The 54,611-nt window shown below is 66.8% G+C and carries 57 protein-coding genes, 1 tRNA gene and 1 other annotated feature (1 of these 59 cut by a window edge); of the genes, 25 read left to right on the top strand and 33 right to left on the bottom strand.

The window, feature by feature from the left end; genetic code table 11:
- Positions 1–446: 446 nt before the first annotated feature.
- Positions 447–662: a dodecin gene (locus AC1IQ6_RS08745; RefSeq protein ID WP_102772536.1), complete on the bottom strand. Its 216-nt coding sequence runs from the start codon at positions 660–662 to the stop codon at positions 447–449.
- A 189-nt stretch (positions 663–851) separates the two neighbouring features.
- Between AC1IQ6_RS08745 and AC1IQ6_RS08740 the strand changes: the two genes are divergently transcribed.
- On the top strand, positions 852–1,358 hold the full coding sequence (locus AC1IQ6_RS08740) for a DUF6496 domain-containing protein (protein WP_485866169.1): 507 nt from the start codon (positions 852–854) through the stop codon (positions 1,356–1,358).
- A 16-nt stretch (positions 1,359–1,374) separates the two neighbouring features.
- Here AC1IQ6_RS08740 and AC1IQ6_RS08735 read toward each other — a convergent pair whose 3' ends face one another.
- A complete protein-coding gene (locus tag AC1IQ6_RS08735; RefSeq protein WP_102772538.1) occupies positions 1,375–2,280 on the bottom strand; it encodes a LysR family transcriptional regulator in 906 nt (301 codons plus the stop codon).
- A gap of 139 nt (positions 2,281–2,419) precedes the next feature.
- Between AC1IQ6_RS08735 and AC1IQ6_RS08730 the strand changes: the two genes are divergently transcribed.
- The gene (locus tag AC1IQ6_RS08730; protein ID WP_485866168.1) at positions 2,420–3,433 is read left to right on the top strand and encodes a zinc-binding alcohol dehydrogenase family protein; all 1,014 of its coding nucleotides are present in this window, start codon (positions 2,420–2,422) and stop codon (positions 3,431–3,433) included.
- Between the two features lie 2 nt (positions 3,434–3,435).
- Here the strand turns inward: AC1IQ6_RS08730 and AC1IQ6_RS08725 are convergent, their stop codons facing one another.
- The 3 genes from AC1IQ6_RS08725 to AC1IQ6_RS08715 are packed head-to-tail and all read right to left on the bottom strand — an operon-like array spanning position 3,436 to position 5,142.
- A complete protein-coding gene (locus AC1IQ6_RS08725; RefSeq protein ID WP_102772540.1) occupies positions 3,436–3,792 on the bottom strand; it encodes a hypothetical protein in 357 nt (118 codons plus the stop codon).
- A gap of 55 nt (positions 3,793–3,847) precedes the next feature.
- Positions 3,848–4,744, bottom strand: a complete 897-nt coding sequence (locus tag AC1IQ6_RS08720) for an aldose epimerase family protein (protein ID WP_111824577.1) — start codon at positions 4,742–4,744, stop codon at positions 3,848–3,850.
- 47 nt (positions 4,745–4,791) lie between these two features.
- Positions 4,792–5,142 (bottom strand): hypothetical protein, encoded by a 351-nt coding sequence (locus AC1IQ6_RS08715; protein WP_485866167.1) that lies wholly within the window; start codon positions 5,140–5,142, stop codon positions 4,792–4,794.
- A gap of 445 nt (positions 5,143–5,587) precedes the next feature.
- Here AC1IQ6_RS08715 and AC1IQ6_RS08710 point away from each other — a divergent pair, with 445 nt between their 5' ends.
- The 8 genes from AC1IQ6_RS08710 to AC1IQ6_RS08675 all read left to right on the top strand — a co-directional run bounded on the left by AC1IQ6_RS08710 (position 5,588) and on the right by AC1IQ6_RS08675 (position 14,329).
- On the top strand, positions 5,588–6,487 hold the full coding sequence (locus tag AC1IQ6_RS08710; RefSeq protein WP_485866166.1) for a hypothetical protein: 900 nt from the start codon (positions 5,588–5,590) through the stop codon (positions 6,485–6,487).
- A protein-coding gene (locus tag AC1IQ6_RS08705; protein WP_485864893.1) for an IS3 family transposase occupies positions 6,459–7,693 on the top strand; the annotation gives its coding sequence in 2 pieces (ribosomal slippage) (positions 6,459–6,738 and positions 6,738–7,693; 1,236 coding nt in all). The genes AC1IQ6_RS08710 and AC1IQ6_RS08705 overlap by 29 nt, the downstream gene beginning before the upstream one ends.
- Positions 6,737–6,853 (top strand) — a sequence feature (AL1L pseudoknot). Its footprint overlaps the gene before it by 117 nt.
- Entirely contained in the window at positions 7,659–8,105 is a 447-nt protein-coding gene (locus AC1IQ6_RS08700) for a hypothetical protein (RefSeq protein ID WP_485866607.1), read from the top strand. Before AC1IQ6_RS08705 ends, AC1IQ6_RS08700 begins: the two co-directional genes overlap by 35 nt.
- 111 nt (positions 8,106–8,216) lie before the next feature.
- Positions 8,217–9,284, top strand: a complete 1,068-nt coding sequence (locus tag AC1IQ6_RS08695; protein ID WP_485866165.1) for a hypothetical protein — start codon at positions 8,217–8,219, stop codon at positions 9,282–9,284.
- A gap of 233 nt (positions 9,285–9,517) precedes the next feature.
- On the top strand, positions 9,518–9,694 hold the full coding sequence (locus AC1IQ6_RS08690) for a hypothetical protein (RefSeq protein ID WP_485866164.1): 177 nt from the start codon (positions 9,518–9,520) through the stop codon (positions 9,692–9,694).
- Between the two features lie 330 nt (positions 9,695–10,024).
- Complete coding sequence (gene mutS / locus AC1IQ6_RS08685) at positions 10,025–12,712, top strand: DNA mismatch repair protein MutS (RefSeq protein ID WP_485866163.1); 2,688 nt, start codon at positions 10,025–10,027, stop codon at positions 12,710–12,712.
- Positions 12,709–13,902, top strand: a complete 1,194-nt coding sequence (locus tag AC1IQ6_RS08680) for a ribosomal protein uL16 3-hydroxylase (protein ID WP_102772544.1) — start codon at positions 12,709–12,711, stop codon at positions 13,900–13,902. The genes mutS and AC1IQ6_RS08680 overlap by 4 nt, the downstream gene beginning before the upstream one ends.
- A gap of 217 nt (positions 13,903–14,119) precedes the next feature.
- The gene (locus AC1IQ6_RS08675; protein ID WP_102772545.1) at positions 14,120–14,329 is read left to right on the top strand and encodes an endopeptidase; all 210 of its coding nucleotides are present in this window, start codon (positions 14,120–14,122) and stop codon (positions 14,327–14,329) included.
- Between the two features lie 180 nt (positions 14,330–14,509).
- Here the strand turns inward: AC1IQ6_RS08675 and bamC are convergent, their stop codons facing one another.
- The 4 genes from bamC to AC1IQ6_RS08655 all read right to left on the bottom strand — a co-directional run bounded on the left by bamC (position 14,510) and on the right by AC1IQ6_RS08655 (position 17,988).
- Entirely contained in the window at positions 14,510–15,634 is a 1,125-nt protein-coding gene (gene bamC, locus AC1IQ6_RS08670; RefSeq protein WP_168202091.1) for an NlpB/DapX family lipoprotein, read from the bottom strand.
- Between the two features lie 17 nt (positions 15,635–15,651).
- Positions 15,652–16,557 (bottom strand): 4-hydroxy-tetrahydrodipicolinate synthase, encoded by a 906-nt coding sequence (gene dapA, locus AC1IQ6_RS08665; RefSeq protein WP_102772546.1) that lies wholly within the window; start codon positions 16,555–16,557, stop codon positions 15,652–15,654.
- Between the two features lie 87 nt (positions 16,558–16,644).
- Positions 16,645–17,292 (bottom strand): site-2 protease family protein, encoded by a 648-nt coding sequence (locus AC1IQ6_RS08660; RefSeq protein WP_102772547.1) that lies wholly within the window; start codon positions 17,290–17,292, stop codon positions 16,645–16,647.
- A 69-nt stretch (positions 17,293–17,361) separates the two neighbouring features.
- Positions 17,362–17,988 carry an L-threonylcarbamoyladenylate synthase gene (locus tag AC1IQ6_RS08655; RefSeq protein WP_485866162.1) on the bottom strand — a complete coding sequence of 209 codons (627 nt, stop codon included), beginning with the start codon at positions 17,986–17,988 and terminating at the stop codon, positions 17,362–17,364.
- A 108-nt stretch (positions 17,989–18,096) separates the two neighbouring features.
- On the opposite strand from AC1IQ6_RS08655, the gene ypfJ reads away from it, so the two are divergent.
- The 3 genes from ypfJ (at position 18,097) to AC1IQ6_RS08640 (ending at position 20,390) form a co-directional block, all read left to right on the top strand.
- Positions 18,097–18,948: a KPN_02809 family neutral zinc metallopeptidase gene (gene ypfJ / locus AC1IQ6_RS08650; RefSeq protein ID WP_102772549.1), complete on the top strand. Its 852-nt coding sequence runs from the start codon at positions 18,097–18,099 to the stop codon at positions 18,946–18,948.
- Positions 18,949–19,092: 144 nt separating this feature from the next.
- Entirely contained in the window at positions 19,093–19,629 is a 537-nt protein-coding gene (locus AC1IQ6_RS08645; protein WP_102772550.1) for a hypothetical protein, read from the top strand.
- Positions 19,626–20,390: a DUF1828 domain-containing protein gene (locus AC1IQ6_RS08640; protein ID WP_102772551.1), complete on the top strand. Its 765-nt coding sequence runs from the start codon at positions 19,626–19,628 to the stop codon at positions 20,388–20,390. The genes AC1IQ6_RS08645 and AC1IQ6_RS08640 overlap by 4 nt, the downstream gene beginning before the upstream one ends.
- Here the strand turns inward: AC1IQ6_RS08640 and AC1IQ6_RS08635 are convergent.
- From AC1IQ6_RS08635 to AC1IQ6_RS08625, 3 genes are all read right to left on the bottom strand, one after another.
- Entirely contained in the window at positions 20,387–20,659 is a 273-nt protein-coding gene (locus tag AC1IQ6_RS08635) for a hypothetical protein (protein ID WP_111824574.1), read from the bottom strand. The genes AC1IQ6_RS08640 and AC1IQ6_RS08635 overlap by 4 nt on opposite strands.
- 234 nt (positions 20,660–20,893) lie before the next feature.
- Positions 20,894–21,544, bottom strand: coding sequence for an N-acetyltransferase (locus tag AC1IQ6_RS08630; protein WP_111824573.1), 651 nt, complete (start codon positions 21,542–21,544; stop codon positions 20,894–20,896).
- A 124-nt stretch (positions 21,545–21,668) separates the two neighbouring features.
- Positions 21,669–22,403 (bottom strand): ArsR/SmtB family transcription factor, encoded by a 735-nt coding sequence (locus AC1IQ6_RS08625; protein ID WP_102772554.1) that lies wholly within the window; start codon positions 22,401–22,403, stop codon positions 21,669–21,671.
- An 85-nt stretch (positions 22,404–22,488) separates the two neighbouring features.
- Between AC1IQ6_RS08625 and AC1IQ6_RS08620 the strand changes: the two genes are divergently transcribed.
- Positions 22,489–23,748, top strand: coding sequence for an MFS transporter (locus AC1IQ6_RS08620; protein ID WP_111824571.1), 1,260 nt, complete (start codon positions 22,489–22,491; stop codon positions 23,746–23,748).
- Here AC1IQ6_RS08620 and AC1IQ6_RS08615 read toward each other — a convergent pair.
- The gene (locus AC1IQ6_RS08615) at positions 23,708–24,337 is read right to left on the bottom strand and encodes an FMN-binding negative transcriptional regulator (RefSeq protein ID WP_102772556.1); all 630 of its coding nucleotides are present in this window, start codon (positions 24,335–24,337) and stop codon (positions 23,708–23,710) included. The two genes, AC1IQ6_RS08620 and AC1IQ6_RS08615, sit on opposite strands and share 41 nt — an antisense overlap.
- A 204-nt stretch (positions 24,338–24,541) precedes the next feature.
- On the opposite strand from AC1IQ6_RS08615, the gene AC1IQ6_RS08610 reads away from it, so the two are divergent.
- From AC1IQ6_RS08610 to AC1IQ6_RS08580, 7 genes are all read left to right on the top strand, one after another.
- On the top strand, positions 24,542–25,240 hold the full coding sequence (locus AC1IQ6_RS08610; RefSeq protein ID WP_485866161.1) for a DUF3313 domain-containing protein: 699 nt from the start codon (positions 24,542–24,544) through the stop codon (positions 25,238–25,240).
- 78 nt (positions 25,241–25,318) lie between these two features.
- A complete protein-coding gene (locus tag AC1IQ6_RS08605; RefSeq protein WP_485866160.1) occupies positions 25,319–25,561 on the top strand; it encodes a hypothetical protein in 243 nt (80 codons plus the stop codon).
- A 30-nt stretch (positions 25,562–25,591) separates the two neighbouring features.
- Positions 25,592–26,020 (top strand): VOC family protein, encoded by a 429-nt coding sequence (locus tag AC1IQ6_RS08600; protein WP_102772558.1) that lies wholly within the window; start codon positions 25,592–25,594, stop codon positions 26,018–26,020.
- Positions 26,017–26,919, top strand: coding sequence for a LysR family transcriptional regulator (locus AC1IQ6_RS08595; protein WP_485866159.1), 903 nt, complete (start codon positions 26,017–26,019; stop codon positions 26,917–26,919). Before AC1IQ6_RS08600 ends, AC1IQ6_RS08595 begins: the two co-directional genes overlap by 4 nt.
- Before the next feature lie 121 nt (positions 26,920–27,040).
- A complete protein-coding gene (locus tag AC1IQ6_RS08590) occupies positions 27,041–27,979 on the top strand; it encodes a hydroxymethylglutaryl-CoA lyase (protein WP_485866158.1) in 939 nt (312 codons plus the stop codon).
- Between the two features lie 9 nt (positions 27,980–27,988).
- On the top strand, positions 27,989–29,167 hold the full coding sequence (locus tag AC1IQ6_RS08585; RefSeq protein ID WP_485866157.1) for a CaiB/BaiF CoA transferase family protein: 1,179 nt from the start codon (positions 27,989–27,991) through the stop codon (positions 29,165–29,167).
- Between the two features lie 61 nt (positions 29,168–29,228).
- Positions 29,229–30,194: a Bug family tripartite tricarboxylate transporter substrate binding protein gene (locus tag AC1IQ6_RS08580; RefSeq protein ID WP_102772859.1), complete on the top strand. Its 966-nt coding sequence runs from the start codon at positions 29,229–29,231 to the stop codon at positions 30,192–30,194.
- Positions 30,195–30,695: 501 nt separating this feature from the next.
- Here the strand turns inward: AC1IQ6_RS08580 and AC1IQ6_RS08575 are convergent.
- From AC1IQ6_RS08575 to AC1IQ6_RS08520, 12 genes are all read right to left on the bottom strand, one after another.
- Positions 30,696–30,932 carry a hypothetical protein gene (locus AC1IQ6_RS08575; protein WP_102772562.1) on the bottom strand — a complete coding sequence of 79 codons (237 nt, stop codon included), beginning with the start codon at positions 30,930–30,932 and terminating at the stop codon, positions 30,696–30,698.
- A 20-nt stretch (positions 30,933–30,952) separates the two neighbouring features.
- Positions 30,953–31,222: a hypothetical protein gene (locus AC1IQ6_RS08570; RefSeq protein ID WP_168202089.1), complete on the bottom strand. Its 270-nt coding sequence runs from the start codon at positions 31,220–31,222 to the stop codon at positions 30,953–30,955.
- Positions 31,223–31,319: 97 nt separating this feature from the next.
- Positions 31,320–32,144, bottom strand: coding sequence for a carbohydrate ABC transporter permease (locus tag AC1IQ6_RS08565; protein ID WP_485866156.1), 825 nt, complete (start codon positions 32,142–32,144; stop codon positions 31,320–31,322).
- An 8-nt stretch (positions 32,145–32,152) separates the two neighbouring features.
- The gene (locus AC1IQ6_RS08560) at positions 32,153–33,028 is read right to left on the bottom strand and encodes a carbohydrate ABC transporter permease (protein ID WP_485866155.1); all 876 of its coding nucleotides are present in this window, start codon (positions 33,026–33,028) and stop codon (positions 32,153–32,155) included.
- A gap of 7 nt (positions 33,029–33,035) precedes the next feature.
- Positions 33,036–34,367, bottom strand: coding sequence for an extracellular solute-binding protein (locus AC1IQ6_RS08555; RefSeq protein WP_102772565.1), 1,332 nt, complete (start codon positions 34,365–34,367; stop codon positions 33,036–33,038).
- Positions 34,368–34,409: 42 nt separating this feature from the next.
- Positions 34,410–35,504 carry an ABC transporter ATP-binding protein gene (locus AC1IQ6_RS08550; RefSeq protein WP_111824564.1) on the bottom strand — a complete coding sequence of 365 codons (1,095 nt, stop codon included), beginning with the start codon at positions 35,502–35,504 and terminating at the stop codon, positions 34,410–34,412.
- Positions 35,505–35,519: 15 nt separating this feature from the next.
- Positions 35,520–36,269, bottom strand: coding sequence for a cytochrome b561 domain-containing protein (locus tag AC1IQ6_RS08545; RefSeq protein WP_485866154.1), 750 nt, complete (start codon positions 36,267–36,269; stop codon positions 35,520–35,522).
- A gap of 32 nt (positions 36,270–36,301) precedes the next feature.
- Entirely contained in the window at positions 36,302–37,213 is a 912-nt protein-coding gene (locus AC1IQ6_RS08540; RefSeq protein WP_485866153.1) for a YncE family protein, read from the bottom strand.
- Positions 37,214–37,269: 56 nt separating this feature from the next.
- Positions 37,270–38,190 carry an SMP-30/gluconolactonase/LRE family protein gene (locus tag AC1IQ6_RS08535; protein WP_485866152.1) on the bottom strand — a complete coding sequence of 307 codons (921 nt, stop codon included), beginning with the start codon at positions 38,188–38,190 and terminating at the stop codon, positions 37,270–37,272.
- A 241-nt stretch (positions 38,191–38,431) separates the two neighbouring features.
- Entirely contained in the window at positions 38,432–39,067 is a 636-nt protein-coding gene (locus tag AC1IQ6_RS08530; RefSeq protein WP_485866151.1) for an arylsulfatase, read from the bottom strand.
- Between the two features lie 196 nt (positions 39,068–39,263).
- On the bottom strand, positions 39,264–39,569 hold the full coding sequence (locus AC1IQ6_RS08525; protein WP_485866150.1) for an SMP-30/gluconolactonase/LRE family protein: 306 nt from the start codon (positions 39,567–39,569) through the stop codon (positions 39,264–39,266).
- A gap of 220 nt (positions 39,570–39,789) precedes the next feature.
- Positions 39,790–39,865 (bottom strand) — tRNA-His (locus AC1IQ6_RS08520).
- Between the two features lie 184 nt (positions 39,866–40,049).
- On the opposite strand from AC1IQ6_RS08520, the gene cls reads away from it, so the two are divergent.
- Positions 40,050–41,507: a cardiolipin synthase gene (gene cls / locus AC1IQ6_RS08515; protein ID WP_485866149.1), complete on the top strand. Its 1,458-nt coding sequence runs from the start codon at positions 40,050–40,052 to the stop codon at positions 41,505–41,507.
- Between the two features lie 32 nt (positions 41,508–41,539).
- Entirely contained in the window at positions 41,540–42,454 is a 915-nt protein-coding gene (locus tag AC1IQ6_RS08510) for a LysR family transcriptional regulator (protein ID WP_102772638.1), read from the top strand.
- Between the two features lie 21 nt (positions 42,455–42,475).
- Here AC1IQ6_RS08510 and AC1IQ6_RS08505 read toward each other — a convergent pair whose 3' ends face one another.
- The 4 genes from AC1IQ6_RS08505 to AC1IQ6_RS08490 all read right to left on the bottom strand — a co-directional run bounded on the left by AC1IQ6_RS08505 (position 42,476) and on the right by AC1IQ6_RS08490 (position 46,055).
- Entirely contained in the window at positions 42,476–43,267 is a 792-nt protein-coding gene (locus AC1IQ6_RS08505; protein ID WP_485866148.1) for an enoyl-CoA hydratase, read from the bottom strand.
- A gap of 11 nt (positions 43,268–43,278) precedes the next feature.
- Positions 43,279–44,250 carry a Bug family tripartite tricarboxylate transporter substrate binding protein gene (locus tag AC1IQ6_RS08500; RefSeq protein ID WP_485866147.1) on the bottom strand — a complete coding sequence of 324 codons (972 nt, stop codon included), beginning with the start codon at positions 44,248–44,250 and terminating at the stop codon, positions 43,279–43,281.
- A 19-nt stretch (positions 44,251–44,269) separates the two neighbouring features.
- Positions 44,270–45,451, bottom strand: coding sequence for a CaiB/BaiF CoA transferase family protein (locus AC1IQ6_RS08495; RefSeq protein WP_111827198.1), 1,182 nt, complete (start codon positions 45,449–45,451; stop codon positions 44,270–44,272).
- Positions 45,452–45,626: 175 nt separating this feature from the next.
- The gene (locus AC1IQ6_RS08490) at positions 45,627–46,055 is read right to left on the bottom strand and encodes a PaaI family thioesterase (protein WP_102772642.1); all 429 of its coding nucleotides are present in this window, start codon (positions 46,053–46,055) and stop codon (positions 45,627–45,629) included.
- Positions 46,056–46,133: 78 nt separating this feature from the next.
- Between AC1IQ6_RS08490 and AC1IQ6_RS08485 the strand changes: the two genes are divergently transcribed.
- Entirely contained in the window at positions 46,134–47,006 is an 873-nt protein-coding gene (locus AC1IQ6_RS08485; protein ID WP_102772643.1) for an NAD(P)-dependent oxidoreductase, read from the top strand.
- A gap of 7 nt (positions 47,007–47,013) precedes the next feature.
- Here the strand turns inward: AC1IQ6_RS08485 and AC1IQ6_RS08480 are convergent, their stop codons facing one another.
- The 4 genes from AC1IQ6_RS08480 to AC1IQ6_RS08465 all read right to left on the bottom strand — a co-directional run bounded on the left by AC1IQ6_RS08480 (position 47,014) and on the right by AC1IQ6_RS08465 (position 54,355).
- The gene (locus tag AC1IQ6_RS08480; protein WP_102772644.1) at positions 47,014–48,282 is read right to left on the bottom strand and encodes an MFS transporter; all 1,269 of its coding nucleotides are present in this window, start codon (positions 48,280–48,282) and stop codon (positions 47,014–47,016) included.
- 139 nt (positions 48,283–48,421) lie between these two features.
- Positions 48,422–51,586 carry a CusA/CzcA family heavy metal efflux RND transporter gene (locus tag AC1IQ6_RS08475; protein WP_485866146.1) on the bottom strand — a complete coding sequence of 1,055 codons (3,165 nt, stop codon included), beginning with the start codon at positions 51,584–51,586 and terminating at the stop codon, positions 48,422–48,424.
- Between the two features lie 14 nt (positions 51,587–51,600).
- Positions 51,601–53,082, bottom strand: coding sequence for an efflux RND transporter periplasmic adaptor subunit (locus AC1IQ6_RS08470; RefSeq protein ID WP_485866145.1), 1,482 nt, complete (start codon positions 53,080–53,082; stop codon positions 51,601–51,603).
- A 16-nt stretch (positions 53,083–53,098) separates the two neighbouring features.
- Positions 53,099–54,355, bottom strand: coding sequence for a TolC family protein (locus AC1IQ6_RS08465; RefSeq protein ID WP_485866144.1), 1,257 nt, complete (start codon positions 54,353–54,355; stop codon positions 53,099–53,101).
- Between the two features lie 248 nt (positions 54,356–54,603).
- Between AC1IQ6_RS08465 and AC1IQ6_RS08460 the strand changes: the two genes are divergently transcribed.
- Positions 54,604–54,611 carry the start of a DUF4148 domain-containing protein gene (locus AC1IQ6_RS08460; protein WP_485866143.1) on the top strand. It continues 334 nt past the right edge of the window, so 8 of the gene's 342 nt are visible here — the first part of the coding sequence; the start codon lies at positions 54,604–54,606; its stop codon lies beyond the right edge, outside the window.

Genomic DNA, 54,611 nt, shown 5'->3' with positions numbered 1-54,611 from the left:
TCCACCGGAAAGCGCTGGGCGCGCGCTGGCCGGACCGCCGGTGTGGATTTGTCCCCGCATTCTGTGGAAAAGCATGAGGACAGCATGAGGGCAGCTTGGGATTCCCCTTGCACATCAATGACCTGCAGATGGTGGTCAAGAATGGCCCAGCCACCTCGCCGCGGCCCGCCGGTTGTCCCCGGGAAATGTGGATAAGCCTGAGGACAGTCTCTGCGCAGCTGCAAAATTCCCTTGCCCGCCAAAGACTTGGGGGCGCCGGGCAAGAAACGCGCAGCGCCCCGCACCGGTCCGCGCATCGGCGGCGCGGCCTCGCGCACGCCATCGGCGCCCCGGGCTTGTCCCCACCGGATGTGGACAAACCTCTGAACAGTCGCATGACAAGCTGAAAAAACGCTTATCCGACAGTCACTTGGAAGCCGTGCTCAAGAAAGAAGCAGCCCGCGGGCTCAGTTGTCCCCTTCCAGGCGCATGCCGATCTTCAAGCCGACCTGCCAGTACGCCACCTTGCCGTCCTTGATGTGGCCGCGCACTTCGGTGACCTCGAACCAATCCAGATTGCGCAGGGTTTCGGATGCGCGCGCGATGGCCTGGGTGATGGCGTCGTCGGTGGACTTGGTGGAGGAACCCACCAGTTCGATTTGCTTGTAGACATGATTCGACATAGCTCGTCTCCGCGTAGGGGTGTGAGTCGTGAATCGCAGGTCCGGCGGCGATGTTCCGGCGCTTACGACCGGCAATCCATTCGAACACACAGCATACGCCCACGGCGCTAGAGTGGTGTTACGAGTTCCGTCGCGCCGGACTCGGCGCACGCGGACCCGCATCCGCAACGCAAGCAAGGAGGTATCGTCATGCCTGAACGAAAAACCCTGGAACGAGCGGCGCGCGACAAACGTCAAGGCAAATCCGCATCCACGCAGGCCGGAGAATTCGTGCGCGAGGAAATCGAGCACGTGCGCGAAGGCAAGCACGGGGTGCGCTCCACCAAGCAGGCGATCGCCATCGGGCTGTCCAAGGCCCGCCGCGCCGGCGTCAAGCTGCCGGCGCCCAAGAAGGCCGGCACGGCCACCAAGCGCAAGGCCGAGCAGGACAGCCACGCGGGCGCCGACGGCCATGCCAAGTCCGCCACGCGCGCCCGCGCCACCACCAAGGCCCTGAAGCGCGAGAGCGCCAAGCCGGCGTCGCGCTCCGCGCTGTCGCGCCATGCCAGCGCGTCGGCCTCCAAGCGCAGCGCAGCCGCGCGTTCGGCCGCCGCCAAAAAGGCCGCCGCCACCAAGGGCGCCGCGGGACGCTCGGCCGCCGCCAAGAAAGCCGCCCGCACGCGCGCGGCCAACCGGGCCAGCCACGCGCACCATTGAGCGCGCGGCGTGTCAGCTAGCCTGCCTCGAATTGCCTGAAGCGTTCCTGGAGGAATTCGCGCAGGCGCCGCACGGCCGGCGACAGCAGCATGCGGTGCACGCAAAGCAGATACAGCGGCGAGGATTCGCCGGTGTAATCGGGCAAGGCTTCGACGAGCCGGCCGGCGCGCAGGTCCGACAGCACGTCGTAGCGCGACTTGTAGGCCACGCCGTGGCCCGCAAGCGCCCACCGGCGCACGAGCTCGCCGTCGTCGCCCACGCGGTCGCCCTTGACCGGCACCGTCAGGGCGGAGCCGTCGGCGCGCAGAAACGTCCAGCGGTCGTGCAGCGTTTCGCCCAGCACGAACGACAGGCAGTTGTGGCGGCGCAGGTCCGCCGGCGCCTGGGGCATGCCGTGGCGCGCGAAATAGGCCGGCGAGGCGCAGACCGTGCGGCGGTTGTGCTCTGACAGCGGCAAGGCCACCAGCCCCGAATCGGCGGGTTGGCCGTAGCGCACCGCGAGGTCGACCGGCTGGCGGTAAAGATCGGCGAGGCGGTCGCTGATCCGCACCTGGAAACTGACGCGCGGGTGCTGCTGCTGGAACTCGTCGAGCCAGGGCAGCAGCACGTGCCGGCCCAGGTCCGACGGGATCGACACCGACAAGGCGCCCGAGATCTCCGTCTTGCTGCGCGCCACCGCGTTCTTGCCCGCCTCCAGCGTGGAAATGGCGGAACGGGCGTACTCCAGGTAGCGCTCGCCGTCGCCGGTCAGCCGCAGGCTGCGGGTGGAACGCACGAACAGGCGCGCGTCAAGCGCCTGCTCCAGGCGCTTGAGCGCGGCGCTGGCCGCCGCCGGCGTCAGGTCCAGCTCGCGCGCGGCGGCCGAGAAACTGCCCTGGTCGGCCGCGGCCAGAAAGATCCTGAGGTCCTCGAAGCGCACCATGCCCGCTCTCATTTTCAACGGATGTTTGAAACTGACTGCGATGCTAGCCCGTTTTTCATTGTTGCGGACTGGGTAATCATGCTTGTGTTCCTAACCAGCGTCGTCCGCGCCACCCTCTGACCCGAAGCGAGCCCCATCCATGAAAGCCATCGCCTACTTCAAGAACCTGCCCGCCGACCACCCCGAGTCCCTGCAGGACATCACCGCCGCCGATCCCGTGCCCGGCGACCGCGACCTGCTGGTCGAAGTCCGCGCCATTTCCGTCAATCCGGTGGACGTGAAAATCCGCGCCAACCGCAAGCCCAAGGACGGCCAGCCCGAGATCATCGGCTGGGACGCCGCCGGCGTCGTGCGGGCCGTCGGCCCCAAGACCAGCCTGTTCAAGCCCGGCGACCGGGTCTGGTACGCGGGCGCGCTGACCCGCCCCGGCGCCAACAGCGAACTGCATGCCGTCGACGAACGCATCGTCGGCGCGATGCCGGCCAGCCTGGACTACGCCCAGGCCGCCGCGTTGCCGCTGACCACCATCACCGCGTGGGAATTGCTGTTCGACAGGCTGCGCGTGCTGGACAACCGCGCGCCCAGCCAGCGCAGCCTGCTCGTCATCGGCGCGGCCGGCGGCGTGGGATCGATACTCGTGCAGCTGGCCCGGCAACTCACGGGCCTGACCGTGATCGGCACCGCGTCCCGTCCGGAAACCCAGGCCTGGGTGCGCGAGCTGGGCGCGCATCACGTCATCGACCACACCCGGCCCCTGACCGGGGAACTCAAGCGCATCGGCTTCGAGCACGTCAGCGACATTGCCGCGCTGACCCACACCGACCAGCACTTCCCGCAGATCGCCGAGGCCGTCGCGCCGCAAGGCAGGGTCGCCCTGATCGACGATCCCGCCGCCATCGACGTGCGGCTGCTGAAAGCCAAGTCCGCCTCGCTGCACTGGGAATTCATGTTCGCCCGGCCCCTGCACGGCACGCCCGACCTGATCGCCCAGCACGAATTGCTGAACCAGGCGGCCCGGCTGATCGACGACGGCACCCTGCGCACCACGCTGGGCGAACACTACGGCAGGATCAACGCCGAAAACCTGCGCCGCGCCCACGCTTTCATCGAAAGCGGCAAGGCGCGCGGCAAGGTCGTGCTGGAGGGGTTCTAGCCCTACCCCTGCGCCTGGCGCCTGGCGCGGGCGTGGGGGTCCTTGATCTCGGCTTCCAGTTCGGCGATCAGCCATTCGAACCAGCCGTTCTCGGTGCGCGCGTAAACCGCGGCGGCCGGAATCTTGCCTTCGCGCCAGCCCGGCTGGTGCGCGTCCATCCAGGCCGACAGGCTCTTGTGCGGCGCCAGCAGGCCGGACATCCATGCCCACAGATAGTCCGGCACGCTGCGCCGAAAGCCCTTGGCACAGGCGTAGAGCGTGGGCTCCAGCGGCAGGTTGCCGCTGCGGGCCAGCCTGGCCTGAACCCTGCGCAGGATCTCGGCTGCGGCCTGCAATTGTTCGGTGCTGAGCTTTTTCACGACGCGACTCCCTGGACTTGGTTTGCCCGGATTATCGCCGCAGCCGGGGGCGCTTTCAAAACGCCGGTTCCAGGCCCAGCAAGGCGGTCGCGCTGAAACGCGCGCCCGGCTCCAGCACCCGCATGCCGGTGCGCGCATCGCCGCCGGCCGCCAGGTTGAAAGCGTCCGCCACGTTGGTCACCGGTTCCACGCAAAGAAAGTCCGACCCCGGCGCCGAGTACACCACCAGGTGCGCGAAAGCCGGATCGGCGTGCATGGACAACCGGTGGCCCTGCGGCCAGTGCAGCGTGGCGCGCCCCTCCCATTGCGACAGATAGGTATCGCAACCCTCGGCCGAAAGCCGCAGCTCGCGCACATGCCCCACCCGGCTGCCCGTCGGCAGCCCCTCGGCGTCCGCCGGCCAAAGGCGCCGGGCATGCAGCGTCACCCGCTGCGCCGTGAAATAAGGATGCAGCCCCAACCCGAACGGCATCGGCGTCTCGCCCTGGTTGACGATGGACAGCGCCACGCTCAGCCCGCGCGCATCCAGCCGGTAGCGCTGCACGCACTCGAAGGCCCAGGGCCAGCCCAGCACGCCGGCCGGCTGCTCCAGCACCAGATCGACGCTGTCGGCGGCATGGTTGCGCACGCGCCAGGGCAGGTACAGCCCGGCGCCGTGGATCGCGTGCGGCCGCCCCGGCAGCGATTGCAGCGCGTGGCGCGCGCCGTCGAACACGAACACCCCGTCGCGGATGCGGTTGGCGTAAGGCGCCAGCGGATAACTGCCCGCGCGCGGCCAACGCGCCGCCGGCCAGGCGGTATCGGTCAGCGGCACGATCCAGTCGTGCCCGCCTGTGGCCAGCCGCGTCAGCCGCCCGCCGCCGTCGGGCGCGAACTCGGCCATATGCGCTCCGCCGGCGATGGTGATGCGGGCGCTGGCGTCCAGCGTTTCGGCAATGGTGAGGGTCTGCATAAGTGAGTACGGTCTATCGAGGCTTGCAGCCTAGCGTACTTGAGGCGTCATGGCTGCCACAACGGATGCTTGCGCCAGTCGGACGGAAATCCCATGTCTGCAAGCGACAGGCGCGAGCCCGCCGGAAAACTCTCCAGATGCTGCCGCAGACGGACCGGCCAGCTCGAATTCGGGCTTGCCATCCGGACGAAATGCAGCAGGATGCAAAGCACGATGAACAAGCGCGAACCCACGGCCGGCCGCCCCAGCAGAACATCGGAAGCACGAACCTGTCCTGGCGCGGGCAACTTTCGACTGACTACCCGAGCCGGCGCAGCGGATACCAGTAGGCGCTCAAGCGGTAAATACCCTATCCGCTGCAGGCAGGACAGCGCCGCGGCCTCATCGGTGACGATCAAGCCCCGCGTTTTCAGCAAGGCCGCTGCTGTTCGAAGCTCGGATAGGGCTTGTCATAGGCGTACATTGCTGGCCCCAAAACGAGAAAACCCGCCCGTACATCTTTCGACGCAGAGGGGCGGGCCGTGTTGCCGTCGATTGTAGCCGGCCCCGAATGGCGGGTTCAATCCTACTTGCGGCATCCGTATACGCTCGGCCGACCGTGGGATGGGCATCGTGCGCCGCACCCATTCCACGCGCCGCCCGATACAATCACAGGCATTAATTCTGCAGCGCCACACTCGCCGCGGACGCCTTCGCGGGCCACACTCCCATGATGCATTAGTACACCCTATGGGGAACAGGACATCTGGAAGCGGAAAACTACGCCAAAACCCACGCTAGAGCGTTGCGCACTTGAAACGGTTAATATCCGAATGTGATTAAAACCCACTGTCGGAGCAACGAATGCCTTCCACATCTCAACCGTTGGTGCGGTTAATTGACCGAAACAGCGATTGTGTATCCATCTTGGCCACTCTTCCGATCAATATCTATCTAGCGCTAGTTAAGGGCGCATATGAGAAGCGGGGGGGGATTGAAGGGCAAAGGGCGCCCATTAAGACAAAGACCGGTGAGAAGATCAGAAGCAGGCTAGTGACGGATCTGGCGAATGGTGCCGTAATTCCACCTGTGGTAATCGGGGCGGTGCCCAGTTCACGCGCAATGCGCGCGCTGAAAAAATGCGACGACTCTCGTGCGCTTGTCACAACGCTCAAAGACCTAAAAGTGTCGCTTTCCATCATTGACGGGATGCAGCGAACGACTGCCCTGATTGACGCCAGGGCGGCAGAGGGTGCGCGCCTTTCTGACGTGCGAGTTGAGTTTTGGTTTGCTGACAAGCTCCAGCGTCTAGTGTACAGAATGCTAGTGCTGAACACTGGTCAAGTGCCATGGGATTTAAAGCGCCAGTTAGACACTCTGTATCGGCCGATCCTCGATAGGATTGAGGTTGAAGTGCCCCAGGTCGCAGTGCTGCGACTTGACGAGTCAATGCGGCGCACGGGGGCGGGCGAATATCAAAGTAGCCGCGTCATTGAATTGTTTCTAGCGTTCACATCGCGGACCATCGATATCAACATTCGAGAACGCGTGGCAGAGGAGTTCACTCGGATTGATCTCGTGGAGGCCGTTTCAGATGACGAGTTTTTCCCTCTCTTTATTGAGGCTGTGAAGCTGTTGGTGCGCTTCGATAAAGCAATAGAACGGGCAGGAAAGCTACAACTTCTTGAATCACACCGGGTTTTGAGGAGGCTTCATTTCTTGAGAGAATGGAGCCATGAGCAAGAACAACAAGTTTTCCCCTGAGGTACGTGAACGCGCGGTGCGCCTGGTCCAGGAGCATCGTGATGAGTACCGGTCGCTGTGGGCGGCTGTCGAGTCTATTGCACCGAAGATCGGCTGCACACCGACGACCCTACTGGATTGGATTAAGCGATCGGAAGTCAACAACGGGACCCGCCCCGGCGTAACGACAGAAGAGCGCGAACGTCTCAAGGCGTTAGAGAAGGAGAACCGCGAATTGCGCCGAGCCAACGAGATTCTGAAGTCGGCGAGCGCTTTTTTCGCCCAGGCGGCGCTCGACCGCGAACTGAAGAAGTAAACGCCTATCTCGATCAACACCGGGATCGATACGGGGTCGAGCCGATCTGCAAGGTGTTGCAGGTCGCCCCGTCAGCCTACAGGCGCTACGCCGCCCGGTGTCGGCAGCCGCAGCTGCGTAGTCAGCGCGCCCAGAAGGACGAACAACTGCGCCCTCAGATCTATAGGGTCTGGGAGCAGAACTTTCGCGTCTACGGTGCTCGGAAGGTCTGGAAGCAGATGAATCGCGAGAGCATTCGCGTGGCACGATGTACGGTCGAACGCCTGATGGGCGACCTGGGCATTGAAGGGGTGCGTCGTGGCAAGCGGGTTCGCACGACGGTGCCCGATAGCGCAGCGGCTTGCCCGCAAGATCTGGTCCGACGCCAATTCGAGGCGGACCGTCCGAACCGGCTCTGGGTAGCGGATTTCACCTACGTTTCCACTTGGCAAGGATGGCTGTATGTGGCCTTTATTATCGACGCTTATGCCAAACGGATTGTCGGCTGGCGCGCCTCCAGCAGCATGACGACGGACTTCGTTTTGGATGCGCTTGAGCAAGCTGTGTACGACCGTCGCCCCAGTCAGGCAGACGGCCTTATTCATCATTCGGATCGCGGGTCGCAATACGTGTCCATTCGCTATTCCGAGCGCCTGGGTGAAGCCGGCATCAATCCGTCTGTCGGCAACACTGGAAGTGCATACGACAACGCGCTGGCCGAGACGATCAATGGTCTCTACAAAACGGAAGTGATTCACCGCAGGACACCCTGGAAAACCAAGGCCGCTGTGGAGCTCGCCACGTTGGAATGGGTGTCTTGGTTCAACCACCAACGCTTGCTAGGATCGATCGGCGACATCCCGCCGGCCGAGGCCGAAGCGCGTTACTATCGACAACTTGCAGCACCGGCTGCGGAACCTGTTTTACTTTAATCAAACAGCCTCCGCGATTCCCGGTGTGATTCATCTCGACGAAGACGGCAAGATTACCTCTGGGAAGGACATGTTTGCCTCTTTGACGTGTTCGGTTGGATTCATGGTCGCCATCGCCGAAGTGGTCTTCGGCCCCCCGGGCTTTGAATACACCTTCCAAGAGGCTAAGGACCAAATGACCAAGGTGAAACTAGCTTTAGGCCAGGTACTTGACCATATGGGCGGCTTCACTCCGCGTAACCTCCCATCTTTCGTAGACTTCGACACATTGAATCAGCGGCTCAGTGTCCAACGCACCAGTCGAATCGGGGAACACGAGCGGAACTTCTACAAGAAAGCTTTTTCGACCCTTATTTCGCAGCATGACCGGCTAATTAAGCAAGGCTCGCTTACGCCTTGCTGGCTGGCTTGATCACAACGTCGTCAATTCGCGCAGAAGATGTCCATCAACATCCGAGGCTTAATATCAAGTGACTTGGCCCGCTGGTTGGAGAGGCACCGAGATGCTCCGCCAGGAGCGCCTATGCCGGCGTTCTGGGTCAATCCCGTAGCGCCTAGTGACCCTTCCTACGAAGGAATAGTCAACGCAGCGATAGAGCGAATCAATTCAACCCGGCTCTCAAATCCGGTGGACATCGCTGACCTCACTCTTCTTGAACTGCAAGACGTCACCGGCCGCTATGTGGTCATCATCAAGAGGGTGGGTGCCCAACTTTCAGTCCCGGCTTCGTCCGATTCGCTGCTTGCGCTCCACCAGCCGCACTTTTTGCAACGCGTCCTCTTGACCACAAAGTACGGCCTCGTTCCAGACTCGCCAATTCCCCCTTGGATAATTGGGCCGTCGAGCTACGAGGCAGACCTCGCACCATTTCTACCAAACCCATTGATCTTTAAAACGGGCGCGGAGACGGACCCGACGCACGTTCACTTTTGTAGGGCCTTATTGGAGGTGGAAAGAGAACGGGAATTTGTGGAGGAACTTGCGACTGAGATTGTAGATGTCGCCTGCTCCGTTCCAAGCGCCGAGCACGATTGGCTTGTGGAACAGCTAATGGGAGCGATTCTGGCTCAACGATTGGAGAATTTCTATCTCGATCTCTACAGAATTTTCGAGTTCTTCTTTCCGCTCACAAGTATTTTTTCGCTGAAGTCCCGCCTCGGTTTCTCGGACACAGAACTTGCTCTGTTGAGCCACTGCCGTGAATCCTTGAACTGGAATATTAATCACCATACTGGAGTGCGCGGCGCTAGCGCATACGGTAGTCTCGCCTTCGCGGAAACTATCCTCGGCCCGTTCCAACCAGACAATGAAGACTCTGCCCAACTTGATGAACAGCGGCAAAGATACAAGACCAAGGCTTGCGAAGTCTTGGCCGAAGCCAGGCATACGTTGACTCATCAGGACTTTTGCCGAAAATCACTTGATGCCACACGACTTACAACCCTATGTCGTGCGATGCTTCAGTTCCTGAGTTCCGCGTTCCAAGAATACTCGCGTCGCCTAGCCGCCAACCGGGCAGCGAAACCCGAAATAGCGGCCGCTGAAGCGCCAGTCAAAAGCGAAGTGCCTGCCGATCAACATACCCCGTAGTGATTAGAGCCAGAATGAGCGGGCTCACTATCCGATGGACGAGGCGCGTGTGCGTACTGCACGCCGCGCACGGCGTGCAAGCCTCTGCCGTAACGAACACAGCCGCGGTAACATTACCGAGGGTAGAGTACTACGCGGGGGCCAGACAGTGCTGCGTAGTTTCCAAAGTGCGGCCAACCACAACGTCACGCACGTCCACACGCTAGATTTTCTCCAGAGAGGACGGATTCAAAATGTGCGGCCGCCTCGTCCAGAAGTCCGGCCCGCTCGATTACGTCGAGCGCATCTTTCCCGACTCTCACCGCGTGTTCGATGACCCGGCAGCTCCCCGCTACAACATCCCACCAGGCACGCGCCCAATGGCAATGCACCGGCTGGCCGGCGAGTTCGAACTGGAGCGGCTGTATTGACCCAGCTTCTTCTGGCGCACCTTTCCGTTCACTGGGCTCTTGTATCGGTAGATCCAGGTTCTTGTGATCGCGGAGACCTCCAGGCGCAGCCCAGGATAGCCATCAATGGTAAGGTGTCGGCTTGGCTCAGGCAGCTTGGCGGCGCGTGCGTAGAATTGCATAGGGACGTGGATTCTCTAGCGCAACTTTTGCGAGAATCCTATCCCAAGCGGCGCTACTTCTCAATTCGACCTCTCAAAAACCTACGCCAAACCGGCAAGTGTTGGCGGGTTTTGATGGACGTTGCAGGGCCGTATACGCAACACGATTCACCGAACTTTCCCCGTAGAAATGCAAGCAGCGCAAGGCAAGAAGCCCAAATCACAGGCCGAAATGGACGGTCAGCTGACCGGCCACACCCCCATGATGCAGCAATACCTCCGCCTGAAGGCGGAGGCCGGTCCTTTGCTGCTGTTCTACCGCATGGGCGATTTCTATGAAATGTTCTACGACGATGCGGAGCGCGGCGCGCGGCTGCTCAATCTGACGCTGACCAAGCGCGGCTCTTCCAACGGCACGCCGATCCCGATGGCGGGCCTGCCGGTGCACGCCATGGAGCAGTACCTGGCCCGCCTGGTCGCGATGGGCGAGTCGGTCGCCATCTGCGAGCAGATCGGCGATCCGGCCGCGTCCAAGGGGCCGGTCGAGCGCCGCATCGTGCGCATCGTGACGCCCGGCACGCTGACCGATGACGCGCTGCTGCCGGCCAAGGCCGACCGCGCGCTGGCCGCCGCCTTCGTCACCGGCCCGGCGCGCGCGCCGCGCGCCGGCCTGGCCTGGCTGAACCTGGCCAGCGGCGAGTTCCGCGTGACCGAATGCGCGCCGGCCCAGCTGGAATCTGAACTGCACCGGGTGGCGCCGGCCGAGGTGATCTGCGCGGACAGCGCGGAGTTCGATTTCCCGTTCGAATGCGCGCGCACGCGCGTGCCGGACTGGCACTTCGAGGCCGACAGCGCGCGCGCGCACCTGCTGTCGCATTTCAAGACCGACACGCTGGCCGGTTTCGACGTCGAGGACATGCCGGCCGGCGTCTGCGCCGCCGGCGCCCTGCTGCGCTACGCGGCCCGCACGCAGTCGCAGGCCCTGGCCCACGTGCAAAGCCTGTCGGCCGAACGCGCCGGGCAGTACGTGCTGCTGGACCCGGTCACGCGGCGCAACCTGGAGCTGACGCAGACCTTGTCCGGCGAAGATTCGCCCACGCTGTTCTCGCTGCTGGACGGCTGCCGCACGCCGATGGGCAGCCGCCTGCTGCGCCGCTGGCTGCATCACCCCTTGCGCGAGAACCAGCAGGCGCAGGCGCGCCAGCAGGCGATTTCCGCGCTGCTGGCCGGCCGCATGGACGTGGAGCAGACCTTCGGTGCGGCCGGCTTTGGCTCGGCCGGGCTGCTGGAATCGCTGCGCGGCGCGCTCAACGCCTTTCCGGACATCGAGCGCATCGCCACGCGCCTGGCGCTGCGTTCGGTGCGCCCGCGCGAACTGGCCAGCCTGCGCGACGCGCTGCAGGCCCTGCCGGCGCTGCGCGACCTGGTCGAGCCCATGGCCGACTCGCCGCGGCTGGGCGAATTGATCTCGCACCTGTCGGTCGACCCGGCGCTGGCCGCGCTGCTGGCGCGCGCCATCGCGGCCGAGCCTGCCGTCGCCATCCGCGACGGCGGCGTGCTGGCCGCGGGCTTCGACACCGAGCTGGACGAATTGCGCGCGCTGGCGGCCGACGGCGGCGACTTCCTGGTGCAGCTCGAAGCGCGCGAGCGCGAGCGCACCGGCATCGGCAACCTGCGCGTGGAGTTCAACCGCGTGCACGGCTTCTATATCGAAGTCACCAAGGGCCAGACCGCCAAGGTGCCCGAGGACTACCGCCGCCGCCAGACGCTGAAGAACGCCGAACGCTACATCACGCCCGAACTCAAGACCTGGGAAGACAAGGTGCTGTCGGCCCAGGACCGTTCGCTGGCGCGCGAGAAATGGCTGTTCGAGCAGTTGCTGGACGTGCTCGCCGAACACGTGCGCCCGCTGTCGGACTGCGCCGCCGCGCTGGCCGAGCTGGACACGCTGGCGGCGCTGGCCGAGCATGCGCGCCGCCACGACTGGGTCGCGCCCGAGCTGTCCGAGCAGGCCGACATCGACATCGAGGCCGGCCGCCATCCGGTGGTCGAGCACGCCATCGAACGCTTCACGCCCAACGGCTGCCGGCTGGAGCCGGCGCGCCGCATGCTGCTGATCACCGGCCCGAACATGGGCGGTAAATCGACCTATATGCGGCAGGTAGCGCTGATCGTGCTGCTGGCGCGCATCGGCAGCTTCGTGCCGGCGGCGCGCGCGCGCATCGGCCGGATCGACCGCATCTTCACCCGCATCGGCGCGGCCGACGACCTGGCCGGCGGGCGCTCGACCTTCATGATGGAGATGACCGAGGCCGCCGCCATCCTCTCGGCCAGCACACCCAACAGCCTGGTGCTGATGGACGAAATCGGCCGCGGCACCTCGACCTACGACGGCCTGGCGCTGGCCTGGGCCATCGCCTGCCGGCTGCTGGCGCACAACCGCGCGCTGACGCTGTTCGCCACCCACTACTTCGAACTGACCCGCCTGCCGGCCGAACAGCCGGCCTCGGCCAACGTGCACCTGGCCGCGGCCGAATCCGCCGGCGGCATCGTGTTCCTGCACGAAGTGCGCGAAGGCCCCGCCAGCCGCAGCTACGGTATCCAGGTGGCCCAGCGCGCCGGTGTGCCGCCGGCGGTGATCCGCCAGGCCACGCGCGAACTGGAACGCCTGGAAGCCCAGGGCGCGCCCACGCCGCAGCTCGGCCTGTTCGCGGCCGCCGCCGAGGCCGACGCCCAGGCCGACGCCGCGGCCGAGCGCTCCGATGCCTTCGAGGTCCTGGACGCCCTGCGCGAGGAGCTCGCCGCCATCGACCCCGACAGCCTCACCCCGCGCGAAGCGCTGGACGCCCTTTACCGCTTGAAGAAGCACCTCCAATGAATCTCGACCGACCCTTGACGCTGCTGGGCGACCAGAGCCCCAACGACTTCATGCGCCGCTACTGGCAGCGCAAGCCGCTCCTGATCCGCCAGGCCATCCCGGGCTTCAAGCCGCCGGTCACCATCGCCGCCATCAAGAAGCTGGCGCGCCGCGACGACGTGGAGTCGCGCCTGATCTGGCGCGAGAACGGCGAATGGCAGATGGAGAACGGCCCCTTCGCACGCCTGCCCAAGGACAACGAAGGCGACTGGACGCTGCTGGTGCAAAGCGTGGACCTGCACAGCGACGCCGCGTCGGAACTGATGCAGCTGTTCCGCTTCATACCCGACGCCCGCCTGGACGACGTGATGATCAGCATCGCCAGCCACGGCGGCGGCGTGGGCCCGCATTTCGACAGCTACGACGTGTTCCTGCTGCAGGCCGCCGGCGAGCGCGAATGGCGCTACGGACGCCAGAAGGACCTGTCGCTCACGCCCGGCCTGCCGCTGAAGATACTGAGCCGCTTCGAGCCCGAGGAAAAGGCGGTGCTCGCCCCCGGCGACATGCTGTACCTGCCGCCGCAGGCCGCGCACGACGGCGTCGCGGTGGGCGACGGCTGCATGACCATCTCCATCGGCTTTCGCGCGCCCACGCAGGCCACGCTGGCGCGCGGCCTGCTGGAGGCGGCCGCCGACCAGGTCATGGCGCGCGTCGGCCTCCTGGGCGGCCCTTACGGCGAACCCGCCCTGCCCGGCCCGAAGCTGTCCGCGGTCTACCGCGACCCCGGCCAGCCGGCCGTGGACACGCCGGCCGCGCTGCCCGACGCGCTGGTCGCCGCGACGCTGCAAACCGTCGAGAAGCTGCGTTTCGACGACGCCCTGGCCTCGCGCTTTCTGGGCTGCTGGCTGACCGAGCCGAACAACCTCAGCGTGTTCGACGCCCCGGAAGGCATGGACGTGGATCTGGAAGAGGACTGGCCCGCCGGCGGCCGCCTGGTGCTGGACCGCCGCAGCCGCATGCTGTATCGCGGCAAGCAGCTGTTCATCAACGGCGAGACGGCCATGGCGCCGGCCGAAACCGCGCTGCGCGCGCTGGCCGATGCGCGCAGCCTGGACTGCGCCGATCCGTCCTGCGCGCGGCTGTCCGACGAGGCGCGCTCGTGCCTGGCGGACTGGCTGGATTCGGGCTGGATCCACTACGTGGCGGCGTAGCATCTGGAAACGGGTACGTATCCGTCCTGCACAGAACGAAATCAGGTCTGTGCGCGGCGTCACATCAAGAAAGACATAACACGAAGCTGAAAGGTTTGTTGCCGTTGGGAAGCCACCTTTTTAACTTTCACACGCGATCGGCCTGCGTGTTCCTGTAGCCTGAATACTGGTTTCCCCTAACGGGGTTTCAAGAGTCGTCATCTACAGGAGTCTAAAAATGATGAGCAAAACCTTGATTATTGCGTCGGTGCTGGCTGTTGCGCTCAGCGCCTGCAACAAGAAGGAAGATGCTTCGGCGCCCGCGACCAACCCCGCTCCGGGCGCCAGCACGCCTGCCCCCACCACGCCGGCTCCGGCCCCCACCCCGGGCACCACGCCGGGCGGCGGCACGACCACGCCGGGCGGATCCACCACGCCCGCTTCCTGATTCCACTCAGCGACGAACCCCCGCTCGGAGAGGAAGCAGGCAGGCCCCGACAGTGCGAACTGTCGGGGCCTGCTTGCGTCGGCGTCCACGCGCAGGCAGGACGCAAAAAAAGAGGCCCCGTCATGACGACGGGGCCTCTTTGCTCGATCCGGGCGGCGCCCGAGCGCCGCGCCGTACCGATTACATCTTGTCCTTCAACACGCTCAGCAGGCGCTGGGCGGTGGCGCTGTTGTCGCGCGCGCCGTTGGCGTCGAGCACCGTCACCAGGGTCTGGTCGCCGGAGCCGGCCAGGTGGATGCGGTATTGCGGCGCCTCGGCCTTCTTGTCGCCGGAGAACATGCGGCTGAAGAAGCCGGGCTGCTCGATCTTCTCGCCGGTGTCGGTGTCGACGTAGCGGACGAAGTAGTCGCCGGCCGAACGGTCGCGATCGTCCACGGCGAAGCCGCCGCCGTCCAGCGCCACGCCGACGCGGCGCCAGGCGCGGTCGAACGATTCGCTGACGACGAGCGAGGTGCCCTGCGCGCGCACGTCCTGCTGCACGGCCGGCTTCTGCGGCGAGGCCTCGGCCTGCTGCACCAGCTTGCGGGCGTTGTCGACGTCGGAGCCCAGGTACACCATCATGCGCGCCAGCATGGCGGCGTTCAGGCCCGGATCTTCCTTGCCGTTCTGCCATTGCACCTGGCCGCCGTCGACGCCGACGCGCTTTTCCAGCATCTGGCGATGGCTGACGTAGACTTCGGTGTGGCCGTTGACGCGTTCGACGCGCGTGCGGAATTTCTCGCGCTCGCCGCTATCCCAGGCCGATTCCAGGATCATGCCCAGGGCCTGGCGCAGCCAGCTTTCGGGGATCTTGGCGCGGTTTTCCGCCCAGTCGGTTTCGATCAGGCCGGCGCTCGGGTTGTTGCTGGCGACGGTGAAGCCGTTTTCGGTCCAGAAGTCCACCAGGCGCGGGAACACGTCCTCGGGCGGACGGTCCACGACCAGCCAGCGCAGGTCGCCGTCGCGCTCGACGCGCATGTCGTTGCGCGCGGGCAGCACGTTGCTGGTCTTGGGCGCGCTGGCCTGGGCCTGGCCCTGCTGCTGGAATTGCGAATAGGTGGTCGAGCCCGAGGCGGGCGCGCGGTAGCGCGGATCGCTGTTGGCCTGGGTCAGATCGGGCGGAATGCTAAGGGGCTCTCCGCGCTGCGTGACTGCGCTCTTGTAATTGACGGACTCTTCATTGCCCAGGAGCTGGTTGACCTCGCTGCAGCCGGCCAACAACACCAGAGACATCAATGCCGACAAACCGGCATGACGTTTGTTCATACGTATCCTCACGATATTTAGAGCAGGCCCGCATCCTGAAGCGCTGCGCGCACCGTCGCGTGGTGCTGCGCCCCCAGTTCCACCAGCGGCAGCCGGTAGCCCAGTGCGGTGCGGCCCAGTTCGGACAGCGCCCACTTGACGGGGATGGGATTGGCTTCAACGAACAAAGCCTTGTTCAGACGCGCCAGGCGTGCATTAAGTTCACGCACCTTGGGCACATCGCCGGCCAGGGCGGCGGCACAGAGCTCGCGCATGAGCCTGGGCGCCACGTTGGCCGTGACGGAGATGTTGCCGCGCGCGCCCAGCAGGATCAGGGCGGCCGCGGTGGGGTCATCGCCGCTGAAGACCTGGAAGCCGGCCGGGGCCTCGCGCAGCAGCAGGCCGCCGCGCGCGATGTCGCCGGTGGCGTCCTTAATGCCGATGATGCCCGGCACCTCGGCCAGGCGCAGGATCGTGTCGTTGCTCATGTCGGCAACGGTACGGCCCGGCACGTTGTACAGGATGGTGGGCAGGTCCACCGCTTCCGAAACGGCGCGGAAGTGGCGGTACAGGCCTTCCTGCGAAGGCTTGTTGTAGTACGGAACCACCGACAGGCCGGCCTGCGCGCCCACGGCCTTGGCGTGGCGGCTCAGGTGGATGGCTTCGTCGGTGGAGTTGGCGCCGACCCCGGCGATGACCGGGATGCGGCCCGCCGCGTGTTCGACGGCGACGCGGATGAGCTCCGCGTGTTCTTCCATGGAGACCGTGGGCGACTCCCCGGTGGTGCCCACCACCACCAGCGCGTCGGTTCCTTCCTGGACATGCCAGTCGATCAACGACCGGTAGGCAGCGTAGTCGAGGCTGCCGTCGGGCTGCATTGGGGTGACCAGGGCCACCATGCTGCCCTGGAAATTAACGCCTGCGGCGGTTGCAGGGGATGCCATAAATGTAGGGCTCCAAGGCCCCGCGGCAGGATGCCCCAAGGCCAGAATCTGTGAAACAGCTGAGTTTAACGGATATTGGCCAAAATCTTATAGAAACCACTGAACGATTGTCGTTCCCAACGCCAGCACCGGCCGCATGAAAAGCCAGAGCACATCCGTCACCAGCAGCACGATGACGATCACCAGCCCGTAGGGTTCGATTTTCGAGTACTGCCAGGCCATGCGGTTGGGCAGCAGGCTGAACAGAATGCGTCCCCCGTCCAGCGGCAGGATCGGCAGCAGGTTCAGCGCCATCAGCACCAGGTTGACGTTGACGCCGGCCACCGCCATCTCGAACCAGAACGATTCCTGCAGGCCCGAATCCAGGAACAGGCGCAGCGAGAACGCCCACAGGATCGCCATCAGCAGGTTGGCGGCCGGTCCGGCCAGCGCCACCCACAGCATGTCCTGCTTGGGTCGGCGCAGCCGGCCGAAGTCCACCGGCACCGGCTTGGCCCAGCCGAACAGCAGGCCCGGGCTGCCCATCAGCTTGGACGCCAGCAGTATCGCCACCGGCACCAGCAGCGTGCCGACGGGATCGATGTGGCGCGCGGGATTCAGGCTGATGCGGCCGGCCTCATGGGCGGTCGGGTCGCCGAACATGCGCGCCACGAAGCCGTGCGCGGCCTCGTGCAGCGTGATGGCGAAAATGACCGGAATCGCGTAGACCGCAATGGTTTGGATGATGTCGTTCATGGCGAACCGGATTGTAGATGAGCCGCGGGCCGGCGCGCGCCGGTCCGCAAGACGGCGTTGCCGCTGCGGTCAGGCAAGGCCCAGCGTCGCCGGATCGCCGCGCCCGACGCGCACCACCACCGGCTCGTCGCCGGTGAGGTCGACGACGGTGGTCGGCGATTGCGGGCAGGCGCCCGCGTCGATGATGGCCGCCAGGGAGTGTTCGTAGCGCTCGCGGATGACTTCCGCGTCGTTCAGCGCTTCGGTTTCGTCCTTGGGGATGAGGGTGGTGGAAAGCAGGGGCGCCCCGACCTGCTCCAAAAGGCCGAGCATGACGGGATGGTCCGGCACGCGGATGCCTATGGTCTTGCGCGAGGGATGCGACACGCGCCGCGGCACTTCCTTGGTGGCTTCGAGAATGAAGGTCCAGGGGCCGGGCGTGGCGGCCTTGAGCAGGCGGTACTGGCGGTTGTCCACGCGCGCGAAGTGGCCGATTTCGGCCAAGTCGCGGCACAGCAGCGTGAGGTGATGACGTTCGTCCAGGCCCCGCAGGCGGCGCAATCCGTCGGCGGCGTTCTTGTCGTCCAGGCGGGCGACGACCGCGTAGCTGGAGTCGGTGGGCACCGCCACCAGGCCGCCCTGGCTGAGCCATTGGGCCGCCTGCTTGAGCAGGCGCGGTTGGGGATTCGCAGGATGGATGGAGAAATACAGGGCCATGGGTTTATCCTAACACTCTTGAAGGTCGCCCAGTAAAGCCCAATAAAGCCCAAGGCTGAAGCGCGGCGATGCAAAACGCGGGAGCGCCGCCCCGCCCGGAGAATCAGAATGCGCCTAGACAACTCGCGCCAGAGCGACAACGTAGAAGACCGCCGCGCCAGCGGCCCGCGGATCGGAGGACGGGGCACCATCGGCATCGGCACGATCGTGCTGGCCCTGGTCGCCATGTATTTCGGCGTGGACCCCAGCGTGGTGCTGCAGATGGCCGAAGGCCCGCCCACGCAGCAGCAGGCGCCGGCCTCGGGGCCGCCGGCCAACGATCCCCAGGCGGTCTTCGTGTCCAAGGTGCTGGGCGAAACCGAAGACACCTGGGAAGCCATTTTCCAGAAGGACCTGAACCGCCAGTACGTGGCGCCCAAGCTGGTGCTGTTTCGCGGCGCCACGCCCACGGCCTGTGGCACGGGCCAGTCGGCGATGGGGCCGTTCTACTGTCCGGGCGACAGCAAGGTCTACATCGACCTGTCTTTCTTCGACGAGCTGCAGAACCGCTTCAAGGCGCCGGGCGACTTCGCCCAGGCCTACGTGATCGCGCACGAAGTCGGCCACCACGTGCAGCACCTGCTCGGCATTTCGGAACAGGTCGACAACCTGCGTCGGCGCAATCCCGCGCAGGCCAATGCGCTGTCGGTGCGCATGGAACTGCAGGCCGACTGCTTCGCGGGCCTGTGGGCCCAGCGCGCCGACGCGGCGCGCAACATTCTTGAAGGCGGCGACGTCGAAGAGGCGCTGGGCGCGGCCACCGCGATCGGCGACGACCGGCTGCAGAAGCAGAGCCAGGGCTATGTGGTGCCCGACGCATTCACGCACGGCTCGTCGGCCCAGCGGGTGCGCTGGTTCAAGCGCGGCCTGGAAAGCGGCAGCCTCAAGCAGTGCGACACCTTCTCCGCCAGTTCGCTGTAGCGCCGGCCGCGGCTGTATATCCATACAGCCCGCGCATGGGCGCTGTCGCGATCTTGTAAGATTACGCCCCCTCGCCGTGTCGCGCGCGCAGCTGCGCGCCGCACCCGGCTGGCGCGCGCATTTTCCAGACCCTAGATCCGTTCCATGGCCAAGAAGTTCGAACCGTTAATCACCGTCGATGAGGTGCAAGAGATCCTTGCCGAACCCAAGGAAACCGTAAAACCGATCGCCTGGATCGCCAAGCCCGCCGCCAACGAAATCCGCTGGATGGAATTCGCCAGCCCCTGCCGGATCAAGGGGGAAGTGCGCGAAGACGTGATTTTCCGCACGACCTACCGCGGCGCGCGCACCGCGGTGCACGGGCAGGCCACCATCTTCCTGCCCGAGGCCTTCTGCGCCAGCCTCTTCGTGGGCCCGCACCGCGTGTACGGCGTGGACACCGATGACTCCTTCCACACCAGCCTGGTGGGCGAAGGCCGGCCGCAGTTCCGCAAGCCGCTTGCCGAACGCAGCCACGAACACATCTGGGTGGACGAGGGCGAAGGCTATGCCGAACCGGTAGTGCCCGCGCTGCACACCATCGCCGCGCTGATGCAGCACTTCCTGCCGCGGGCGAACCTGACGCTGACCGGCGGTTTCGCGCATCCCCTCAAAGGCCGCCAAATCGAACTGATTCTATGAGCAATTTTCTGGAAGCCTCCGGCTGGACAGTCCTGCCGGCCGGCGAGCACGCCATCCGCGCCGTATCGCCCATGACGCTGGGCCTGGACGGACAGCATGCGGCGTTCTTCATCGCGCATCCCGACGAGTCCTCGTTCTACCTGACCGACGCCTGTGAGACCGCGATGCACGCGTCCAGCTACGGCATCGAGCTGGCGGCCAAGCGCATCGACCTGCTGAACGAAACGCCCGGCGTCAGCCTGGCGCATTTCGACGACAGCGGCGCCATCGTCGCGTCCGGTCCCAACGAGCAGCTGCAGGAAGCCTTGTGGGACGCGGTGAAGCTGGCCATGGCGCTGTCGTTCCAGTGCGCCAAATGGATGCCCAAGTTCAGCCAGCTGCGCTTTCGCGCGCAGGTGGGCCGGACGCTGGCGCAGGCGCTGGGCGCGAACCGGCTGGTCAAGGGCGCGCGCGCCAAGGGCAGCAGCGGCCATGCCGCGGATTTCGCCTTCGGGGTGCGGGCCCCGGGCAGTTCGGCGCTGACGTACATCGAGCCGATCGCGCTGAAGGCCGGCAAGAAAATGGATTGGACGCAGGTCTACCAGACCCACGGCAAGATGTCTGACGTGAAGATGGCCGACGCCCGCAACTCGCGCATGGTGATTCTGGAGGACGGCGCTTCGGCCGACGAGTTCAAGAAGGCGGTGACCATACTCGAACAATCGGCCACGGTGCACACCCTGGCCAAGACGCGCGACTGGCGCGAGGTCTTTTCCAGCTAGGACGGCGTGCCGGTCAGGCCGTCGACGATTTCGCGGCCATGCAGAATGGCCGCATGCACGGCTTCGCGCGGACTGAAGACGAAACCGCCGTCGGCGAAACACGGAACCGGATATTCGTCGCCGCCGTCGAGCACGGCGCCTGCCTGGACCACCGTCACCGACGCAATGAATACGGGGCTGTTGGGCGGCGCTTCGACCTCTGCGCCGGCGCCCCGGGACACTTTGGCCGTCAGCCGGTATCCCTTGTAGATCAAGTTGTTCTGATGCACTTCGGATCCCTCTATCTGCGATCCAGCATACTCCGGCTGTCCATGACAGTTCAGATATGTTTTGTAACTCCGGCAGAAAATTGAAATACTGTTGCGCCGCGGAACTGCCGCCCGGCCATGAAAAGGCAGCTTGCATGAGCGCCGCGTCGGACCTAGGACCAGTCCTGACGCGGGCTGCGCGCCGATGCGCGGGCGCGCTGGCGCACGCCCGGAAGCCGCGGCACGGGGATTTCCCTAAACCTGTTGCATATCCACACCAATACACGAGGCCATGCCCGTCGCGCGCATGTAATCCGGCAGCGTCCAGCCCCTGCCCAGCAGCACCATGCGGGTATGCAGGTCCTGCAGCACGGCCTCGGGCACCTGCCTGCCCAGGTAGCTCAGGCGCTTGCGCCGCAGGTCCACGTAGCCCAGTTCGTAGTCGCGCGCCAGGCGCATCCACAGCCGGTGGGCGCCGGTGGACTGGCGCGCCCCGCTCATGATGCACAGGCCGGCGTCCAGCCCCCAGCGATAGACCGCCGTGGCCAGCCCCATGCCCTGGTAGGGCTCGGCGTACTTGGAGTGCGGCGCCCGCACGTAGGGATCGGCGCGCCGGCCCACTTCGATCAGGCGGTTGAACACCGTGTAGCCGGCCACCCGGTCGCGCTGCAGGTCCACCACATACACGTAGTACTCGCCGTCGGCTTCGCGATAGCGAAGCACGATGCCAGGGATGTCGGTCTTGACCTCCGGCAAGGCATGCAGGCGATCCAAAGGACGATTCATCCGGTTGTGTATGGCATCGAGTTCGTTGTCCACCTCGCGGGGGGAATGGTTAACGTCGATGCGCAGCTCCGTCACGATGTTCATGGCATGACGAAGCGCGTGCAGCGCCAGCGTAGGCAAGGCCACCTCCTGTACAGATCAAAGTCGGGGTTGACGAAAAAAAAGCCGCATTCGCGGCTTGGAATGGTTGTGTTCAATGCGCCGCCTGAAACGGGCGGCGGAATGTGCGGCGGACCGGACGCGGCTACGCGGCGACATCGCGCGCTCCCTGCGTCCATGCGCCGCCATCGGCCTCGGGCTTGCCGAAGAAAGCGGGGAACTGGCGTTCGCCCTTTTTCGTGACGCCCAGCGCCCGGGAATCCAGGTCCTTGTCGATCCAGCCGCGCCGCAGCAGCGCGTCCAGCAGGGCCGCGCCCAGCGCGCCGCCCAGGTGCGAGCGGCGTTCGCTCCAGTCCAGGCAGGGGCAGGCGAAACGGCGGCGGCGCTGGCGGGCCTGCGCCACGTCCACGCCGATCTGCGCCAGCGCGGCCTCGCCCAGCGGCGTGAGCGCGTAGTCGCGGCCGTCGGCCTCCAGCCAGCGCCGCGCCAGCATCGCGTCGTGGATGCGCACGGCCAGCGTGCCGGCCATATGGTCATAGCAGGTGCGCGCCTCGCGCAGCGCCGAAGGCGTGTTGGGCTTGAACGGCGCGCGCTCCGCGCCGGCCACCACCAGCAGCGCTTCCAGCGCGTGGCCGACCTCGCCGCTTGCCAGGCGGAAATAGCGGTGCTTGCCCTGCACCGCCATTTCCACCAGCCCCTGCTCGCGCAGGCGCTGAAAATGGCTGCTGGCGGTGGACGCGCCGATGTCGGCCAGCGCCGCCAGCTCGGTCGCCGTGCGGGCGCGGCCGTCGAGCAGCGCGCACAGCATGCGCGCGCGCGCCGGGTCGGCGATGGCGCCGGCCACCGCGGAGAGATTGATGTCGGCGAACGTGGATTCCATGATTCGCTATAGGCCAAAGTATCGTGTGCAGGCTCAAGCATACTGCGAGTTCCTTCAACAAGACAGCCGGCCTCGCCGGATACCCATGAGCAAACCCAAGGCATTCTTCGGCTGGACCGTTCTTTGCGCCACCTTCGTGCTGGCGGTCTTCGGCTGGGGCGTCGGCTTCTACGGCCCGCCCGTGTTCCTGCATGCCGTGGCGCAGCGCACCGGATGGGGCGTCGCGCTGGTGTCCGGCGCGGTGACCCTGCACTTTCTTTGCGGCACGCTGGTGGTGGCCAACCTGCCGCGCCTGTACAAGCGCCATGGCGTGCCGGCGGTGACGCTGGGCGGCGCCGTGCTGCTGGCCCTGGGCGTGGCCGGCTGGGCGGTCGCGGCGCGGCCGTGGCAGCTGTATGCGTCGGCCTTGTTCAGCGGCATGGGCTGGGTGACGCTGGGCGCCGCCGCGGTCAATGCGCTGATCGCGCCCTGGTTCGTCCGGCGCCGGCCCGCGGCGCTGGGCATGGCCTACAACGGCGCCAGCGTAGGCGGCATCGTGTTCTCTCCCTTGTGGGTCTACCTGATCGCCCATGCCGGTTTCGCGCAGGCCGCCTTGTGGGTGGGCCTGGCGATGGTGGCCATCATCGCGGTGCTGTCGCGCAAAGTGTTCGCCGTCACGCCGCAGCAACTCGGCCAGCAGCCCGATGGCGCCGCATCGCAGGGCCAGGCGCAGGCCGCAGCCGCGCCGATCGCGCCGGTGCCCGACCTGTGGCGCGACCGCGCGTTCCTGACGCTGGCCGCGGGCATGGCGCTGGGCCTGTTCGCGCAGATCGGGCTGATCGCGCATCTGCTGTCGCTGCTGGCGCCCTTGCTGGGCGCGCAGACGGCCGGCGTGGCGATGGGCCTGGCCACGGCCGCCGCGATCGCGGGACGCACGCTGGTGGGATGGCTGATGCCCGCCGGCGCCGACCGCCGCAAGGTGGCCTGCCTGGCCTACGCCATCCAGATCTGCGGTTCGCTGATCCTGATGCTGGCCGGCCAGCACCTGTGGGCCGTGTGGCTGGGCGTGCTGCTGTTCGGCTCGGGCATCGGCAACGCCACGTCGCTGCCGCCCTTGATCGCCCAGGCCGAATTCTCGCGCGAGGACGCGCAGCGCGTGGTGCCGCTGATCGTGGCGATGGCGCAAGGCGCCTATGCATTCGCGCCTGCGCTGTTCGGCGTGCTGCGCGCGCTTTCGGCGCAGGCCGCCTATCCGCTGGTCTGGTTCCTGGCCGTGGCGGCCTGCCTGCAGGCCGCGGCCATCGCCTGCTTCGCGCTCGGGCGGCTCAGTCCGGCCGGCCGGCGCGCGCAACCAGTCCGGCCATGAGTTCCAGGCCGTCCTGCGCCAGGCCTTGCGCCACGCCCTGGCGGTCGGCCGGCGTGCGGTTCTGGCTGAGCTTCCACTTGCCTTCGGTGCGCGAAAGGCGGATCTCCACGCCGACGATGGCGCGCATCTGCGCGGCGATGAAATCCGCCGGCGCGTCGTCCACGCGCCAGGGCTGCGCGCGGCCCCGCTCCTGGCTGTCGGTGAGCGCGTCGAGCTGGGCCCGCAGCCAGGCCGGATCGTCCTGGATGACCGGCGTGCCCCAGGCATGCACGGCGACGAAATTCCAGGTCGGCACGACCTTGTGCGTCTCGGCCTTGCTGGGATACCAGGACGGCGAAACATAGGCCTGCGGGCCATGGAACACGACCATGCATTCGCGCCCCGCGGCCAGGTCGGACAGCTGCGGATTGGCGCGCGCCATATGCAGGCGCAACACGCCGCAAGGCCCTTCGGAATAGAGCAGACAGGGAATGTGGTTGGCCATCAAGCCGCCCTCGCCCGCCGTGGTCAGCACGCCCAGCGGATGGGCGCGGATGAAATCGTGCTGGACGTCGAGCGACGTTTCCTTGAAGGCGGACGGCAGGTACATGGTGCGCTCAGTAGGAGGAATGGGGGAAACGGCAACATAGCACCATCGTGGCCCCACATCTAACGCCACAAAAGTGTTTTGCAATGGAGCCACGCCTGTTTTTGCGCCTAGGCAAGCAATAATTGCCCGCCCGCTACGCAATAAAGATGCAGCCAAGCGTCCCTTTGCGCACCAGGCATTTGTCTATTCTGGAAAAAAAGAAACATGAATATCCGCCTTACCATTGCCGCCTGTTGCACGGCCGTCGGGCTGGCCGGCTGCACCAACCTGCCTGACGCCCAGGACTATTCCACCTCGCTGGGCGCCAGCCAGCAGCAAATGCGCGAGGATCCCGAATGGAGCGCCGGCCGGGTCTGGGTGCGTCCGGGTCCGGCGCTGAGCAGTCAGTACGACAAGAAACTCATTCTTGAAAAAGTGGAATACATCCAGGGCGACCGGCCCGACGATCTGAAGCTGAGCAGCGACCCGGCCCTGCGCGAGCGCGCGCTGGCTTATGTGAACGAAGCGCTGCGGCGCGAATTTTCGCAGGCCGGCTATCGACTGCTGGATACGCCCGCGCCGCGCGCGATGCGCGTGCGCGCGGCCATTACCGGCACCTTCAGGAACGATCGCGATCCGCGCGCCATGGAGTACATCCCCATCGGCTTTCTGATCGGCCAGGGCGTCAAGGCGGCCGGATTCCGCGACCAATCGGTGCGCCTGCTGGTCGAGGCCACGGTACGCGACGCCGGCAGCAACGAACTGCTGATCGCTTCGGTGGGAACGGTGACCGGCGCCAATCTGCCGACCGACCACGAGCCGACCGTGGACGACATGCGCAGCGCCGTCGATGAGTGGGCGCACCGGGTGCGCGAACAGTTCGAACGCATCCGCCAGGAAGGACTGCCCGAGGACGCCGCGTAAGCCGGCAGGCGCCGGGAACAATCGCATGCGGGATAGGGTCGAATCGATCGTATTTTTTCCTTCCCGCATCGCGATGTAATGAATATTGACGTCAACCCTCAGTTACCCATGGCCGCGGCTAATGCTACTGTTCCGCCTGTGCAAGGAGTACATGCAATGGTTCAGAAAACCAAGCCCTGGGCTTTTCCCAAACCCCATCCCGAAAACACCCCGCGCGGCGAACGCAACAAACAGGAATTCGACGCCCCGGATCAACCCGCCAAAACCGCGTCCAAGCCGCGCGCCAAGAAAGAGACCGCCGTCCGCCGGGCCCGTTCCTGACGCGCCGGCGCGCCCAGCCAAGGAGATGCCATGCGCCCCAGCATCAGCGTCATCACCCTCGGCGTCGACGATCTCGACGCCGCCCTGCGCTTCTACCGCGACGGGCTGGGCCTGCCCACACCGGGCATCATCGGACAGGAGTTCGAGCACGGCGCGGTCGTGTTCATCGACATGCAGCCCGGCCTGCGGCTGGCGCTGTGGCCGCGCAGCAGCATCGCGCACGACACCGGCCTGCCTCGCAGCGCGGCGGCGCCGACCGATCTGACGCTGGGCCACAACGTGGGTTCGCGCGAGGAAGTCGATCGCGTCATGGCCCGGGCGCGGGCCGCCGGCGCCCATATCCTCAAATCCGCCCAGGACACCTTCTGGGGCGGCTACGCCGGCTACTTCCAGGACCCCGACGGCCACGTCTGGGAAGTCGTCTGGAATCCGGCCTGGGAAGCGCAAGCGCCCGCATGAGCCCTCGCCTGGACCTGTATTCCCTGCAGGTGTTCCTGGCCGTGCTGGAAGAAGGCAGCATCGCGGCCGCCGCGGCGCGCGAGCATATCGCGCCGTCTGCCCTGTCCAAGCGCCTTTCCGAACTCGAACGCACACTCGACGTGCCGCTGTTCCAGCGCCATGCGCGCGGCGTCGCGCCCACCAGCGCCGCGCATGCGCTGGCGCGGCGCGCGCGCATGCTGCTGCACCAGACACAGGACCTGGCCGACGAAATCCGCGATTACTCGGCCGGCCTGCGCGGCCGGGTGCGGGTGGCGGCCAACCTGTCTTCCATCGCCCAGTTCCTTCCCATGGAGCTGCGCCGCTTCATGCTGCGGCATCCCCAGGTGCAGATCGACCTGGAGGAATCCATCAGCGCCGGCGTGACGCGCGCCGTCGCCGAGAACGCCGCCGACATCGGCGTCTACACACAGTCCGACGACGAAAGCGGTCTGGACATCTACCCCTACCACCGCGACGTCATGGCGCTGGTGGCGCCCGCCGGGCACCCGCTGGCGCGGCACGAGCGGGTCGCGTTCGCCGACACGCTGGATTACGACCACGTCGGCATGCACCGCGGCAGCGCGGCCAACTACCTGTTCACGCGCGAGGCCGCCGCCATCAACCGCAGGCTGCGGCTGCGCTTCCAGGTCACGTCCTACGACGCGCTGGTGTCCATGGTGCGCGCCGAACTCGGCATCGGCATCGTGCCCGTCAAGGCGCTGTCCGCATACGCCTGCGACGAACTGCGCATGATTACGCTGACCGACGCCTGGGCGCGGCGCCAGCTGAAGCTGTGCGTGCGCAGCAATGAATCGCTGTCCGGCGCCGCCCGCCTGCTGCTCGACCACCTGATCGCCGAAGCCGCGGCGCGGCGGTAGCGCCCGGGCCCGAGCCATCGCGTTGCGCGATGGCCCGCTGAATATTCGCGAATTGTCCGGCGCCCGCCCATCCCTGAATATGGGCGGCAATCAGTGGAACGGATACCAGGAGACAAACGCCGTGAGCCTTCCAGACCGGGTTGAAATCGTCGAAGTCGGCATGCGCGACGGGCTGCAGATCGAGCCCGAATTCGTGCCCACCGAAACCAAGGCGGAGATACTGAACGCGCTGATCGACGCGGGCGTCAGGCACTTCGAGGCGACCTCTTTCGTCTCGCCGCGCGCGGTCCCGCAACTGCGCGACGCCCGCGAACTGCTGGCGCAGGTCCGCAAGCGCCCGGGCGTGGTCCTGGGCGCGCTGGCGCCCAATCTCAAGGGCGTGGAGAACGCGCTGCAATCGCAGGCCGACGAGATCGTCGTGTTCCTGTCGGCCACCGAAAGCCACAACACCAAGAACCTGAACCGCCCCATCGCGCAGTCGCTGCGCGACATCGAGGAAATCGCCGAAGCCCTGCAGGACCGGCCGATCCGCCGCAAGGGCGCCATCGCCGTGGCCTTCGGCTGTCCGTTCGAAGGCGACGTGGACCTGGCGCGCGTCAAGAGCATCTTCGGCCACTTCGCGCGGCTGGGCTTCGATGCGGTCACCCTGGGCGACACCACCGGCATGGCCACGCCCCGGCTGGTGCGCCGCACGGTCGAGGCGTTGCGCGACGCGCATCCCGACGTGGCGATCTCGCTGCACTTCCACAACACGCGCGGCATCGGCCTGGTGAACGTGGCCGAAGGGCTGCGCGCGGGCGTGACGTCGTATGAGTCCTCGCTGGGCGGCCTGGGCGGCTGCCCGTTCGCGCCCGGCGCCACGGGCAACATCTGCACCGAAGACCTGGTCTACCTGCTCGACGAAATGGGCGTGGACAGCGGCATCGACCTGCGCGCGCTGATCGAGGTGGCGCGGCGGCTGGAACGGGTGGTCGGGCGGCAACTGCCCGGGCAGCTCATGAAGGCCGGTCCGCGGCTGCATCTGCACGACTACGGCGCCGCGGCCGGCGCCATCGGTTGAGGAGCCCGCATGCCGCTGACCGGAATCCGCGTCCTGGACCTGACGCGCATCATCTCGGGTCCCTACTGCACCTCCATCCTGGCCGACATGGGAGCCGAAGTCATCAAGATCGAATCGCCCGGCGAAGGCGATCCGGTGCGCGCCCAGGGCGTGATCCGCGACGGCCTGAGCTGGTACTTCGCCAACTACAACCGCAACAAAAAATCGGTCACCCTCGACCTGTACACCGAGGAAGGCAAGAGCATCCTGCGCCGGCTGATCCCGAGCTGCGACGTGCTGGTCGAAAACTACCGCCCCGGCATCATGGAAAAAATGGGCTTCGGCGGCGCCGCCCTGCAGGCGCTGCGTCCCGACCTCATCCATTGCAGCATCAACGGCTTCGGCACGTCCGGCCCCTACCGCGACCGCCCCGCCTTCGACTTCATCGCCCAGGCGATGAGCGGCTTCATGAGCCTGAACGGCGGCGAAAACGATCCGCCCATGCGCGCCGGCCCGCCGGTCAGCGACCTGGTCGCGGGCATGAACGGCGCGCTGGGCGTGCTGGCCGCGCTGCTGCGCCGCGAGCGCACCGGCCGCGGCGACGCCATCAGCGTCAGCCTGATGTCCAGCATGATCGGCCTGCTCAGCTTCCAGGCGGCCAACTACTTCGCCAGCGGCGAACTGCCGCCGCGCACCGGCAACGACCATGGCATCGTCGCGCCCTACGGCCTGTTCGAGACCGCCGATGGCCAGGTCGCGATCGCGCCGTCCAACGACGCCATGTACGAGAAGTTCCTGGACGCGCTGGAGCTGCAGTCGCTGCGCTCGCACCCCGAGTTCCGGACCAACGCCGACCGCATGCGGAACCGCGCCTCCATCAAGGCCGCGATCGAGGCCCGCACCCGCCAGCAAAGCAGCCGCTACTGGATAGAACGCCTCAACCAGTACGGCGTGCCCTGCGGGCAGGTGCTGAACCTGCGCGAAGTCTTCGACGATCCGCAGGTCGCCGACCAGGAAATGGCCATCGACGTCCCGCACCCGGACGGCCAGCGGGTGCGCATGCTGGGCTTTCCGATCAAGTTCGCGCAGGCGCCGTGCCGGGCGCGCAGCCCCGCGCCGCCATTGGGCGCGGACACCGACGAGGTGCTGCGCGGGCTGGGCCTGCCCGAATCCCGGATTCAGGAGTTGCGCGCCGCCGGCGCCATCTAGCGACGTCCGGCGATCACGACCGGACGCGTCCCACCAAGAGGTAATGGAGACTAGAACCATGATGCTACGAGCCTTGATGTTCTCGGCCTGCACGCTCGCCGCCTGCGCCCCCGCCGCCGCGGCGGACCCGTATCCCAGCCAGCCCATACGGATCATCGTGCCGTTCACGCCCGGCGGAGGCACCGACTTCCTGTCGCGCACCGTGGCCGCCAAGCTGTCGGATTCGGTCAAATGGAACGTCGTCGCCGAGAACCGTCCGGGCGCAGGCGGCACCATCGGCATCGGCACCGCCGCCCGCGCCAAGCCCGACGGCTACGAGATCGTCATGGGCCAGGTCGACAACCTGGCGGTGGCGCCTTCGCTCTACAGCAAGCTGTCCTACGATCCGCTCAAGGATTTCGCGCCCATCGGCATCGTGGGCGAAGCGCCGCTGGTGGTGGTGGCGGCCAAAAACGGCCCCTACCAGTCCCTCAAGCAGCTCATCGAAGCCGCGCGGAAGGCGCCCAACACCATCAACTACGGATCGCCCGGCGCCGGCACCATCACCCACCTGGCCGCCGAACTGCTGCAACTGGACGCCGGCATCAAGCTGGTCCACGTGCCCTACAAAGGGTCCGGCCCGGCGATGGCCGACCTGCTGGGCGGCCAGGTGCCCGTGATCTTCACCTCCATTCCCTCGGCCGCGCCGCAGATCAAGGCCGGCTCGGCCGTGCCGCTGGCCGTGACTTCGCTCAAGCGCAGCGCCGCCATGCCCGACGTGCCCACCGTGGCCGAGCTCGGCTATCCCGACTTCGACGTGCGCGTCTGGTATGGCCTGCTCGCGCCGGCCAATACGCCCGCCCCCATCATCCAGACGCTGAACAAGGAGCTGAACAATATTCTTGCGCTGCAGGATGTGCAGAACGCCCTGGCGGCGCAGGGCGCCACCGCCATGCCGACCACGCCGGCGCAGTTCTCGCAGACCATCGCCGCCGACCACAAGAAATGGCGCGCGGTCGTCGAAGCCGCCAAAGTGAAACTGGAATAGGCCGCGCCGGTTTTCAAGCGCGAATCCGGGCTAGAAACGCCCTAGCCCAGATGCATGCCCCGGCTCGTGCGTATGCACGAAGCTCCCTGGGAAGGCCCGCCGCAAGCCCGTTGGAATGCGGGATTGCGGCATTGACAGCACCGGACCCTGTTGTGACGATGACTCCGGCGCCATCGGTTTCAAGATGGCGCGAGGGAGGGTCATCATGTCAATATCGTGCAGACGATTGGAGGATGTGATCGCGGTCTCCGCAGCGGGAGTCCAGTATCGGATCGAGAGGCATCTCGTTCAGCAGCCCACGACAGGTCCCGACGCCGATGCATCCACCGTCCTGGTCTGCCGCCTGTCCACCGGCGGCGCAGTGGCCATGGAAGGTGACGGCGTGTACCGGCTCGAATCAGGAGAAATACTCCGAGCCGCCAACCGACGCAGGAAGAAAAGCAGGCACGAAGGCTAGCAGCACCAGACCCGCTGAAACCCAGCGGGTTTTTGTTTCGCGCGCTAGTCCTGCCCCTGCGCCGCGTCGATGAAGCTGTGCATGAAAGAGTGCGCGGTGGCGATGGCCTCGTCGCTGCTCGCGAAGCTGCCGCCCACGTCGGCCATGTCCTGGCGCGGATCGCCGGCAGGGTCGGCGATGCCCTCGATGTACACCGTCCACTCGGCCTGGGCGCCCGACCGTGTGGCGCAGATCACGTAGGACCAGCCCCGGTAATTGCCGTCCGCCAGCACGTCGTCCATGTCCGGCTCCCGTGGCGCGCTCAGCGGCCCATGCGCCGCAGCCGTTCGACTTCGGCCAGGTTCAGGCGCCTGGCTTCGTCTTCCGCATAATCGCGCTCGCCGGATTCGTAGGCGCCCTCGTACAGGCATTTTTTGCGGTTCGCCTTGCATTCGGCGGTGACCTTGGACGCGCTGGAAGTCTGCCGCTGCGACTGCGCCTGCGGCTTGTCCGAGCCGAACATCGAACACCCGGAAACCAGCATGGCCAGGCACAGCGCGGCGCCGTAGCGGCCCATGGATTGAACTGACATTGGACTACCCCTGCAAAAATCCTGCAGCCGTCTTTATAGCAAGCCCGCCGAGGCAGCTCCAAATACCGGCCGGCCCGGGTGGCGTACCGTCGGCTGGCTAGCCCTTGACCGCGCCCGCCGTCAGCCCGGTGATGATCTGGCGCGCGGCCACGAACGTGAAAATGAGCGGCGGGATGGCGATCAGCCCGCCCATGGCCATGACCCGTCCCCAGTCCACTCCGATGTCGGTAATGTAGAGCGAGGCGGCCACCGGCAGCGTGCGCGTCTGCCGGCCGCTGAGCACCAAAGCCAGGATGAACTCGTTCCAGGCGATCCGGAACGTGAAGATGGAGGCCGCGGCCAGCCCCGGCGCCATCAGCGGCAGGATCACCTTGACGAACACGCGGACCGGGCCGCAGCCGTCGATGGCGGCGGCCTCCTCCAGCTCCACCGGCACCTGCAGCACGAACCCGTACAGCAGCCAGATGGTGAAAGGCAGGTTGACCGCCACGTACAGCAGCACCAGTCCGGCCAGACTGTCCACCAGATGCCAGGCATTCCAGATCATGAATACCGGAATCGCCAGCACCGCCAGCGGCACCGTGCGCAGCAGCAAGGTGACATAAGCCACCGTGGCGCGGCCGCGGAAGCGAAAACGCGCCAGCCCATAAGCCGCCATACAGCCCAGCAGCAGCGTGACGGCGGTCGACGCCAGGCCCACGATCAGGCTGTTGGCCAGGTAGCGGGAAAAGCGCTCTTCCTCCAGCACGGCGCGGTAGTTCTCCAGCGTGGGCGCGAAAATGAAGTTCAGCGGTTCGGCGAAGATGTCCACCTGCTGGCGCAGGCTGGTGGCGAAGATGATGGCGATCGGCGCCACGCACAGCGCCGCCAGCACGACGAGCGCCGCATAGTGCAGACAGCGCGGGAATACGGATCGGTTCATGGCGGGCGTCAGCGGTCCGCTTTCAAGGGATTGGACAGGCGCAGCGCGCCCCAGGACAGCACGGCCACCACCACGAGCAGCAGCACGGAAATGGCCGCGGCCACGCCCAGCTGCTGCCCGACGAAGGCCGTCTTGTAGATGTGCAGCGCAAGAATCTCGGTGGAGTCCCCCGGGCCGCCGAAGGTCAGCACGTACACCACTTCCAGCACCCGGAAGGCGTCGATCAGCCGCATCATCAGGGTGATGGCGATCACGTGTGAAATCATGGGCAGCTTGACCCGGAAGGTCAGCTGCCACCAGCGCGCCCCGTCTAGGCGCGCGGCCTCGATGACGGCGGCGTCCACGTTGGCCACCGCCGCGACCATCATGATGAAAACGAACGGCGTCCATTGCCAGATGTCGGCCACCACGATGGCGATGAAGGCCAGCGCCGGCTCGGCCAGCCACGCCACGGGCGCGATCCGCAGCAGCGCCAGCGCCGCGTTGACCGGGCCGAACTGCGCGTCGAAGATGTAGCGCCACACCAGCCCCACCGCCACCGGCGCGATCATCATGGGCAGGATGAAAAGCGTGCGGAACACGGCCGTGCCCCGCACCGGCCGCTCCAGCGCCAGGGCCAGCGCGATGCCCAGCGCCATTTCGGCGCTGACGCATACCGCCGCGAACAGCAGCGTGGTCCACAGCGAAGACCACACCCGGGCGTTGGAAAACGCCGAAACGAAATTGTCCAGGCCGGTCCAGCGCGCCTCGCTCCAGGGCGTGCCCATGCTCCAGTCGTGCAGCCCCAGCTGAACCGCCGAGATCACTGGATACAGGCAGGCCGCCGCCATCACCACGACCGCCGGCCCCAGGTACAGGACAGGCGCCCAGGAGGGAGTGCGCATGCGGGCCTCAGACCTTGTAGCCGGCTTCGCGCATGATCTGCGTGACCTGCGGCACCATGTCGTCCAGCGCGGCCTGCGCGGTCTTCTTGCCCGTCAGGGCCTCGGATATGCCCACGCCCAGCGCCTGCACGTTGATCTTGTCCCAGACCGCGATGATGGGCCGCCAGTCCGGGTTCGAGTACTTGAGCGCCTCCTTGAAGATGACGAATTCCGGATACTTGCGCATCAGTTCCGCGTCGCCCAGGGTCGAATTGCGGATGGGCACGCCGCCGGCCGCCGTCACCGCCTTGTCCTGCGCCTTGGAAGTCAGCCACTGCATGAGCAGGAAGGCGGCGTCGGCGTTCCTGGCGTTTTTGGCCACGGCCAGGCCCAGGCCGCCGGACTGCGAGGCGCGGCGCGTGCCCATGGGATGCAGCGCCCAGCCCACCTTGCCGGCCACGCGGGACTTGGCCGGGTCGTTGACCAGGCCGGCCAGCAGCGTGGAATCCAGGTACATGGCTGCCTGGCCCTGCAGGAAGGCGGTGTTGCTTTCGCCCTGGCCATAGCCGGGAATGCCCGCCGGGCCGGTGGCCACGACTTCCTGCAGGAACTTCAGCGCCGCCAGGCCCGCTTCGTCGTTGAAGCGCGGATGCCATTCGTCGTCGAACACGCTGCCGCCCAGCGGATTCAGGTGCAGCAGCCATGCGTGCACCGCCTGGTGGCCCGCCTGCCCGCGCGAGGCCAGCGCGCCGATGCCGGTCTTTTGCCTGACCAGCGGCAGCAAGGCGCGGAACTCGTCGTAATTGGCCGGCGGCTTGAGGTCATGCTTGGAGAAAAGATCGCGGCGGTAGGCCAGCACCGAGGTTTCCGCGCCATAGGGCAGGCCATACAGCTTGGCGCCCGGCCCGGCCAGATAGCCCTTGGGGCCGCCCACTAGGCCCAGGTTCTCCAGGTAGATCGGGACGATGTCATGAATGTCGTAGGCGGGATCGACCAGCGCCGCGTTCTGGAAGAACGGGTCCAGCGGATGGATCAGGTCCTTGGACACGTACTCGCCCTTCCACATCACCACATAGCAGCCCAGGTCGTAGTCGCCCTGGGCCTTGGCCATCTCCAGCAGCTGCTTTTCCTTCATGCGGCCCATGGCCAGCCGGTCGGTCTCGACCTTGATGCCCGTCTCCTTGGTGAACCGCGGCAGGATCTTGAGCATGGCGTCATAGTGCGGGTGCGCCGGAATGCTGAACACCACCGTCTGCCCCGCGTACTTGGCGTAACGGTTCTGCGCCATCGCGCCGCTCAACGGCAGGCCGGCGCCGAATACGGCAATGGCGCTGCTTTTCATGAAATCGCGTCGCTTCATCCTTGTCTCCTGATAGGTGGAAAGAAATGCAATGGGCCCTTTCTAGCCGCGCAGGCTGAGGCCGCTGTCGGTATCGAATACGTGCAGGTCTTCGTCGCTGAATTGCAGCGCCAGCGCCTGCTGCAACCGCGCTTTCGCGTTGCCGGGCAAGACTGCCGACACGCGCTGCCCGCCCGGGGTATTCATGTGCCCGGTCACCAGGCTCTCGGTGCCCAGGTACTCGACCACGTCGACCAGCACGTTCAGCGGCGCCGGTCCGCCGGCCGCGGCGCGCAGGCTTTGCGGCCGCAGTCCCAGGGTCAGCGCCTGGTCCGGCCGCGGCGCGGCCGCCGCCAGCCATTGCGGCGCGGGCCAGGCGAAGCCTTCGCCGCGCAACAGCATCCGGCCGTCTTCGACACTGGCGCGCGCGTTGAAGAAATTCATGGTGGGCATGCCGATGAAACCCGCGACGAACAGATTCGCCGGCCGGGAAAACACCTCGGCCGGCGTATCCACCTGCCGTATCTGGCCGCGGTCGAATATCGCGATGCGCGTGGCCAGGGTCATGGCCTCGGTCTGGTCGTGAGTCACGTATACGGTGGTCTTGCCCAGGCGCCGATGCAGGATGGCCAGTTCCGCCCGCATGTGCCCGCGCAGCTTGGCGTCCAGGTTGGACAGCGGTTCGTCGAACAGGAACACCTGCGGCTCGCGCACGATGGCCCGGCCGATGGCCACGCGCTGGCGCTGGCCGCCCGACAGCGCCTTGGGCTTGCGGTCGAGCAGATGCTCGATGTTCAGAATCCTGGCGGCCTCCCGCACCCGGGCCTGGACCTCGGCCGCGGGCTGGCGGGCCAGGCGCAGCGAGAACGACATGTTCTCGCCCGCGCTCATGTGCGGATACAGCGCATAGTTCTGGAACACCATCGCGATGTCCCGGTCGCGGGGCGCCAGATGGGTCACCGCGCGCCCGCCTATGCGGATCTCGCCTTCGGAGACCTCCTCCAGGCCGGCGATCATCCTCAGCGTCGTGCTCTTGCCGCAGCCCGACTCGCCCAGCAGCACCATGAACTCGCCTTCATGGACCGACAGATTCATCTGCTGCACGACGGTCACGTCGCCATAACGCTTGACCACATTGTTCAGTTCGAGCCCAGGCATGCCGCCACCTCGCCGTCAGTGTTTCTTGCAGCGGCCCGGCCGCTCCAGCCAGGATTGCGCCGAGTAGCGCCGCACGCCCCAGCCCGCGGGCGCGATCCGGTTGCCGGGATGGCGCTCGTCCGGCCCCCAGATGGCCTGGTAAGTGTCCATGCAGCGCCCCTGCCGCTGCATCCGGCAGAACCAGACGACCAGCGCGGCCCACCAGCACGCCAGCACCAGCGCCATCCAGCGCGGCGCGTCCGCCACCGCCAGCCCGATCGCGATGGTCGGCACCGCGACCACGATGGCCAGCCAGCCGCCCGCCTTGTGCAGGCGTTCGAAGCCAAGCCGCCAGCGGCTCATGTCGTAGTGGTCGCCGCGCATCCGGACGTCGGTAGGCCCGCCCTTGCTGCCGCGCAACAGGCCGGCCGCCACCTGCAGCCACCCCGCCGCGCACAGCAGCCAACCGAGCCAGCCGTGCACCACCGCGGCCGCGCTCTCGCCCCGGCCCGAACCGAAGGCCAGGAGCAGACCCGCCGTCATGGTCGCCACGGCAAGGCTCTGGATCGCGCGATGCGCCAGCCACCACGCCTTGTTGTCCAGCTGCCTGGGCCAGTCCTGATGCGCCGATACCTTGTAGAAGCGCGCCGCAAAAGCGCCCACCGGAAACAGGATGCCCCAGGCCAGCACCATCAGCCGCGCATGCCAGGCGGCCCAATCCGCGATGCTGTGCGTGGCCGACCCGGACAGCGACATCATCAGCCAGGCCCAAATAGACTTGGTCATCGCGACACGCTCCTCCCGGGTCCCGCCGCCCCCTACAGGTACACGACCCTGGACACGTCGGGTTCGCGCTGCGTGGCGATATAGCTTTCGAACGCGCGGGTTTCCAGGTTGAAGAGCCCCACCCTGTCGTCGTCCAGCGAGACATAGGCCAGCGGCCTGGACGGATGGAAGGACAAGGCGATGGCGCGCGCTTCGGTTGGCACGTGCGCCAGTTCCTGCAAGGTGTCCGGATCGACGATGGACAGGCTGCGCTCGCCGTAGTTGGTGACGAGCATGCGGCCGTCGCGATAGCGGTACAGGCGCGTGCGATCGTTCCTGGACGGCGCCTCGCGCTTGACCGTCATCGAGGCGGTGTCGATCGCCGCCAGCGTATTGCTCCAGCGGTTCGTCACATAGAGCGTCTGCTCGTCCGCGCTGAGACAGCAGCCCTCGGGCTTTTCGCCGGGCTGGCACAGCACCGGCGCGGCCAGCGGGTCCCAGGGACGCACCTTGGCGACCGTATGCGACAGCAGGTTCATGCAATAGGCCGTCTGCCCGTCGCGAGACAGCGCCAGCAGATGGCTCTTGACCCCGCCGCTGCCCACCGCGCGCCTGGGCGCGGCGTCCGTCTGCGGCGTGTCCAGCACCAAGAGCGTGGAGCGTTCCTCGCTGAGCGCGTACAGGCGGTCCTGCGCGTCGATTTGCAGGCCGTGCAGCCGGTTGTAGGGAGATAGATCGATGGTGCGCACCAGTTCGGACGCGCGGATGTCGATCTGGAACACCGAGTGCCCGCCAGGGCCGGCCACGCCGGAATGCTCCACCCCATAGTGGCCGACATAGGCGTAGCGGCAATGGCTGTCGATGACGAATTCGTGCGGATAGTCGGGCAGCGCGACGGAGGCGATGCGCTCGCCCGTGGCCAGGTCATAGGTGCTGAAGCAGTGGCTGCATTTCTCGACCAGCAACAGGACCTCCCGCCCAACGGCCCGATGTTCCGCCCCGCCGTGTTTGCGCTTCGTCTTCATGGAATTCCCTTGGTGTTCAGGGTGATGCGATACAACGACGTACTGGCGCAAATGAACAGCTGGTTCATCCCCGCCCCGCCAAACGCCACGTTGCCGACCTTCTCCGGCACCGGAATCTTTGCCAGCCGCCTTCCGTCGGCGCCGTAGACCTGGACGCTGTCGCCGCTGCTGGTGTAGACCCAGCCCTGCATGTCGACCCGCAAACCATCGGGCACGCCCGGGTCGACCTGCGCGAACACCCTGGGGTTTTGCAGGCGGCGGCCACCGGCGACGTCGAAGGCCACGATGTGATGATTGCCGCCGCCATCGGTGCGCAGCGCAGCCGAGGTGTCGGCCACATAGAGCACCGACTCGTCCGGCGAAAAAGCCAGGCCATTGGGTTCCTCGACGAAGTCGCTGACGACTTCCAGAATGGCGCTTGCCGGATCGAACCGGAACACGAAGTTGTCTCCCAACTCGGAATCTGCTTTGTATCCCTCATGGTTGGAGAGAATGCCGTAGGGGGGATCCGTGAACCAGATGGTTCCGTCCGATTTGACCACCACGTCGTTGGGCGAATTGAGCCGCTTTCCTTCGTAGCGATCGACCACGATTTCATTGCCCAGCGGCGCCAGGTCGGGCCCGAAACGCGTACGCAGAACAGCGCGCCTGCCGTGCGAACAATGCAGCAGCGAACCGCCCGGCTCACGCGTATGGCCATTGACGAAATCCGCCGGCTGGCGCCACACGCGCCCGCCGCCGTCGGGATGCCAGCGCATCATGCGGTTCTTCGGAATATCGCTCCACAGCACGCTGCCATCCTCCTGCATCCAGACCGGCCCTTCGCTCCAGGTGCAGCCTGTGGCCAGGACTTCAAGCACGGCGTCGGCAGGCACCAGCGCCAGCGCGCGGTGGTCGTAGATTTCCAGTTTGATCATGGCGATTCCCCGGTCCGTTTAGGTCGGGAATCACTCTAGAATCCGCGGTGCGGCGTCCGGTCGGAAATCAGAAGTATTGAGGCGGGGATTTTGCGCAGCGCGCCGGGAATCAGATCAGATCAGATCGCCTACGTCGATAACGTCCGCGCTGCGAGGGGATGGCAGAGCCGCACGAGACCAGCGCCACAATCAATACAGGCCGCCCTAGGGCGGCCCGTTGCATTGGCGGACGTTGCGGGGGTTAGTGCGCATCCGTCACGGCGTCCAGCGCCGCTTGTACGCCGTGGATCGGTCGGCACTTGCTTCTCATCAATTCCACAGACTCAGCCATCCATGGATGAGCGTACGCCACGACATCAAAGCCTTGGGCATACGCCTCATCCGCCGCTTGCGCACATGCCGCCATGCATGCGGCTGTTTCGCCTTCTTGGTAGAGCGCCCAGGCGTTGGGTATCAAGCGAACAGTCACACTAGCGCCGGTGGCGGCCGCATGGAGCTCGAAGAGCTCTCGGTTCGGCGCAACGCTCGATTCGACCGCACAGAGCACGACGAGGTTTCTGCCGGCGCGCGACGCCGCTTTGGCCAGGGCCGCATCTGCCCGGATGATGGGAACGGAGGTTTCTCCCATCGTGTCGATTGCGGGGCCGAGCGTCGCGCACGTCACGATTACCGCGTCGGCCTCGGCCATCAAACTCCGTACCGCTTCGTGGACCCGGCCGTGCGCGCCACAGTTTGGCGCCGATTGTTGCGCCATTGCCTGCCGCAGATCCTCGCGAGTCGCATGACGAATTTGATCCGATGACCAACCGGCTTTCATCGCCGCGAGTCCGAAGACGGCTTCGTTAGTGTCGATGGTGTGCAAAAACGAGATTCTCATACGGCCTATCCATTCGAAGTAAAGTTCGAAGTGGATTGTTCTATTGGCTCCGTCCTATAACAAGGCCATAGGTGATACTGGTATAGGTGGTTCTCCCCCCTCTATGGACCTCACGTAGGACGAGCGTTCTTCGACGAAGTCGCTGGTGACCTCCCAGAATGGCGCGCCGGATCGAACCGCAACACGAAGTTATCTCTTAATTCGGAATCTGCTTTGTATCCCTCACGGCGCGCCGGCCGTGCGAACAATGCAGCAGCGAACCGCCCGCCTCACGCGTATGGCCATTGACGAAATCCGCCGGCTGGCGCCACACGCGCCCGCCGCCGTCGGGATGCCAGCGCATCATGCGGTTCTTCGAAATATCGCTCCAGAGCACACTGCCATCCTCCTGCATCCAGACCGGCCTTTCGCTCCAGGCGCAGCCTGTGGCCAGGACTTCAAGCACGGCGTCGGCAGGCACCAGCGCCAGCGCGCGGTGGTCGTAGATTTCCAGTTTGGTCATGGCGATTCCCCGGTCCGTTTAGGTCGGGAATCAGAAGTATTGAGGCGGGGATTTTGCGCAGCGCGCCGGAAATCAGATCAGATCGCCTACGTCGATAACGTCGGCGCTGCGAGGGTAACCCCGACCTTCTAACCAATTAGAAGGGACGCGGATTATTAGAAATATGATGCCCGCGCAAAAGAAAACAGCCGCTGTAAGCGGCTGTTTTCTAAGGAAATTTTGGGGTGGCTGATGGGACTCGAACCCACGACAACCGGAATCACAATCCGGGACTCTACCAACTGAGCTACAGCCACCACTGGTACTGCTTGCTTCGCTGCGCGGCCTTGAAAAAAGGTGCTCATCAACGAAGAGGCCGAATTCTAGCACGTTTTTTTGAATGGTGTGCGAGGCCGTGGCGAAAACGGACTTGCCTGGGCGTGGGGCCTTGATATGCTTGCGCATTGACCGCCCCCGGAGACCGTGGTTTACCCCCTCGTCATGGATCGCATACACGCTATTTTGATCGATTACTGGCCTCATCTGGTATTTGCCATCAGCGTCGTGGCCGGGACGGGCGCGGCGGTGCATGCCGCGATGACGAAGCAGGACGTGCGGGCGGCCATCGGCTGGGTGGGGGTGGCGCTGTTTTCGCCGCTGTTCGGGGCGCTGTTCTATTTCGTGGCGGGGATCAACCGAATCCGCAAGACGCGGCTGTCGCAGCAGCGCGACGAGGCGATGGTGGTGGACGCTGAGCAGGTGGAGACGGCGCCGGTGGACGTGGTGCAGGTCTCGGGGCCGCAGTTCGCGTCGCTGAAGGTGCTGGGCGACCGCGTCAGCCGTTTCCGGCTGTTGGGCGGCAACGCGGTGCAGCCGCTGGCCGGCGGCGACGAGGCGTATCCGGCCATGCTGCAGGCGATCCGCGAAGCGCGCCATGCGGTGGCGATGCAGAGTTATATCTTCGACAACGATCCGATCGGGCGCGAGATGGCCCAGGCGCTGATCGAGGCGCGGGCGCGCGGGGTCGAGGTGCGGGTGCTGATCGACGCCATCGGCTCCAAGTATTCGCGCCCGCCCATCGTGCGCATGCTGGCGCGCGGCGGCGTGCCGGTGGCGCGCTTCATGACCAATCCGCTGGGGGTGCTGCGCATGCCCTACGCCAATCTGCGCAGCCACCGCAAGGTGCTGGTGATCGACGGGCGGGTGGGTTTCACCGGCGGGATGAACGTGCGCGCGGCCTTCGTCAGCGCGCTGGCCGGGCCGGCGACCAACCGCGACACGCATTTCCGGGTCGAGGGGCCGATCGTGACGCAGCTGATGTCGGTGTTCGCGCATGATTGGAATTTCACGACGCACGAGTCGCTGCCGGCCAGGCCGTGGTTCGATCCCAGCGCGCAGCCGCGCAGCGGCCGGGTGCCGATGCGCTGCGTGCCGTCCGGCCCGGACCGCGCGCTGGGCAGTTCGCACAATATGCTGCTGGGCGCGCTGGCGGTGGCGCAGCAACACGTGCGCATCCAGTCGCCCTACTTCCTGCCCGACCAGACGCTGATCGGCGCGCTGGCCACGGCCGCGCGCCGCGGGGTGACGGTGGACATCGTGATTCCTGGCAAGAACAATCTGCGGCTGGTGGACTACGCGATGACGGCGCAGCTGGACCAGGTGGTGCGCACCGGCTGCCGGGTGTGGCGCTCACGCGGGGCGTTCGACCATTCCAAGCTGATGACGGTGGACGACGCCTGGGCCTATGTGGGCTCGTCCAACCTGGACCCGCGCAGCCTGCGGCTGAATTTCGAGCTGGATACGGAGATCTACGATCCCGAGTTGGCGCGCTGGATCGCGGCCCGGGTCGATGCGCTGATCGGCCAGGCCAAGCGCGAGACGCTGGAGAGCCTGCACCAGGCGCCGTTCGCCAAGCGGCTGCGCAACAAGGTGATCTGGCTGGCGACGCCTTATCTGTGACGCCGCCGCGCGGGCTGGGGTAACCTTGCGCGATGCGCTATGAACTGACCGATCTCCGCCTGTTTCTTGCGATCGCCGAGGCCGGAAGCCTGTCCGGCGGCGCCAACGCGGTGCACCTGACCGCCTCTTCCGCCAGCTACCGCCTGAAGAACCTGGAGTTCGCGATGGGCGTGCCGCTATTCAAGCGCGAGGCGCGCGGCATGGAGCTGACCGTCGAGGGCGCGTTCGTGCTCAAGCACGTGCGCTCGCTGCTGGCGGGGGTCGAGCGCATGCACGGAGAGGTCAGCGGCTTCGCCAGCGGCTTGAAGGGCAGCGTCAAGCTGTTCGCCAACAGCAGCTCGCTCAACGGTTTCATCGTGCCCAGCCTGGGCCGCTTCCTGTCGGCCAATCCCAACGTCAATATCCTGCTCGAAGAGCGCTCCAGCACCACCATCGAGGCCGCGATCGCGGGCCAGGAGGCCGATATCGGCATCTTCGCCGGCCGCGCGCAGTCGGCCGGCGTCAACGCCACGCGCTATGCGGTCGACGAGCTGATCATCGCAGCGCCGCTGAACCATCCGGTGGTGGACAGTTCGCCGGTGCGTTTTCCGGCGGTGCTGGACCTGGATTTCGTGTGCATGAACCGCAGCACCAGCAATTTCATGTTCCTGCGCGACATGGCCAAGCTGGCCGGCAAGACGCCCAAGGTGCGCATCCACGTGCATACCTTCGACGCGGCGCTGTCCATGGTGGAGGCCGGCGTGGGGGTGTCGCTGGTGCCTCGCAGCGTCGCGGCCGGCGCGCTGCGCGAAGGCCGGATCGCGGCCGTGGGGCTGCGCGAACCCTGGGCGCGGCGCGAGCTGACGCTGGTCACTGCGGCCGGCTCGCCGCCCTCGCCTTTCGTCGAGCAGGTGGCCGGCTACCTGCTCGACGATCCCATCGTGGCGGCCACGCGCGAGCAGGACTGACGGCGCCGGGCGCGCGCCGGCTCAGGATTTCGCGCGGCGCTTGTTTTCCAGGAACTCGTTCATGAATTTCTGGGGCTCGCCGGTGTTGAAGGCGGCGCCGAATTCCGCGACGCTGTCCTCGATCGCTTCGTCCACCGACATCGTCTCCCAGCGGCGCAGCAGCTTTTTCTGCTGGCGCAGCGCGGCCGGCCCGAGCGCGGCGAAGCCTTCGGCCAGCTTGCGCACGGCGCCGTCCAGTTCGGCCTCGGGCACGGCGGCGTTGACCAGGCCCCAGTCGAGCGCGCGGCGGGCGTCGATCAGTTCGCCGGTCAGCAGCATCCAGGCGCTGTTGGCCGCGCCGATCAACGGCGGCATGAGCGCGGCGTGGATCACGGACGGGATGCCCACCTTGACTTCGGGCATGCCGAACTGCGCGTGGTCGGCGCAGATGCGCAGGTCGCAGGCCAGCGCGAATTCCAGGCCGCCGCCCAGGCACCAGCCCGGAATGCGGGCGATGACGGGAACCGGGAAATGGCGCACGGCGTTGCACAGGTCGCGCAGGTTCGAGATGAAGCGCCGCGCCTTCGCCTCGTCCAGCGCCGCCATTTCGGCGATGTCGGCGCCGGCCACGAAGGCGCGGTCGCTGGCGCCGCGCAGCACCAGCACGCGCACCGAGTCGTCTTCGCGCAGCCGCGCCAGCGCTTCGCGCAGGCCGTCGATGACCGGGGTGCTCAGGATGTTCAGGACGCCGGCGTCCTGCATGGTCAGGGTGGCGATGCCGCCGGCCTCGATCTCGGCGCGGGCATGGGCGACTTCAAAGGTTCTGGTGTTCATGGGATCTCCTCTTACTGCATTTTCTCGAATTTGATGTCGGCCACCACGCTTTGCCAATGCTGGTTGGACTTGGCGATCAGCGCGCCGAACTCCTCGCGCGACATGGGGCTGGGCACGGCGCCCTGGCGTTCGATGGCGGCGACCGTGTCGGGGTCGGCCAGCGCCGCGCGCACGGCCTGGTTCAGCTTGTCCAGCACGGGCTCGGGCACGCCCGCCGGCGCGGCCAGGCCGAACCAGGACGGGTTGTTCATGGCAGGCAAACCGGCCTCGGCGTAGGTCGGCACGTCCGGCAGCACCTTGAGCCGCTGCTTGGCGGCCACGGCCAGCGGGCGCAGGCGCTCGCCCTGGATCAGCGGGTAGGACGACGGAATATTGTCGAACACGACCTGCACTTGTCCAGCCACCAGGTCGTTGAGCGCCGGACCCAGGCCCTTGTAGGGCACGTGCAGCATGCGGGTGCCGGTGGTCTTGAGGAACAGTTCGCCGTTCATATGGCTCAGGCCGCCGTTGCCCGAGGAGCCGAAGGCGTACTTGTCCGGGTTGGCCTTGAGCAGCTGCAGGAAGGAAGCCAGGTCCCGGGCCGGCAGCGTCGGGTTCACGACCAGCACGTTGGGCACGTCGGCCAGGTTGCTGATCGGGGCGAAATCCTTGACGGGGTCGTAGGAACTCCTGGCGTAGACGTTGGGATTGACGGCGTGCGAGCTTTCCACCGCCATCACCAGGGTGTAGCCGTCGGCCGGCTGCTTGGCCGCGTAGGCCGAGCCGATGTTGCCGCCGGCGCCCGGACGGTTCTCGATGATGACGGATTGGCCGAGCCGCTCGCCCAGCTTGTTGCCGACCACCCGCGCGATGATGTCGGTGGTGCCGCCCACCGCGTAGGGCACGACCAGCCGGATCGGCCGGTCGGGGTATTCGGCGGCGGCCATCGCGGGCGCGGCCAGGCAGGCGCACAGCGCCGCCACGTGGAATTTTATGGATTTCATGGTTGTCTCCTCGGTTGAATCATCTGGTGGGGGAATCCGGCAGCACGCTTGCGGTGTGCTCGCCCAGCAGTGGCGGCGCCGCGCCCAGGGCCTCGGGCGGGGAGCCGGCCAGCAGCGGATTGCGCACCAGGCGCAGCTCGCCCAGCCTGGGATGCACGGCGGTCTGCACCAGGCCGCGGTGCTGCACCTGCGGATGCGCGAACACTTCGTCCAGCGTGTGGATCGGCCCCCAGGGCACGCCGGCCGCGTCGAAGGCGTCGGTCCAGCGCTTGCGCGGGGCGGCGGCCAGGGTCTGCGCGATCAGCGGGCGCAGGCCGTCCATGTGCGCCAGGCGCGCGCTGTTGGTGGCGTAGCGCGCATCGGCCGCCCATTCGGGATGGCCGGCCACGCCGCAAAAGCGCGCGAACTGGCCGTCGTTGCCGATGGCCAGGATGAGGTGGCCGTCGGCGCAGGCGAACACCTCGTACGGGGCGCAGTTGGGATGGGCGTTGCCGCTGCGCTGCGGGGCCACGCCGGACACCAGGTAGTTGGCGCCCTGGTTGGCGTTGAGCGCCACCGCCACATCCAGCAGGCAGATGTCCAGCGGCATGCCGCGGCCGGTCCGGTCGCGCTGGCGCAGCGCCGCCAGCACGGCGGAGGTGGCGTACATGCCGGTCATCAGGTCCACCACCGCCACGCCGGTGCGCAACGGCCCGGCGCCCGGCGTTCCGTCGGGTTGTCCGGTGTAGCTCATGAGGCCGCCCATGCCCTGGAACACGTAGTCGTAGCCGGGCTTGCCGGCCAGCGGACCGGACTGGCCGTAGCCGGTGATGGACAGGTAGATGAGACGCGGATTGATGCGCGCCAGCGAGTCGTAGTCCAGGCCGTACTTGCGCAGCCCGCCCGCCTTGTAGTTCTCGACCAGCACGTCGGCGCCGGCGGCCAGTTCGCGCACGCGGGCCGCGCCCGCTTCGGTGGCGAAGTCGATGGCCACCGATTGCTTGCCGCGGTTGCAGGCCATGAAATAGGCCGACATCGACGCCTGGCCGTCGGCCGAGCGCAGGTCGGGCGGGCCCCAGCCGCGGGTATCGTCGCCGCGCTCCGGGTGTTCCACCTTGATGACCTCGGCGCCCATATCCGCCAGGTTCTGCGTGCACCAGGGGCCCGCGAGTATGCGGGAGAGGTCCACGACTTTCACGCCCCGCAAGGCCGTGTGCAGCATAGTGTCTCCGTGATTGAAACGATCCGGAAAATTATGCTGGCCCGCTCGCGCGGCGAGGAGTCGAATGTTTCGAACGCTGCGTTCGTCGGCGTTCAAACGGCGCGTCCGGCCCTATGGGACGGCGCGCCGCCTTGGTCCGGCGCGAACGCCGGCTTCGAATCTTTCGTATGGCGTCTCAGCCGTCCGAGGCCGGCGTCTTGGCGGCGCGCACCGCGAACACCGCGTTGGCCTTGAGCATGACGCGGCCTTCGACCTGCAGCCGGCAGGTGGCGTAGATCAGGCGCTTACCCTGCTTGTCGATCTGCACGTGGGCCTCGAGCCAGTCGCCGGGCCTGACCGGATTCAGATACTCGACCGACATCTGCACGGTGACCACCGACACCTGCCCCTGCTGCGCGATGGTGTAGCCCAGCGCGCTGTCGGCCAGGGTGGCCAGCAGCCCGCCGTGGGCGATGCTGTGCATGTTGGTGTGCGCCTCGTCCAGGCGCAGGGCCAGCACGCAGTCGGCGTCGCGCTTGTACAGCGCGCCGAGCTCGGCCAGGTGGGTCATGAAGGGACTGCTCGGGCGCCAGGGCTCGAAACCGGAAGGAACTTGGGCTGTCATGTGAAGGCCGGGTCTGAGTGGGAGTCGGAGTAAGATTTACACGATAACCAACACCCTAACAAGGCAGGAGCAGTAAAGATGGCGAAAGTCGGCATGGTTGGAATCGGCCTCATGGGCCATGGCATCGCGAGCAATCTGGTCAAGCACGGTCATGCGCTGACGGTGCTGGAGCACCCGGGCAACCAGCCGCTGGACGCGCTCAAGGCCGCCGGCGCCGCCAGCGTCACCGACGGCGCCACGCTGGCGGCGCAGTCCGACGTGATCATCCTGTGCGTCACCGGCAGCCCGCAGGTCGAGGCCGTGCTGCTGTCGCCCGGCGGCGTGCTCGAAGGCCTGCGGCCCGGCACGGTGATCATCGACTGCTCCACCGCCATCCCCTCCTCCACCGAGAAAGTGGCGCAGGCCGTGGTCCAGGCCGGCGGCCGCTTCCTGGACGCGCCCATGACCCGCACCCCCAAGGAAGCCGCCGAAGGCCGGCTCAACCTGCTGGTGGGCGGCGACGCCGCGCTGTTCGAGGAGTGCAGGCCGCTGCTGGCCTGCTTCGCCGAGAACATCACGCACGCCGGCCCGGTCGGGGCCGGCCACCGCATGAAGCTGCTGCACAACTATGTGTCGCTGGGCGTGGTGGCGCTGCTGTCGGAAGCGGCCGCCTGCGCGCTGCGCGCCGACATCGATCCGGCCGTGTTCGCCGACGTGCTGGCCAAGGGCGGCGGCGGCGGCGTGGCGCTGGAGCGCATCAAGCCCTACCTGCTGGAGCAGGACCCGTCCTCGCTGCGCTTTTTCATGTCGAACGCGCAGAAAGACCTGTCCTACTACAACACCATGGCCGCAGAGACGGGCGCGGTGCGCGAGATCGGCGCGGCGGTGCAGCACACCTTCGACCAGGCCGTGACGCAGGGCGGCGGCGAGCGCTACGTGCCCGAACTGGTTTCGCTGCTGAAAGACCGCTAGCCGCGCTTCAGCGCCCGCCGGCCGCGGCAGCCTGCCCGGCCAGCAGGCCGCGGGCGGGCAGGCGCAGCGAGATCAGCGCCGCCGCCAGCAGCAGCGCGCCGGCCGAGCCGAAGGCCACCCAGTGCGTGCCGAAGGTTTCATAGGCCCAGCCGCCCAGCCATGAACTGATCATGCCGCCGACCTGGTGGCCCAGGTAGGTCAGCCCGTACAGCACGCCCACCAGGCGGATGCCGTAGACGTCGGCCAGGATGGCCGAGGACAGCGCGATGCTGCCGGCCCACGCGATGCCGCCGATGGTGGCCGCCCCGTACAGTTCCCAGTCCGCGCCCACCATGACCAGCGCGAAGAAGCCCAGCCCGCGCACCAGGTAGATGGTGGCCAGGATGTTGCGCCGTTCCACCTGGTCCGACAGCCGGCCCAGCACCAGCGTGCTGAAGATCGCCACCAGGCCGATCAGGCCGATGCCCAGGGAGCTGGTGGTGGCGTCGAAGCCGTGGTCCATCAGCATGGGCACGCCGTGCGTGCCCAGCAGGTTCATGCTGAAACCACAGGCGAACAGGCCCAGCGCCACCTGCCAGAAAGGCAGCGTGCGCAGCGCGCCGCGCACGTCGGGCGCGGCGCGTGCGGGCGCGGGCTTGGCGGCAGCCGCCTTGTCGACGATCTGGTGAGGCAGCAGGTCGGCGTGCTCGGGCGCCTCGTCGCGCATGATGAAAAGCGTCATCGGCACCGTCATCAGCGCGAACAGGACCGCGAAGCCCAGCATGGTTTCCTTCCAGCCCACGGCGGAGATGGCGAAAGTCAGGGCCGGCGTCATCAGCGCGATGCCGGCCATCGAACCGGTGGACAGGAAGAACAGGGCCATGCCGCGCTGGCGCGTGAACCAGCGGCTGATCACCGGCGTCAGCGCCACCGGGCTGGTGAAGGCCAGGCCGATGGACAGGGCCACGCCGAAGGACAGCAGGAATTCGATGGGCCCGCCGGCGAACACCGTCCAGATGCACGAGGCCACCACGATCGCGGTTCCGGTCAGCAGCACGAAGCGCGTGCCGCGCGTGCTGACCAGGTAGCCGGCCAGCGGCATGCCCAGTCCATAACAGAGCATGCCGACGGCCACGATGCCGGACAGCATGCTGCGCGTGAATCCCAGGCTCTCGGCCATGGGCAGGAAGAACGGCCCGATCGCCATGCGCAGCCCGACGGTCAGCAGGGTGAGTACCGCAGCGGCGCCAACGATGTTCCAGCCGAAATACCAGCCGCGCGGCTGTTGCTTGTCCACGTGTGTCTCCTCGTCATCTTCTTATGGCCGCCCGCGCAAGGCGGCTTGGGCCGGCGGATGCCGGCCCGCGTCATATTACTCCCGGAGATATGCGCCGGCGGCGCGGGGGCTGGAAAAGCTGTCCGGTGACCGGCCGCGCCTATTCCCGGCGGGCCGCGTCCGCCAGTTCCAGCTCCTCGGCGTCGTTCCTGTGCGCCAGGCGGTACAGCGCCGGCAGCACCAGCAGCGTCAGAATGGTGGAGGAGATGATGCCGCCGATCACCACCGTGGCCAGCGGGCGCTGGACTTCGGCGCCGGTGCCGGTGGCGATGGCCATGGGCACGAAGCCCAGCGAGGCCACCAGCGCCGTCATCAGCACCGGGCGCAAACGCGTCAGGGCGCCGATGCGCACGGCCTGGCCGACGGATTTGCCTTCTTCGCGCAGGCCGCTGATGAACGACAGCATGACCAGGCCATTGAGCACCGCCACGCCGCACAGCGCGATAAAGCCCACCGCCGCGGTGATGGACAGGGGGATGCCGCGCAGCCACAGCGCGATCACGCCGCCGGTCAGGGCGAACGGAATGCCGGTGAAGACCAGCAGGCCGTCCTTGACGTTGCCGAACATGGCGAACAGCAGCGCGAACACCAGCAGCAGCGCCGCCGGCACCACGATCTGCAGGCGCTCGGCCGCGGACTGCAGCTGCTCGAAGGTGCCGCCCCACGAGGTCCAGTAGCCGGCCGGGATCTCGACCCGCTCGCCGATGGCCGCGGTGGCCTCGGACACGAACGAGCCCAGGTCGCGGCCACGCACGTTGGCGCTGACCACGATGCGGCGCTTGCCGTCCTCGCGCGAGATCTGGTTGGGTCCCGGCGCCAGGTCGAAGCTGGCCACCTCGCTCAACGGGATGTAGCTCGCCTGGGCCTGCCCTTCCTGCCTGGGCAGCGCCACCGGCAGCTTGCGCAGCGCCGCCAGGTTTTCGCGCACCGATTCGGGCAGGCGCACCACGATGTCGAAGCGCCGGTCGCCCTGGAAGTAGGTGCCCGCCTCGCGCCCGCCCACGGCGATGGCCAGGGTGTCCTGCACGTCCGCCAGGCTCAGCCCGTAGCGCGCCGCGCGGGCGCGGTCGATATTGACCGTCAGCATGGGCAGGCCGGTGGTCTGCTCGACCTTGACCTCGGACGCGCCCGGAATGCCTTGCAGCACTTCCGCGATCTCGGCGGCGGTCGCGTTCAGCACCTCGTTGTCGTCGCCGAACACCTTGACCGCCACGTCGCTGCGCACGCCCGAGATCAGTTCGTTGAAGCGCAGCTGGATGGGCTGGGAGAATTCGTAGTTGTTGCCCGGCACCTGGGCCGCCGCCTCCTGGATGGCCGCCAGCAGCTCGGCCCGGGTCTTCTTGGGGCTGGGCCACTGGTCCATGGGCTTGAGCATGATGTAGCCGTCCGAGATGTTGGGCGGCATGGCGTCGGAGGCGATCTCGGCCGTGCCGGTGCGCGCGAACACGCGTTCTATCTCGGGAAACTGGTCCTTGAGCCGCTTTTCCAGCTGCTTCTGCATTTCGACCGACTGCGTCAGGCTGGTGCCCGGGATGCGCAGCGCCTGGATGGCCATGTCGCCCTCGTTCAGGCTGGGCACGAACTCGCTGCCCATGCGGGCCGCCAGCACGCCGCACAGCACCACGAACACGGTCGCGCCGGCCAGCACGGCCGGGGTGCGGCGCAGCGCGGCTTCGAGCAGCGGCTCGTAGCGCCGCCTGGCCCAGGCCATCAGGCGGTTTTCCTTTTCCACGACGTGCCTGCCCATGAACAGCGCCACCGCCGCCGGCACGAAGGTGACCGACAGGATCATCGCGCCCAGCAGCGCCAGCACCACGGTCAGCGCCATGGGATGGAACATGCGCCCTTCCACTCCGCTCAGGGCGAAGATCGGCAGGTACACGACCATGATGATCAGCTGGCCGAAAAGCAGCGGACGGCGCGCCTCGCGCGCGGCGGCGAAGACCTCGTGGAAGCGTTCGCCGCGCGTCAGCGGCCTGCCGTGGTGCGCCTGCGCGTGGCTCAGGCGCCGCACGCAGTTCTCCACGATGACCACCGCGCCGTCGACGATGATGCCGAAGTCCAGCGCGCCCAGGCTCATCAGGTTGGCGCTGACCTTGTAGCTCACCATGCCGGTGAAGGTGAACAGCATGGACAGCGGGATGATCATGGCCGTGATCAGCGCCGCGCGGATGTTGCCCAGGAACAGGAACAGGATGACGATGACCAGCGCCGCGCCTTCCAGCAGGTTCTTCTTGACCGTGGCGATGGCCTTGTCGATCAGGTTGGTGCGGTCGTAGACCGTCACCGCCTGCACGCCGGCCGGCAGCGACTTGTTGATGGCTTCGAGCTTGGCGGCGACGGCCTGCGACACGGCGCGGCTGTTCTCCCCGATCAGCATGAAGACCGTGCCCAGCACCACTTCCTCGCCGTTGCTCGTGGCCGCCCCGGTGCGCAGTTCGCGCCCGATGGATACCTCGGCCACGTCGCGGATGCGGATGGCCTGGCCCTGCACGGTCGCGAGCACCACGTCTTCGATGTCCTGCATCGAGCGCACCTGGCCCGGCGCGCGGATCAGGTACTGCTCGCCCTTGCGTTCGATGTAGCCGGCGCCGATGTTGGCGTTGTTGCGGTCCAGCGCGGTCATGATGTCGGTCAGCGCCAGGCCGTAGGAGGCGAGCTTTTCGGTGCTGGGCGCGACCTGGTATTCCTTGGCGAAGCCGCCGATGGCGTTGATCTCGGTGACGCCGGCAATGTTGCGCAGCTGCGGCTTGATGACCCAATCCTGGATCTCGCGCAGGTCCATGGGGGTGTAGGGCGTGCCGTCGGGCTTGCGCGCGTCGTCGGCCGCCTCCACCGTCCACAGGTAGATCTCGCCCAGCCCGGAGGAGATCGGCCCCATGGTGGGCGTGATGCCTGCGGGCAGGTTTTCCCTGGCCTCCTGCAGACGCTGGTTGACCAGCTGGCGGGCGAAATAGATGTCGGTGCCGTCCTCGAAAATGACGGTCACCTGGGACAGCCCGTAGCGCGACAGCGAGCGCGTCTGCTGCAGGCCCGGCAGGCCCGCCATGACGGTCTCGATCGGATAGGTCACGCGCTGCTCGGTCTCCAGCGGCGAGTAGCCCGGCGCGCCGGCGTTGATCTGCACCTGCACGTTGGTGATGTCGGGCACGGCGTCGATGGCCAGCCGCGAGTAGTTGTACACCCCGATGGCGGCCATGCCCAGGGTGACGAAGAGCACCAGCCATCGCTGCTCGATGGCGAAGCGGATCAGGCGTTCGAACATGTTCCGCCCCCGCCTCAGTGCGCGTGCTCGGCGCTGGCCTTGCCCAGCTCCGACTTGAGGACGAAGGTGTTCCTGGCGGCGTAGCGCGCGCCCGGCGCAAGGCCCGACAGCACCTCGACGCGCTTGTCGGAAGCCTTGCCCAGCGCCACGGGCTGGACCAGGAAGCCGCCCGGCACTTCGACGAACACGACCGGCTCGTTGTCTACCGTCTGCACCGCGTCGGCGTCCACCGTGACGGCGGCGTCCGCGGTCCTGGTCACCACGTCGACGGACACGAACAGCCCCGGCCGCCAGGCCATGTCGGGGTTCTCCAGCGTGACCCGCGCCGTGGCGGTGCGGGTCTGCTGTCCCAGCAGCGAGCCGATGTACGACACCGTGCCGGCCGCCTTGCCGTCGAAGGCGGCCGACGACACCGTGGCCGCTTCTCCCACGCGCACGTCGTGCAGGTCCTTGGGCGCGATCACGAATTCGGCCCACACGGTGCGCAGGTCCGACAAGGTGAAGATATTGGCGTTCTCCGGCAGGGCCTCGCCCAGCGCGATGTGCTTTTCCACCACCACGCCGTCGAACGGCGCACGGATCTCCAGGCTGCCCAGGTCCTTCGAGCGTGTCGCCGCGCCCACCGTGCGCAGCTTCTGCTCGGCGTTCTGCACCGCGATCTCGGCCTCCTGCAGCGCGGTGCGCGCGGCCTGGTAGTCCTGCTCGGCGGACACCTTCTCCTGCCACAGGCGCTGCTCGCGCCTGTGGGTCTGCGCGGCCAGGTCGCGGCGCTTGACCGCCGCCAGCCATTCGCTGCGCAGCTCCGACAGGGCCGTGCTGGACAGCACCGCCAGGAGCTGGCCCTTGGCGACCTGCTCGCCCAGGTCGGCCGACACGCTTTGCACCACGCCGGCCATGCGCGGCACGACGTGGGCGGTGCGGTCCGCGTTGAACTTGATCTCGCCCGGGAACTGCACCGACGAGGTCAGGGCCGCCGGCTCGGCGACCGCCGTCCCGATGCCGGCGATCGCGATCTGCTCGGCCGACAGCGGGATTTTTCCTTCTTCCTTGTCAAGCACCGCGCGCACCGCGCCGCCGCCCGCCCAGGACACCGTGGCTTCGATTTCAAAGAAATGCGGCTCCCCGATAGGCTGCTCGCTCACCAGCGCGTCCGCCTCCCGGGTGAAGCTCAGCCGCTCGGGCGCGGCGTACGGACGGCGCAATTCCGCCGTGACGGCGAGGTCGGCCGCGGCAACCGGCTTGTCCTTCTGGTAGCCGCGCAGCTTCAGGCGCGCGCGCCCGCCCCGTTCCTCCAGCAGCAGCTCGACGCTGCGCTCGCCGTCGCGGGTCAGCTCGCCGCCCTGGGGCCCGGCTTCGGCCTTTTCGTGTCCGTGGCCGGCCTCGCCGTCTTCCGCCGCGGCCTGCGCCAGCGGGGCCAGCAGCAGGGCCGCATACAGGCTGGCCGCCGCCGCCGCGGCCCGCATCGGGAAGATTCGTTTGTTTTTCTGCTGTGCCATCTCTTTAGTACTCGTTTCAACGTCCCAGAATGCGGTCGATGTCCGCGGAGGCCTGATATACGGAGGCCAGCACCGTCAGGTAGGCGATGTTTCCGTCCGACAAGGTCCGCTGCGCGTCCAGCACCTCCAGAAAGCCGAACTTGCCCGCCTCGAATCCTTTGCGCGCGGCGTCATACGCCTGCGCCGCGCCCGGCAGCACCGCCGAGCGGTAATCGCGCGCGGCGCCGACCGCCAGGTCGAAGCGCGTCACGGCCTGCAGCAGTTCGGCGGTCAGCGAGGCCTGCAGCTCGCGGTACAGGTCCTGCGCCTTGTACGACTGCATGGTGGCGGCGTAGACGTTGCCCTGGTTGCGGTCGAACAGCGGCAGCGGAATGGAGACGCCCAGCTGGGCCTTGTTGCGGCCGGCCTCGTTGTCGCGCGCCACGCCCGCGCTCAGCGTGATGTCGGGATAGCGCTTGCTTTTTTCGACTTCGAGCTGGGCGCGGCCCAGGTCCACGGCCAGCTTGCCGCCGGCCAGCTTGGGCGAGGCCGCGAGCGCGGCGCGCAATTCGTCCAGCGACGCGCGCTCGGGCAGCGTGTCCAGGTTCCCGCCCACACTGGCGAATGCCGGTTCGGCTTCGCCCCACAGCAGGGCCAGCTTGCGGCGCGCGCCCAGCAAGGCGGCCTGCGCCTCGCGCGCTTCGATCCGCGCGCTGGCCAGCGCCACCTGCGCCTTGGAGCCCTCCAGCGGCGGCGCCTTGCCCGCCGCCACGCGCCTTTCGGCCAGGCGCAGCGCGTCGCTGGCGATGTCCACGCTGCCGCGCGTGACGCGTACGGACTCCTGCGCCACCGCCACGTCGAAGAAGGCCGCGATCACCGCGGCCCGCAGGCTTGCGCGCGAGTCCGCCACGTCCTGCTCCGCGATATCCCGCGACAGGCCGGCCGCCTTGATCCGGGCGGCGCGCTTGCCGCCGGTCTCGACCGGCACGTTGAGCATGGCGGTGGTGGTGCGCGTGGCCTTTTGCGTGTCGTCCACGCTCACGTCGATGGACGGGTTGGGCAGCACGCCGGCCTGGGTCAGCAGGCCGCTGCTGGCGGCGGCCTCGTTGCGGGCCGCGGACAGGCCGGGATTGCGCTCCAGCGCATAGGCCAGGGCGCGCTCCAGCGTCAGCGCGGCGCCTTCGTCGGCCGCGGTTGCAGCAATGGCGTTTCGGGCGCCGCCCGTTTCCTGCCCCGACGCCGGGGCGGTGATCATCAGCGCCGCCAACGTCAGCGGCAATACGGATAAGCGCATGGATTCAAGGAAGAGAGCTTTCGGAACGAGGAAATTACGATCCGGCAATGTATCCAAGCGTCCTCGTCAATCGACCGACAGAAAAATGACATTTCTGTCAGCTTCGCGCGCCTTACGAAAACGTAATCAGGGCGTCTGCCAATTGACAGGCTGGACTCCGTAGAGTGTCACCGTCGATTAACAAATCGCGTGTATAGGCCGGCCGGGCAGAACCCGGGCAGGCCACCGCCTCAACCAAGGAGCTACTCATGAGAAC

The sequence above is a fragment of the Achromobacter sp. MUI-25009338 genome (genome assembly GCF_057359325.1).
The sequence above is the reverse complement of the archived record's forward strand: the minus strand, read 5'-3'. Positions and strand labels throughout refer to the sequence as shown.

Bases quoted from the DNA above. Each gene is read 5' to 3' on its own strand.
- AC1IQ6_RS08745 (WP_102772536.1), bottom strand. From the start codon at position 662: ATGTCGAATCATGTCTACAAGCAAATCGAACTGGTGGGTTCCTCCACC.
- AC1IQ6_RS08740 (WP_485866169.1), top strand. From the start codon at position 852: ATGCCTGAACGAAAAACCCTGGAACGAGCGGCGCGCGACAAACGTCAA.
- AC1IQ6_RS08735 (WP_102772538.1), bottom strand. From the start codon at position 2,280: ATGGTGCGCTTCGAGGACCTCAGGATCTTTCTGGCCGCGGCCGACCAG.
- AC1IQ6_RS08730 (WP_485866168.1), top strand. From the start codon at position 2,420: ATGAAAGCCATCGCCTACTTCAAGAACCTGCCCGCCGACCACCCCGAG.
- AC1IQ6_RS08720 (WP_111824577.1), bottom strand. From the start codon at position 4,744: ATGCAGACCCTCACCATTGCCGAAACGCTGGACGCCAGCGCCCGCATC.
- AC1IQ6_RS08710 (WP_485866166.1), top strand. From the start codon at position 5,588: ATGCCTTCCACATCTCAACCGTTGGTGCGGTTAATTGACCGAAACAGC.
- AC1IQ6_RS08695 (WP_485866165.1), top strand. From the start codon at position 8,217: ATGCCGGCGTTCTGGGTCAATCCCGTAGCGCCTAGTGACCCTTCCTAC.
- AC1IQ6_RS08690 (WP_485866164.1), top strand. From the start codon at position 9,518: ATGTGCGGCCGCCTCGTCCAGAAGTCCGGCCCGCTCGATTACGTCGAG.
- mutS (WP_485866163.1), top strand. From the start codon at position 10,025: ATGCAAGCAGCGCAAGGCAAGAAGCCCAAATCACAGGCCGAAATGGAC.
- AC1IQ6_RS08680 (WP_102772544.1), top strand. From the start codon at position 12,709: ATGAATCTCGACCGACCCTTGACGCTGCTGGGCGACCAGAGCCCCAAC.
- AC1IQ6_RS08675 (WP_102772545.1), top strand. From the start codon at position 14,120: ATGATGAGCAAAACCTTGATTATTGCGTCGGTGCTGGCTGTTGCGCTC.
- bamC (WP_168202091.1), bottom strand. From the start codon at position 15,634: ATGAACAAACGTCATGCCGGTTTGTCGGCATTGATGTCTCTGGTGTTG.
- dapA (WP_102772546.1), bottom strand. From the start codon at position 16,557: ATGGCATCCCCTGCAACCGCCGCAGGCGTTAATTTCCAGGGCAGCATG.
- AC1IQ6_RS08660 (WP_102772547.1), bottom strand. From the start codon at position 17,292: ATGAACGACATCATCCAAACCATTGCGGTCTACGCGATTCCGGTCATT.
- AC1IQ6_RS08655 (WP_485866162.1), bottom strand. From the start codon at position 17,988: ATGGCCCTGTATTTCTCCATCCATCCTGCGAATCCCCAACCGCGCCTG.
- ypfJ (WP_102772549.1), top strand. From the start codon at position 18,097: ATGCGCCTAGACAACTCGCGCCAGAGCGACAACGTAGAAGACCGCCGC.
- AC1IQ6_RS08645 (WP_102772550.1), top strand. From the start codon at position 19,093: ATGGCCAAGAAGTTCGAACCGTTAATCACCGTCGATGAGGTGCAAGAG.
- AC1IQ6_RS08640 (WP_102772551.1), top strand. From the start codon at position 19,626: ATGAGCAATTTTCTGGAAGCCTCCGGCTGGACAGTCCTGCCGGCCGGC.
- AC1IQ6_RS08625 (WP_102772554.1), bottom strand. From the start codon at position 22,403: ATGGAATCCACGTTCGCCGACATCAATCTCTCCGCGGTGGCCGGCGCC.
- AC1IQ6_RS08620 (WP_111824571.1), top strand. From the start codon at position 22,489: ATGAGCAAACCCAAGGCATTCTTCGGCTGGACCGTTCTTTGCGCCACC.
- AC1IQ6_RS08615 (WP_102772556.1), bottom strand. From the start codon at position 24,337: ATGTACCTGCCGTCCGCCTTCAAGGAAACGTCGCTCGACGTCCAGCAC.
- AC1IQ6_RS08610 (WP_485866161.1), top strand. From the start codon at position 24,542: ATGAATATCCGCCTTACCATTGCCGCCTGTTGCACGGCCGTCGGGCTG.
- AC1IQ6_RS08605 (WP_485866160.1), top strand. From the start codon at position 25,319: ATGAATATTGACGTCAACCCTCAGTTACCCATGGCCGCGGCTAATGCT.
- AC1IQ6_RS08600 (WP_102772558.1), top strand. From the start codon at position 25,592: ATGCGCCCCAGCATCAGCGTCATCACCCTCGGCGTCGACGATCTCGAC.
- AC1IQ6_RS08595 (WP_485866159.1), top strand. From the start codon at position 26,017: ATGAGCCCTCGCCTGGACCTGTATTCCCTGCAGGTGTTCCTGGCCGTG.
- AC1IQ6_RS08585 (WP_485866157.1), top strand. From the start codon at position 27,989: ATGCCGCTGACCGGAATCCGCGTCCTGGACCTGACGCGCATCATCTCG.
- AC1IQ6_RS08580 (WP_102772859.1), top strand. From the start codon at position 29,229: ATGCTACGAGCCTTGATGTTCTCGGCCTGCACGCTCGCCGCCTGCGCC.
- AC1IQ6_RS08575 (WP_102772562.1), bottom strand. From the start codon at position 30,932: ATGGACGACGTGCTGGCGGACGGCAATTACCGGGGCTGGTCCTACGTG.
- AC1IQ6_RS08570 (WP_168202089.1), bottom strand. From the start codon at position 31,222: ATGTCAGTTCAATCCATGGGCCGCTACGGCGCCGCGCTGTGCCTGGCC.
- AC1IQ6_RS08565 (WP_485866156.1), bottom strand. From the start codon at position 32,144: ATGAACCGATCCGTATTCCCGCGCTGTCTGCACTATGCGGCGCTCGTC.
- AC1IQ6_RS08560 (WP_485866155.1), bottom strand. From the start codon at position 33,028: ATGCGCACTCCCTCCTGGGCGCCTGTCCTGTACCTGGGGCCGGCGGTC.
- AC1IQ6_RS08555 (WP_102772565.1), bottom strand. From the start codon at position 34,367: ATGAAGCGACGCGATTTCATGAAAAGCAGCGCCATTGCCGTATTCGGC.
- AC1IQ6_RS08550 (WP_111824564.1), bottom strand. From the start codon at position 35,504: ATGCCTGGGCTCGAACTGAACAATGTGGTCAAGCGTTATGGCGACGTG.
- AC1IQ6_RS08545 (WP_485866154.1), bottom strand. From the start codon at position 36,269: ATGACCAAGTCTATTTGGGCCTGGCTGATGATGTCGCTGTCCGGGTCG.
- AC1IQ6_RS08535 (WP_485866152.1), bottom strand. From the start codon at position 38,190: ATGATCAAACTGGAAATCTACGACCACCGCGCGCTGGCGCTGGTGCCT.
- AC1IQ6_RS08530 (WP_485866151.1), bottom strand. From the start codon at position 39,067: ATGAGAATCTCGTTTTTGCACACCATCGACACTAACGAAGCCGTCTTC.
- AC1IQ6_RS08525 (WP_485866150.1), bottom strand. From the start codon at position 39,569: ATGACCAAACTGGAAATCTACGACCACCGCGCGCTGGCGCTGGTGCCT.
- cls (WP_485866149.1), top strand. From the start codon at position 40,050: ATGGATCGCATACACGCTATTTTGATCGATTACTGGCCTCATCTGGTA.
- AC1IQ6_RS08510 (WP_102772638.1), top strand. From the start codon at position 41,540: ATGCGCTATGAACTGACCGATCTCCGCCTGTTTCTTGCGATCGCCGAG.
- AC1IQ6_RS08505 (WP_485866148.1), bottom strand. From the start codon at position 43,267: ATGAACACCAGAACCTTTGAAGTCGCCCATGCCCGCGCCGAGATCGAG.
- AC1IQ6_RS08500 (WP_485866147.1), bottom strand. From the start codon at position 44,250: ATGAAATCCATAAAATTCCACGTGGCGGCGCTGTGCGCCTGCCTGGCC.
- AC1IQ6_RS08495 (WP_111827198.1), bottom strand. From the start codon at position 45,451: ATGCTGCACACGGCCTTGCGGGGCGTGAAAGTCGTGGACCTCTCCCGC.
- AC1IQ6_RS08490 (WP_102772642.1), bottom strand. From the start codon at position 46,055: ATGACAGCCCAAGTTCCTTCCGGTTTCGAGCCCTGGCGCCCGAGCAGT.
- AC1IQ6_RS08485 (WP_102772643.1), top strand. From the start codon at position 46,134: ATGGCGAAAGTCGGCATGGTTGGAATCGGCCTCATGGGCCATGGCATC.
- AC1IQ6_RS08475 (WP_485866146.1), bottom strand. From the start codon at position 51,586: ATGTTCGAACGCCTGATCCGCTTCGCCATCGAGCAGCGATGGCTGGTG.
- AC1IQ6_RS08470 (WP_485866145.1), bottom strand. From the start codon at position 53,082: ATGGCACAGCAGAAAAACAAACGAATCTTCCCGATGCGGGCCGCGGCG.
- AC1IQ6_RS08465 (WP_485866144.1), bottom strand. From the start codon at position 54,355: ATGCGCTTATCCGTATTGCCGCTGACGTTGGCGGCGCTGATGATCACC.